Below are 51492 nucleotides of genomic sequence, written 5' to 3' on the forward strand. Positions count from 1 at the left end.
TGGTTGAAAAGCTTTCTGAAGAACTGGCTCAACTTGAGCAGGATCAGGCGTTGAAGGGGGAACTTGAATTTGAAAACAAGGTTCGTGACCTGATGAAAGAGTATAAAAAAGGGCCGAAGGATGTCTTGCAGATTCTGTCTGCGATTGATCCGACGATTGCTGGTGGCAAGGCAACTGCATCAGGCGGAAGCCGGGCCAAGCGTCCGATGAAGACTTACAAGAACCCCCACACCGGCGAAGTGGTACAGACCCGTGGTGGTAATCACAAGACGCTGAATGAATGGCGCAAGAAGCACGGCAAGGACGCGGTCCAGAGTTGGCAGCAGGACTGATCCGGTCATGGCGGATCTGGTTCCGGCTTCCTGATAGACTGCGCAGCAATCCCATTTGATTCTGCGCAGGAGTCCTGAACGGTGATCCGCTCTTTCTACTGGCACGATTACGAAACCTTCGGGGTCGATCCCGTCCACGACCGGCCCTGCCAGTTCGCTGGCGTCCGCACTGATGCGGACCTGAACATCATCGAAGACCCCCTCATTATTTATTGCCGCCCGGCCGATGATTACGTGCCGTCGCCGCAAGCCTGCCTGATTACCGGAATCACCCCCCAGAAAGCACTGCAGGAAGGCTATCCGGAAGCGGAGTTCATCGCGCAGATCAATGAAGCGTTCAGCCAGCCCGGTACCTGTGTGGTGGGCTACAACAGCCTGCGGTTTGATGACGAGGTAACCCGCCACACCCTTTATCGCAACCTTCGCGACCCCTATGCCCGTGAATGGCAGAACGGCAACTCCCGTTGGGACATTATTGATATGGTGCGGCTGACATACGCGTTGCGCCCGGAAGGGATCAACTGGCCTGTCAAGGATGACGGCCGCCCGAGTTTCCGCCTGGAGGAACTGACCGCCGCCAATGGCATCAGCCACCAGAGCGCCCACGATGCCATGTCGGATGTCGAGGCAACGATTGCCCTGGCGCGCCTGATCAGGGAAAAACAGCCAAAGCTGTTTGATTTCGTGCTGCAGAACAAGGACAAGCATTCCGCCCGGGCGATGCTGGATACCGCCTCCATGAAACCGGTATTTCATGTGTCGGCCAAATATCCGGCGACCCGGGGATGTTGCGCCATGGTTGCACCGGTGGCCGAGCACCCGACCAACCGGAACCTGGTGATTGTCTATGATCTCCGGGAAGACCCCACCGAACTGATTCAGGCCACGCCCGAACAGATTCGTGAGCGGGTGTTTACCTCCCAGGCAGATCTGGGAGAAAGCGTCAGCCGCTTTGCCCTGAAGGGCGTGCAACTGAACAAGTGCCCGGTGCTCGCGCCTTCGGCAATGTTGAAGTCGATACCCGAAGAGCGGCTGGCTTCGCTTGATCTGGATGGCGAACGCCTGCGCCGCAATCTTGCGCTGCTGCGTGAAGCCGCAGATCTGCCTGCGCGCATCGCCCAGGCCTTTGACCAGCCCCACGACAGTGACCTGACGGACCCGGACGAACAGCTCTATGCCGGTGGATTTATCAGCAAGTCCGATCGGGAGACCCTGAACCGGCTGCTGAAACAGCCGGTGGAAGCACTGGCGGAAGAACAGTTCCGGTTCGAGGATGACCGGCTGGCTGAGCTGGTGTTTCGCTATCGGGCGCGGAACTATCCGGAGACCCTGGTTGGCGAAGAGCAGGAGCAGTGGGAAGAGTTTCGCAGCCAGCGACTGATGAACCCCAAGAAGGGTTGGCGATCACTGGAAGCCTATGCCCATGAACTGCAGCGCCTGGCTGCCGACCCCGAGCTGACGCCGGAGCAACGCCATATCCTCGAAGAGCTCCACCTCTACGGCGAATCCCTCATCCCCTACGTTTGAATCGGGGTCAGAATTGGGGTCAGACCCCGCATTCTGGGGTCTGACCCCAATTCTGACGCCCAGTCACCGCCGGCGCTGAAAATACACGGACAATCCCTGTCCCATCACGCTCTGCACCTCACTCCCCAGTGCCTCGGCCCGAATCTGTTTCTGCACCGGGCCGGTGGCCAGGCTGTGGCCGTCGGTGTCGCGGGCTTTTACCAGTTTCCAGTCGACTTCGTTGCTGACCAGTGCCATCAGTTCGTTCAGCTGTTGTGGATCCTGTTCCGCAAACCAGCGATCGCGGCATCCGCCGAGGGCATAAAAGTCCGGGTCTGCAACCAGTTCCGTCCAGACCGGGTCCTGCCGATTGTTCAGCACCATTTTACGGAGCTGGCGCAGGGCAGGGCGGGTTGGTTGCAGGTTGTGCCGGGCAATCAGTTCACGGATATGGCGGTCGCCCCCGGTCTGTTCGCCGACGCCGGTGTGCATGTGGACAATGGCGCCGCTGGCGGTACCCGAGCACGCGATCTCCGCCAGTGAGACCTTCGTCATGTTGGCTGATGGCAGCCTGCCGATTTCGATCCAGTGTACCTTGTGATCGTCTGCCAGAAATCGCCGGGCAACAGACCAGGGCCAGAACACAATATTGTTGATGCCCATGTCTTCAGCCATGCGGGTAGCCTTGGCGATATTTGCCAGGGATTCATCCACCGCAATCACTTCCACGTCACTCAGATAATACGCCAGTTCCATCGCCCGCTGGCCGGAGCGGGCGCCGCAGACCATCATCCGCAGTGTGTCGGGGCAGGCATCTGTTGCCAGGCCAAGCTCGTTCGCCAGCGTTGCTTTCAGGCTGCTCGGGGTGTGGTAGGAAAGCGTTGACCAGGAAGGCCAGGCCTGGGGCAGGTCAGTTTTTTCGAATAGCAGTTCATCCGATTTCTCGTCAAAGCCCTGTTTGATGGCTTCTTCCGCGCCCCGGTCGTAGAAGCTTGCAGCCATGGCAGCCTGCATGGCCAAAGGCCAGTCCACCAAATTCCAGGCACCCAGCTGGACGGCAAAATTCTGGTGAAACAGTGCCCCGTACATGGCACTGAGTATCAGCGAGCCGATCAGGCTGTCCTGGCTATCGCCCAGGGCCAGCTGTGCGCTGATGCCGCTGTTGATCGCGTCGACCAGGCGCTCTTCATCTGCATCAGCGGTCAGGGCATAGCCGGTGCGATCATTGTAGACCGCCAGGGCCAGTGCCAGTGCCTGCAGTTCATCCCTCAGCTCTGCGGTTTGCGCGACTTCCGCCAGCACCGAGCGGCGCAGCAGGCTGACCAGTTCTTCCACGGCCGGGTCCGGCATCAGGGTTTTATTCAGCGCCAGGAGCAGCAGCGAATCCTGACTGGCGTGTTCCAGCGAAATTTGTGCGTCCGGGTCTGCCAGGCCGTACTGCTGGCGGATGATTGCGGCGACGAAGCGGCCCAGTTCCTGATGGGGCAGGCCATCGTGGCGAAGCAGGGCAATGGCATCCTGGGCCAGCTCCGGGTCTGCGCTGTTGACATCAAGGTTCGCTGCACACTGCAACATGCCGCTGTAGACCGACGGCCATTCAAGGCCGGTCTGCAGGAGCTTGCGGTAATGCAGGTAAGCAACATCGAAGGCACCCTGAATCCGCTTGGCATGGGCAATGCCGCAGAAAGCGGCGGCAGATTGCCGGTCCAGTTCCAGGGCCTGTGCAAAATGCTGCTCCGCCAGGGTGGGGCGCTCGGAGCGGATCGCCCAGTAACCCAGGTTGGTGTACTGCTGGGGCTGATTCGAATCCACACTGAGGCTGCGGGTGAACAGGCGCTGTGCCTGTTCCAGATCGCCGTCGTCCATCTCGACTCGACCCAGCAAACCCAGCGCCGCAGCATTGCCCGGGTCCTGATCCAGAATTTCGCCAAGATAGGTTCGGCATTCACGCCGCGCCTTCAGGCTCTGAACCACCGAGACCGGGCTGTTGGCCTCGCCATAGGCCAGATTGGCCTGTAGCAGAAGCCGCGCGAGCTGGACCCGCTGTTCATCTGTGGCGTGGATACTGTGCTGTGCTTGCATGGGACACCTCATTTAACCCGCCGCAGCAACCAGAGCGGCAATGGTCTGCAGTTTTTTGATGTTTTGTAGTGCGTTTGAGGTGTAACTGCGAAACCTGTGCCAGTTTTGGGGTCAGACCCCAGTGCATTTGGTGAGGTGAAATGTCTTGGGGTCTGACCCCAAAGCTAAACCAGGCGAACAGGCCCGGGATATTGTGCCACCAGTTCGTCTGAGGTGAGCAGCAGGAACCCTTCTGTTTCGGCCTGGGCAACGAGGATTCGGTCGAACGGGTCTTTGTGAATATCCGGGAGGTGGCTTAAAGCAAGGGTGTGTTGAGTTGATATCGGCAGCTCCAGATAACCGTTATCGACCAGACCGCGCCGCAGTATATGGGGATCAACAAAAAAATCGGGTCTGTGAAGACCATTCTTGATGACTACTTCCCAGATACTGGCAGCGCTGAAATACAGGCGGTTATCTTTATTACTGATCAGGTTTGTCGTTTCTGATGACAGCTTGGCTGGATCGGCTGCGGCCCATAAAAGTATGTGAGTGTCCAGAAGCAGGTTCATTTTAGCCCCCGAACATATCGGCTATTTCGTCCTGGCCCATGCGGTCGAAATCGCCCGGCACAGTGAATTCGCCAGCCATGAAACCAAGCCTTCTTTGTTGGCTTTCTTCGGGGGAATCATAGGCTGTTACTCTGGCAACTGGCTTTCCTGCTTTGGCGATGATGAATGCCTCGCCTTTGGCAGCGCGGGCAACCAGTTGTGAAAGGCGGGTTTTGGCTTCGTGCATGTTGACAGATTCCATTTTGCCTCCATTGACTTAGTTTTATAGACTTAGTTTATCATTGTCAGTTTATTTCGGCTAGAAAATTGGGGTCTGACCCCAAAACTGAGGGAGAGTTATGGCCAAGCCAAGCAGTAACGTCTATCAAGTCAAAGTGTCGCTGAATGGCGCCCAACCGCCTATCTGGCGGCGACTTTTGATCGAACCGGATACCAGTTTGCAGGATCTGCACCGGATTATTCAGGTTGCCATGGGTTGGCAGGCCTCGCATCTGCATCTTTTTCAGGCAAAAGACGGCACTCTGATCGGCGACCCGGCTGAGGACTTTGACGGCATGATGAATTTCCGGGACGAAGCCGTCGTGCCCATTTCTGCCGTGCTGCCGAGGGAAGGGCAGGCGTTGCGTTACGAGTACGATTTTGGTGACAGCTGGGAGCACGAGATTGTCCTCGAGAAGATCATTCCCGCAGAGGCGAGCAACGAAGCATTGCCACGCTGTATAAAGGCCGTGCGCCAATGCCCGCCGGAAGATGTCGGTGGTCTGCCCGGGTTTTACGATTTTCTGGAAGCCATGGAGGATATGGCGCACCCGGAACACATCGCCGTCCGTGAATGGATAGGCGGTGAGTGGTTTGAGCCGGAATTCGTCGACCTTGAACAGATCAATGCGGATCTTGCCGAGCGTGCGGCCTGGTTTCCAGAGGATCCAGATGGTGGTGCGCCGGCCGTCAGCGATTTTTGCGGGCTCAGCCCTGTCCAGGTTCACGAACTCCTGCAGAGCCCGCTCAACTGCCCCTCGGTGTTCAACCCTCTTTTCAACGCGGAAGCGGTGAATCAGGCGCTCGACACCGCACCGATCATTCGCATGGCAAAAGTGCTGGTGGAAGCGTTGAAAGGCAAAGGCATTCGCCTGACCGGTAAGGGCAACCTGCCTCTTAAGCACGTAAAGGCAATGATCGACGTCGGCGGAGAATTCGTGGTAGCGCCGATGGCGAGATATTCCCCGGTTCGCTCTGAAGAACATGTGCTGGCGGTGATTCTCACGCGCGTGTTGCTGGAAATTGCCGGCTACACCAGGAAGCAGAAAGGTGTGCTTTCACTCAAGAAGACCGCTGAAACCAAATTGGAGAAAAAAGGCTGGCTGACTGCCTATCGGGATCTTCTTGACACAGTGCTGGCCAGGCTCAACTGGGCCTCCATGGACCATTACGATGGCCTGGAAGATATCCAGTACACCGGACCGTTCTGTTTCTGGCTGCTGTCTGAGAAAGGCGACCAGTGGCGGACGGTGGACGAATACGTGAATGATATGCTCAAAGCCTTCCCCCGGCTTCCGCTTGCCGCCTACCCGGTCAGTTACATGACTGAAGAAGACCAGGCAAAGTCGGCACTGCGTTCGCGGATGGTGACGCTTTACCATCTACTTGGCCTGATCGAGCTGGATCCGGAGAATGCCGGGTTTCGCGAGGAGGGTGATCAGAAAATGAGGCGAACGGCGTTGTTTGAGGGAATGTTTGTGCGCCGGTGAGTTGGGGTCAGACCCCAGTGCATTTGCTTGCGCGAAATGTCCTGGGGTCAGACCCCAAAGTAAAACGGCCGGGTTGATCGCCCGGCCGTTCTGGTTCGCTTGCTGAGGTTAGCCCTGCAATAACTGCAGCACCTGCTGGGGCCGGGCGTTGGCCTGGGCAAGTACGGACAGGCCGGCCTGCTGCAGGACCTGGGTGCGGGCCAGTTCTGCGGATTCTGATGCGAAATCTGCATCCTGGATCCGCGAGCGCGCTGCCGACAGGTTTTCCGAGGTCGTGCTCAGATTCGCGATGGTTGATTCAAGGCGGTTCTGGGCGGCACCGAGATCGGCCCGAATACTGCTGATGCGTTCCAGGGCGGCATCGACCACTGCCAGAGCATCGGTGGCGCCATCAATGGTACTGATATCAACACCCGCAACGTTTTCCGGGGTGGAGCCGTCAGCCGTGTTCGCAGCCACGTTCAGAATGCTGCCTTCGTTGGGCCCGGTCGGAGCGGTCTGGGCCGCGGTTGATTGCAAGGCAAAGCTCACGGAGGAGTCAAAAGTCAGCTCACCAGCGACTCTGACGCTATTATCCGTCGGTGCGCCCGTGGGGCCGCTGGTAAGTGTTGCGGGGCTTGGGCCTGGGTCTGCGCTGCCCTGGACGGTGATGGTTTGAGTATCCCCGGCTGTAAAGTCTTCAATGACGATGTCTTTCCCGGAAGGGTGGACCAGTTTAATGGTGCCGTCGGTGTTGATTTCAGCGCCAATTCCAGTTCTCCCTGATGCTGCGTTGATTTCTTTGGCCAGGGGTGACAGGTCAGACGTATCGCTGATCTGCGCCGCGACTGTGGCGCTCGTTTCACCGTTGGACACGGTCAGGGTAATGGTCTGCGGAGCAGCTCCGGTCAGGCCGCTGAGCGTTACTTCGGTCTGGGCTGTTGCCTCAACACCTGTAGTCGCTGCTGCGTTGTTGATTGACGCGGCTATTTCCTCTGCGGTATCACCGGCCCCGATCGGGACGGTCTGGGTATCGAGCGAGCTTGCGATAGTCAGCGTTTGCTGGCCAATGGTATTCTGAGCAGGGGCAGTAGCAGCGGCTACAGTGGTCGAGCCCGTGCCCGAATTATCGGTCGCGTTTCCGGCTGCCAGGGTGTTATTGGCCAGATCATTGATACGAGCGCTATCCACGGAGACGGCGATGGTCTGGTTCTCATTCGCTCCGGCCTGGAACTTTTGCGCCTGGAAGGAGCCATCCAGAAGTTTCAGGCCGTTGAACTCGGAAGTTGTGGCAATCCGCTCCAGTTCTTCCTTTAACTGGTTGACTTCGGCCTGGAGGGCCTGCCGGTCGGAAGCCGAGTTGGTGGCGTTGGCAGACTGCACGGCCAGTTCACGGATGCGCTGGAGAATGTTGCTGGATTCACCCAGGGCGCCCTCGGCGGTCTGTGCCAGGGAAATGCCGTCGTTGGAGTTACGGATGGCCTGGTTAAGGCCTTTGATCTGGGACGTGAAGCGTTCGGAAATCGCCAGGCCCGCGGCATCGTCTTTGGCAGAATTGATCCTCAGACCGGAAGACAGACGTTCCAACGCAATGTTGGCATCGCCCTGTGACGTATTCAGATTACGCTGAGCATTCAGCGACGCAATGTTGGTATTGATGATCTGAGGCATATCAATTCTCCCTGCTCAGAGGTGCCGGCAGCCTGGTGACCTTTTATGAAAGGGGACCTTGCCGGCGCTGACTCGTTAAATTGCCGTTTTGCAGGGTGTCAAGCGAAGGCCGTGCCAGTTTTCAGGATTTGAATTGAGAAGCCTGTTTCTAAAAGACTTTTCACTTCCGGCATCGCTGCAGGGAGGCTGAGCGCGCCAAACTGCTGCCGTAAGAAAGGAACTGAATTGCCGGTTTTACATTTGTTGACAAAAACCAGGGATTTTTTTTCTAAAGCAACCCGACAGGGCGCCGTTAAGGAGAGTAACAGGGAGGCGCTATCAAACTGAAAACGGGCGCCAGACCTTTTCCATGAAAAAACGACTTCCGTCGAAGGAGAAGTATTATGGCTCTCGGTATCAACACTAACGTTGCGTCACTGTCTGCTCAGAATCAGTTGAGCAAGTCTCAAAGCATAAATGATCAGGCGCTTGAACGCCTTTCTTCCGGTCTGCGCATCAATTCAGCAAAAGACGACGCGGCCGGTCTGGCGATTTCTACCCGCTTCCAGTCGCAGATATCCGGGATCAACATTGCTGAACGCAATGCCAACGACGGTATCTCTCTGGCGCAAACCGCCGAAGGTGCACTCGAGGAAACCACCAACATTCTCCAGCGTATTCGCGACCTGAGCGTTCAGTCCGCGAACTCAACCAACTCTGCGTCTGACCGGTCTGCCTTGCAGGGCGAGGTCAACCAGCTGAAACAGGAAGTTGACCGGATTGCCTCGAGCACTGCGTTCAACGGAATTAACCTGCTTGACGGCAGCTTCACCGCCCAGAATTTTCAGGTGGGTGCGAACGCAGGCCAGACCATTTCCGTGTCTGTAGCCGGCGCGCGTGGTGCGGATCTTGGTAACAACACCGTAAACGATGTAAACGCAACGGTTAACCAAGGCACAGGCTCAACCACGACAGCAACCAGCGGGCTGGCAACGAATGCCTCCAATACGATTGCTGGTCAAACTCTGACAATCTCCGGCCCTGAAGGCCCGGCGGCAGTAACGGTTGCTGGTGGTGATAGTGCGGAAACAGTTGCGCAGAAAATCAACGACGAATCCGGTGTGACCGGCGTTACAGCAGAAGCAACAACGACAGCAACATTGTCCGGTCTTGCTGCGGACGGCACGGTTTCTTTTACACTCGGAAGTGGTGGCGACACAGCGACGATTTCAGCGGCGGTCACAACAGGGGATTTGAGTGCACTGGCAAGTGTTATCAACGAGACAGCTGGTACCACCGGGGTCACTGCAGAGGCAACCGGTGGGTCGCTCGCTCTGACTCAAGCGGATGGCAAAGATATCCGGCTTGCAGACTTCGTCAATTCAGGGGCCGGTACAGTAGACCTGGCAGGGACTGATGGGGCAACCGCGACTGAGCTTACATCCGGAGGCACTAATAGCTCGATTGTGGCCGGTGAACTGACTTTGAACTCTTCTGGTGCCTTTACGGCAACGTCAGATCAAACGGCTGCCGCTGGTAGTGTTTTTAACAACACCGCTGCGGGCGATGTTGTTCAATCCAGTCTTGACTCGGTTTCCTCAATCGACATCGGTGACGTTGCCGGAGCAAGCAGTGCGATCGCAATCGCAGATGCAGCGCTGGAGCAGATCAGCGGTATCCGCGCCGATCTGGGTGCCGTTCAGAACCGTTTTGACTCCACTATCTCTAACCTGGCAACGACCTCTGAGAACCTGTCAGCGGCCAACAGCCGTATCCTGGACGCTGACTTCGCGGCGGAAACCGCCAACCTGGCCAAGTCGCAGGTGTTGCAGCAGGCAGGCATCTCGGTATTGGCCCAGGCCAACGCACGGCCTCAGCAGGTTCTGTCCCTCCTGCAGTAATCGGGGCAACGCGGTAACAACCGGGGCTTTCGGGCCCCGGTTCAGCGCCGCATAAGGATAGTGAGGTAAAGCTATGAATGACGTTAACCTGAACAGCCCGGGTCTGAAGTTGGTTCGCTCCAGCGAACAGGCTCCGGCTCGGGCGATTTCGTCATCTCAGGCCGACGGCAGTAATGCCTCAGCCCAGGTTGCACCCTCATCCGCTGGTCGTGCGGACCGCGTTCAGTCTCCTACCGAGGCTCAGGAGCCTTCGAAAGCCGAACGGCTTGAGAATCGCAACGAAGCCCAGCGGGAGCAACTGGATGATGCGGTATCGCAGCTGAACGATTTCGTTCAGAACGTCCAGCGGGATCTGCAGTTCGAAGTGGATAATGATCTGGGGCAGACGGTCGTAAAAGTGGTTGACCAATCTACCAAAGAGGTTATCCGGCAGATTCCGAATGAGCTTGCATTGAGGTTGGCAGAAAACTTGCAGCAGGATGAACCGCTGACGTTGTTTAACATCAAGGTGTAAGGGCTTGCCGCTCTTGCGCTGGTGAGAATGACGGACTTTCAGCACCGCCGCACCCGAAAGGGGCCGGCGGTGTTCTGCTTTATGGCAGCAAAACAGGTTACACGCTGTAACAAATCGGCAGGCGGATTTACTGAAAAAGGGCAAAGATTTGCCGCTTTCTGCCGATAAACGGAACAATAGAGAATGAAGCCCCCCTGAGGAGGCAGAGTCATGGCAGGTATTTCATCATTAGGCATCGGGTCGGGGGTTCTTACCTCGGATCTGGTGGATCAGCTGGTCGCCGCCGAGCGCAGTCCGACGGACACCCGCCTGAACCGAAAGACTGAGCAGACTGATGCGCTCCTGTCTGCCTATGGCAAGCTCCGTAGTGCGGTCACCGAGCTGCGCCTGCCCATGCGTCAACTGAGCGCGCCGGATAACCTCAAGGCGTTTTCGGCGTCTTCGTCCAACGAGGATATCGGGGTCGCGGTCGATAGCACCAAGGCTAATCGTGGCACCTATAACGTTGATGTGACCAGCCTTGCCAGTGCCCAGGCGCTCGCTTCAAATGCTGTATTCGATGATCGCGACTCGACCAGCGTGGGCCAGGGCACTCTGACTCTCAATGTCGGCGACAACACAGCCAATATAACCATCGACAACAGCAACGACAGCCTGCAGGGTCTGGCGAATGCCATCAATGATTCCGATGCGGGTGTGTCCGCCGGCGTTATCGATACCGGTAACGGTTTTCAACTGGTGCTGTCTGCCGACGAAACCGGCACGGCCAATGCGGTGAGTATTTCGGTATCCGGTGATAACAGCGGTACCGATACGGATAACCTGGGCCTTTCCCGCTTCGCTTTCAACGCGGGCATGGATGTTGGCGCAGGGTTGCAGCAGACAATTGCCGCGACCGACGCAGTGATGCAAATCAATGGGGTGGAGATAACCCGCTCTACCAACAGTTTCGAGAACGTGATCGACGGCCTGACCTTCGATATCTCCGGCACCGGCATATCCACCGTCAGGGTAGAGCAGGATCTGGGGGCTGTTTCTGGCCGGGTTCAGGGCTTCGTGGACAAGTTCAATTCATTGCAGTCAACCATAGACAGCCTTGCCGGCTTTAACGCAGAGGCCGGCAGAGGCAGTTTGCTGACCGGTGACAGCACGGTCCGGGATATCCAGAACCAGTTGCGTCAGATACTGACCCGTGTGGTTCCGGGTCTTGAGAACTCCAGCGTTCGCAGCCTCGCGGACGTCGGGATCACAACCAATTTTGAAACCGGCGGGCTGGAGTTTGACCGGGCAGAGTTCGAAGAGCAGCTCAAGAACAACCCGGATGATGTGACCGCGCTGTTTGCGGAGCAGGGCCGTGCTACAGACAGCCAGGTAGAGTTTATTCGCAGTAGCAGCGAGACCCAGCCGGGTAGCTATGACATTAACGTGACACAGGTGGCTTCCCAGGGGAATCTTCTCGCCGGTAGTGCCCTGGCCGCCGGTATCGCAATTGATGGCAGTAATGACGAACTGACGCTTCAGGTTAACGGTGAAACATCGGTAAGCCTGCAACTGACGCAACAGACCTACACATCCGCCCAGGACCTGGTGGATGAGATCCAGTCTCAGCTCAATAGTAATAATGCGCTCGGTGCGGCGGGGACGTCCGTGAGGGCAGAGCTTGATGCAAGCGGTAATCTGAGTTTCACTTCGTCCAAGTACGGTAGTGAATCCGCCGTTACCCTGGCCTCTGCGGAAAATGCCGCCATCTTTGGTCTGGACTCGGTCACCAGCACGGCCGGCGTTGACGTCGCCGGCACGATTGATGGCCGGGCAGCGGAAGGAGACGGGCAGGTTCTGTTCCTGGGTGCCGATAATGGCGGACCTTCCGGATTACAGGCCCGGATTCTTGGTGACGCCACAGGCAGTCGGGGGTCCATCACCTTTATTGAGGGTGTTGCCGAGCGCACGGTCAATCTGGTCACCAGTTTTGTAGGCGCCGATGGGGCGCTCGACGCCAGGACCGAAAGCCTGAATCGCGATCTGGAACAGATCCAGGAAAATCGCATCCGGCTCGAGGAAAGAATTGTGTCTTACCGGGAGCGACTGGTCAGCCAGTTTTCAGCTGCGGACTCGCTGATTTCGCAACTGAACAGCACTCAGGATTTTGTAAGTCAGCAACTGGCGGCCCTTGCCCCCCGGAATAATCGAGAAAATTAAACAGGCTATACTGATTGATAGCTTACCCGAACACAGCGGAACCGGCTCACTGGCTGGTGAATCAAGAGGTTACTTATGAACGGTTTACAGGCATACCAGCGGGTGAACGCCCAGACCAGCATCACTGATGCAGATCCGCACAGGCTGATTCACCTGCTTTACAGCGGAGCGCTTGAGCGGATTAACATGGCCAAGGCCCGGATGCAGTCGAAAGATTTCGAGGGCAAGGGCAAGCTTATTAACAAGGCCATTGAGATCATTGGCGGCCTGCGCGGTTTCCTTGATTTCGAGAAAGGCGGTGACCTTGCGGTTCGGCTTGAGGCGCTTTACGACTACATGGAGCACGCGCTGTTTGAAGCCAACCTGAATAACAACCCCAAGAAGCTGGATGAAGTTGCAGATCTGCTGCGTTCGATCAAGGATGGGTGGGATGGTATTCGGGAAGAGGTGATTTCGCAGCAGCAGGCCGTTTGATCGTCTCCTGGTGCTGAATCTGGATCAGCATGACAGTTTCATTATCTCTGGTTGTGGTCCTGATCTTTGCAGCCTCGGCAGGATCGGCCCTTGCGGACGACGCTGCAGCGCCCGGATGTTGCCGGGAAGTTCCGCGCAGCCATTGCGCAAATGTCGGCGACTGGCGAACTGAAAGCAATTTTCTTCGGCAAAGCTGGTCGCCCTGAATACGACAGCGGTGACCAGCGAATCGTCGAAAGCCCCACTGAATAGCCATTCCCCGAGCTCTCCCGTACAATACCGACCTTCTTTTTGTAACATCCATTCTGTTCAGTCTGGAGCACAGGCATGTCTGATATTAAAAAAGTGGTGCTGGCCTATTCCGGTGGCCTCGATACTTCGGTCATCGTTCGCTGGTTACAGGATACTTACGGCTGCGAAGTTGTCACCTTCACCGCCGACATCGGTCAGGGCGAAGAGGTTGAGCCGGCACGGCAGAAAGCCGGAACCCTGGGCGTAAAAGAGATCTATATCGAGGATCTGCGTGAGGAATTTGTGCGGGATTATGTATTCCCGATGTTCCGCGCCAATACGATTTACGAGGGTGAGTACCTGCTGGGCACCTCCATTGCCCGGCCGTTGATCTCCCGCCGGCTGATTGAGATTGCCAATGAAACCGGCGCTGATGCCATTTCCCATGGCGCAACCGGTAAGGGTAACGACCAGGTCCGCTTCGAGCTGGGTGCCTATGCACTCAAGCCGGGTGTAAAAGTTATTGCGCCCTGGCGCGAGTGGGATCTGAACTCCCGCGAAAAACTGTTGGCCTACTGTGACGAGCGTGACATTCCGGTGGAGAAGAAGAAGGGCAAGAGCCCTTACTCCATGGATGCCAACCTGCTGCACATTTCCTATGAAGGCATCAATCTGGAAGATCCCTGGGCCGAAGCGGAGGAGGACATGTGGCGCTGGAGCGTTTCTCCGGAAGCCGCCCCGGAAACCCCGACCTATGTTGAGCTGACTTACAGCAAGGGCGACATTGTGGCTATCGACGGCCAGGATATGAAGCCGCACGTGGTGCTGGAAACCCTGAACAAGCTGGGTGGCGACAATGGCATTGGCCGCCTGGATATTGTTGAGAACCGTTATGTCGGCATGAAGTCCCGTGGCTGTTATGAAACCCCGGGCGGAACCATCATGCTGCGGGCTCACCGTGCGATCGAGTCCATTACCCTGGACCGGGAAGTGGCGCACCTGAAAGACAGCATCATGCCGCGCTATGCCGAGGTGATCTACAACGGTTACTGGTGGTCGCCGGAACGGGAAGCCCTGCAGGCGCTGATCGACCAGACCCAGCATTATGTCAACGGCACCGTCCGCCTGAAGCTTTACAAAGGCAATGTGGACGTGGTCGGACGCAAGTCCGGGGACTCGCTTTTTGATGAAAAAATTGCGACGTTTGAGGAAGATCAGGGCGCGTATGACCAGAAAGACGCCGAAGGCTTTATCAAGCTGAACGCACTGCGGTTACGGATTGCCGCGAGCAAGGGCCGTAAGCTCTGAGACGGGGGCTTTAACGGCCAGGCATAAAAAAAGCCAGCTGACTGGCTGGCTTGAAGATGAGGAGAGAGCAAGGGAGCTGAAAAAAATTCCTGTGTCCTGAATGGCGGGCAGTCCGGATGGCGGCGGAGGTACTGCGCGGCCCCTCCACCATGTCGGTTACTGCCTGCATCCTTAATTGCAGAATAGGGCCTGGCCGACCTGGTGTCTGTTTGTTATCTGTGTTGACGTGTTACCAAGTGTGAACCTGAGGTTTGCTCTCCGATTTCCGGTTTGGTCCCGGTAAACCGCCTGGTTTCATAGGCATCCATCAGTCCCTGAACCGCTGCCCGTTCCATTTGCTGCACCGATGGCAATGGGTCCTTCCCATCCGCCCGACACAGAACCATGCCGGCCTCAACGGAGATATAGCCTGCGGAGGTCTTCAGTGCCTTGTGGTTAATGCCATCGAACACCCTGCGAAACGCCTTGGTGGTGCAATAGTCGCTGTTGGGGAAATAGGCAATGATGGCGAACTGGTTGTCCCCGATCCGGCAAACGGAGTCCATGGGCCGGACCAAATGGTTCAGCCTGCGGGAAATGCCAACCGCCAGTTCGCTGATAACCGCCGGGGAATGCTTGCGTTTCAGCTCCTGCCAGTTGCGGATGCCACACAGTACATAGGCCGTGGAGCCACCCCTGGACTCGGCCTGGCGCAGACACCTGGCAAGCCTTTCCCGGCTGTAGCGGTTATTGCAGAGCCCGGTTTCCAGATCAATGATATTGCTGGATTCCAGCTCCCGGTTGTTTGCGATCAACAGGGAATTGGCTTCAAGAAGGGTGTTCTGCCGGTCTGTCATGCGGTCTGCCGCATAAATGCGCGGAATCAGCTGCTTGCTCATGTCTGACTTGTAGATGAAGTCGTCCACGCCGCGGTCAAAGGCTTCAGACAGCGCCTCCACCCCTTCCCGTCCGGTCAGAAGAATCACGTAGGTGTAATGGTTGTCCTGCTCATCCTGTTGGCGGACCTGGTCAGTCAGTTCCAGCCCGTCCATTTCCGGCATCAGCCAGTCGGCAATCAGAACGCTGACCGGACGCTGTTCAATGAAGTCCAGCGCAGCCGTTGCATTGTTGGCGATGCGCACATCCCGGTACCCGGCTTTACGCAAGGTGCGGCCAACTACCATGCTGCTGAATTTGGCGTCGTCTACCACCAGGATCGGAAGGTCAAGGTTTGGCATGAGATCCACTGCTGGGCGGTCCATTGTCAGGTGCGGTGCCGGCCCTGTCTTGGTATGCTTTGGCACCCTGAATAACGTGAAGACCGCAGTATAACGTTTTATGGTTGCCCTGACGTGGATAAATGTAAAAAGTGAGAATCCGTTATGCCTTCTTTCGACATAGTTTCTGAAATCGATATGCACGAAGTGACCAACGCGGTGGACCAGGCCAGTCGCGAGCTTGGCAACCGGTGGGACTTCAAGAACGTGGAAGCGAACATTGAACTGGACGACAACGGCATTACCATCAGTGCCGAGCAGGAATTCCAGCTGGAACAGCTGATGGATATGCTGCGGATGGCCTTTGCCAAGCGCAATATTGATGCCCGGGCACTGTCCGAGGACGGTGAGAGTAAATCCGGCAAGCTGGTCAAACAGCATCTGTTGCTGAAACAGGGCATCGAAACCGACATGGCCAAAAAGATCGTGAAAATGATCAAGGACGGCAAGCTGAAGGTCCAGGCCAGCATCGAGGGTGACAAGGTGCGGGTAAAAGGCAAGAAACGGGACGACCTGCAGACTGCCATCGCGCTGCTGAAAGAGGCCGAGCTGGATATCCCGCTGCAATTCAACAATTTCCGCGACTAACACAATGGGGTCAGACCCCTGTGGATAAGTGCAAAAAAGACTTACCCACAGGGGTCTGACCCCATTGACCCCTTAGGTTTGTCCGGGTGCGCAAAACGGAACAGCAGCGCGGCCAGAATAATGGCCGGGGCGCCTGTGCCCGCAGTGATCAGAAAGAAGCTCACCCAGCCCACCTGTTCTGCAAGCATGCCGGTGAATCCGGCTGCGAATTGCCCTGGAAGGGTCATTAATGAGCTGAACAGGGCGTACTGGGTAGCCGTATAGGCCGTGTTGGTCAGGCTGGACAGATATGCAATAAACACTGATATCGCCATGCCGCCGGTTACGTTATCGGCAATGATGGCGGCGATCAGCCCGGGCTGCTGTGGGCCGATCATGGCAAGGGCCGCAAATGTCAGATTGGTTATCGGGGCCATAAACGCGGTAATCAGAAGCATTCGGGCAATGCCGAAGCGGGCAACCAGCGCGCCGCCCACTGCCGCCCCGGTCAGGGTCATGACTAGCCCGAATGCGGCCGCGATGTTGGCAATCTCGGATTTGGTAAAGCCCAGATCCAGATAGAAGGGGTTAGCCATTACCCCCATAAAGATGTCACTGATCCGGAAGGTGGCGATGAATAGCAGAACAAGTAACGCGGCCTTGCCATAACGCTGGAAAAAATCCGCAAACGGACAGACAAAGGCGCCAATGAGCCAGGCGGTGATGTTTTTGCGGGTGCCGCCATGGTGGGTTCGATCCAGGTACCCGATGACCCTGGCTTCCTGGGCAAAAACGGCGGCGGGCTGTCGATTCTTTGGTTCTGCACTGACCAGTGTGGTGATGATGCCCACACCCATAAGCAATGCCATGGTGCCATAAGCCATAGACCAGCTTCCGATAGCCGCAATGTGCAGTGCACCAGCGCTGGCCATCAACATGGCCACCCGGTAGCCGGTCACGTAACTGGCAGCCATTCCACCCTGTTCATGGGGCTCAGCGGCCTCTACGCGGTAGGCGTCGACCGAAATGTCCTGGGTGGCCGAACCAAAAGCGGCGACGACGGCCCAGAGGGCAACCAGCCACTGTTGCCGGGCCGGATCCGTCAGCGCCATGCCCAGCAATGAACCGGCAATCGTTAACTGCGAAACCAGCATCCAGCTTCGGCGCCACCCCAGCCATTGAGTGAGTAACGGGATGCGGGCCCGGTCTACAATCGGTGCCCAAAGGAATTTGATGGAATGGGCCATACCAACCCAGCTGAGGAAACCGATGGCGGCAAGCTCAACCCCCAGATCGCGCAGCCAGGCCGTGAAGGTGCCGCCCACCAGCAGCAATGGGAGGCCGGCCGAGAACCCAAGGAACAGCATGCCGATAACCCGGGGATTTCGATAGACCCGAAAGCCTTGGAGAAATTTATGGGCGGAATTCAATGCCATGAAAGGCCTTCCGAGGCGGATTGGAAACTGAAGAAAACGGAGTATGCTGAATTCAGGCCCAATGGCCAAGTGATGGAGTATTAATGAGCGCCAAAGATCAGAAAATCTGGCAGGTCGTCGCCGCCATTCCCATCGGTCGGGTAGCCAGTTATGGGCAGATCGCTGATATGGCGGGTCTGGGCCGACAGGCGAGGTACATCGGCAAAGCCCTGGGAAAGCTTCCTGATGGGCATGCGATCCCCTGGTACCGCGTAATCCGGAGCAATGGCCAGATCGCCTTTCCTCCCGGAAGCAAGGCCTTTGAAGTGCAGGCTCAGAGCTTACGAGAGGAAGACGTCATGGTTATTGATGGCAGGGTTTCAATGCGACAGTTCCAGTGGCAGCCCTGAGTCACATTGTCCGCCGATGCTAGAGCCGAAGCGCCCCGTCCACCTCAATGATCCGTCCGGACATGTAATCATTCTCGAGGATAAACGCCGCAGTGGCAGCGATTTCTTCCGGCTCGCCCAGACGTTTCAGTGGAATAGACGCCTTCATTTTTTCCAGGGCCTCAGGCTTCATGGACGCGGTCATTTCCGTCCGGAGAAAGCCCGGCGCAATACCCATGCAACGGATGCCGTAGCGTGCCAGTTCTTTTGCCCACACCGGCACCAGTGCCGAAACTCCGGCCTTGGCAGCGGAATAGTTGCTCTGGCCCATGTTGCCGGCGCGGGAAATGGAGGCGATATTGATGATCACGCCCTGAGATCCGGTTTCGATCATCTGTGTGGCCGCTTCACGGCCGCAAAGAAAAACGCCGGTGAGGTTGACGTCGAGCACCGACTGCCAGTGGTCGAGTTCCATGCGCTTTTCCACCCGGCCCTCTTTTGCTTTCACCATCAGTCCGTCACGAACAATGCCCGCGTTGTTGATCAGGCCGTTGAGCTGGCCAAAATCCTTGACGATGGCTGCAAACGTCGTTTCAACCTCGCCCTCTTCTACCACGTTGCAGACATAGGTTTTGGCGTCACTACCCGCTTTTTTGCAGGCTTCGGCTGCCTCTTCCAGGGTTTCGGGAACCCGGTCGATCAGTGCCAGGCGCGCGCCCCTGGAAGCCAACAATTCGGCCATAGCCCGCCCCAGTCCCTGGCCGCCGCCGGTAATTGCAATTACGGAATCTTGAAGTTTCATGTTTTGCCCTAAGATAAGTTGAAAGATTGGACGGCAATTATACCAGATCTTTTCGAACAGGTTTCTGGCCGAAGTCAAGATCGTTGCACCTTTTTTTTACCCGGAGGCTCAATTGGGCGTTTTTCTGTTTCTTTTCATCGTCATGCCGATTGTGGAAATGACGATTCTTATCAAAGTTGGCGTCGCAATAGGGGCTCTCAATACTGTCGGGCTGGTGCTTTTGACGGCGGTGATCGGTGCAGCGCTTTTGCGGCAGCAGGGGCTGTCGACCCTGCTGAAGGCGAACCAGCGTCTCAACAGCGGTGAACTTCCGGCCCGGGAAGTGGCAGAAGGTCTGATTCTGGCGGTCGGGGGCGCATTGCTGCTCACCCCCGGTTTCGTCACCGATGGTATCGGGTTTCTCTGCCTGCTGCCCGGTTCCCGCCACTGGCTGGCAGGGCAGGCCCTCAAACGAATGGTGGTTGCCGGGCAGTCCGGCAACTTTACCTTCCGCGCAGGTTCGTTTGGTCCGGGCCAGGGTCCTTTCGGCCCCGGGGCAGATCCCTTTGGCCCCAGGCCCGGAGCACCCGGGCGGGATGACATCATCGAGGGTGAATATCGTGACGAAACCGAGCGTGACCGTGACCGGCTGGATCGCGACGATAAAAGCGATCCCAAACCGTAAAATTTTTTGTGGTGGCTATTGAAAACCCACCGCTCAGCCCCACATAGATCCCACGAGTTCGCTGCGGGCCAATAACTGCCGAAAAACAGGAGGTTAAAGGCCGCGGCTTTCACGCAACCATCATTGCCACACTTAACCTGATAATGGAGATACAGAGCAATGAAGATTCGTCCGCTTCACGACCGAGTTGTCGTGCGTCGTAATGAAGAAGAAGAAAAAACGGCTGGTGGCATCGTGCTGCCGGGTAATGCCAAAGAAAAGCCGTCGCAGGGTGAAGTCATCGCTGTCGGCAACGGCCGGATCCTGGACAATGGCGAAACCCGGGCGCTCGCGGTCAAGGCAGGTGACAAGGTGGTGTTTGGTCAGTATGCCGGTAATACCGTGAAGATCGACGGTGAAGACCTGCTCATCATGAGCGAGAGCGACATTTTCGGCGTTCTCGAGTAAGTCTCGTTGACGCAACAATCCGATTATTTTTTGACATTGGGTTAAACGAACAGGAATAGAAGACATGGCAGCAAAAGACGTTAGATTCGGTGATGACGCCCGTAAACGTATGGTTCGGGGCGTTAACATTCTGGCAGACGCAGTAAAAGTAACCCTCGGCCCGAAAGGCCGCAACGTGGTTCTGGACAAATCCTTTGGCGCGCCGACCGTCACCAAGGACGGGGTTTCCGTGGCCAAGGAAATCGAGCTGCAAGACAAGTTCGAGAACATGGGCGCCCAGATGGTCAAGGAAGTTGCTTCCCAGACCAACGATACCGCCGGTGACGGTACCACCACTGCAACGGTTCTGGCTCAGTCGATTGTTCGTGAGGGCATCAAGGCTGTGTCAGCCGGCATGAACCCGATGGATCTCAAGCGTGGCATCGACAAGGCCACCATCGCGGCAGTACAGGCGATCCGTGACCTGTCCAAGCCCTGTGACGACAACCGTAACATCTCCCAGGTTGGCACCATCTCTGCCAACGGCGACGAAACCATCGGCAAGCTGATTGCTGACGCGATGGAAAAGGTCGGAAAAGAAGGCGTGATTACCGTTGAAGAAGGCCGTGGCCTGGACGACGAGCTGGACGTGGTTGAAGGCATGCAGTTCGACCGTGGTTTCCTGTCGCCTTACTTCATCAATAACCAGGAAAGCATGTCGGTTGAACTGGATGATCCCTACATCCTGCTGGTCGACAAAAAGATTTCCAATATTCGCGAACTTCTGCCGGTACTGGAAAGCGTCGCCAAAGCTGGCAAGCCGCTGCAGATCATTGCCGAAGATATCGAAGGCGAAGCGCTGGCGACTCTGGTTGTCAACAACATGCGCGGCATCGTGAAAGTGAACGCGGTGAAAGCGCCTGGCTTCGGTGACCGTCGCAAGGAAATGCTGCAGGACATCGCGATTCTGTCTGGCGGCACCGTGATTTCCGAGGAAGTGGGTCTTTCCCTTGAAAACACCACCATTGACGATCTTGGCACCGCCAAGCGTGTCAACGTGACCAAGGAAAACACCACGATCATCGGCGGCGCCGGTGCCAACAGGGACATCGAGTCACGCGTTGAGCAGATCCGCAAGCAGATCGAGGACAGCACCTCGGATTACGATAAAGAGAAGCTTCAGGAGCGCGTAGCCAAACTGGCCGGCGGCGTGGCCGTCATCAAGGTTGGCGCTGGCTCCGAAGTGGAAATGAAAGAGAAGAAGGCACGTGTTGAAGATGCGCTGCACTCGACTCGTGCAGCCGTTGAAGAAGGTGTTGTCCCCGGTGGCGGTGTTACCCTGATCCGTGCCATTGCAGCACTGGACAAGGTTGACGCTATCAACGAAGAGCAGCGCGCCGGTGTAGCCATTCTGCGCCGTGCCATGGAAGCGCCGCTGCGCCAGATCGTAACCAACGCCGGTGGTGAAGCCTCCGTTGTGGTTAACAAGATTCTGGAAGGCACAGGTGCCTACGGCTACAACGCTTCGACTGAAGAGTTCGGCGATATGCTGGAAATGGGTATTCTTGACCCGGCTAAAGTGACCCGTTCTGCACTGCAGGCCGCGGCTTCTGTCGCTTCCCTGATCATCACCACTGAAGCGATGATTGCGGATGAGCCGGAAGAAGAAGGCTCAGGCGGCGGCATGCCGGACATGGGTGGTATGGGCGGAATGGGAGGCATGGGCGGCATGATGTAATGCCCCCGGGCTCCCGGGCCCTTCCGCAACCCCTGAAGACCCCGCGCCGGTTTACCCTGGCGCGGGGTTCTTGCGTTTTTGTCATGAACTTGGCAATCGGCTTTGTTAAACTCGGCGGGCCTTTAATTTCCCGTAGCACAACAGTATGAGCCAGCACACGTGACCGAGAATGAATGAGTCTCCCGGCAAAGCGTTCCTCAGGCCCGGCAAAGTCGTTTTGCTGGTACTGATCGGTGTGTTCGTCTATGCCGGTGCTGTGGTCGCCCTGGTGCCGGCAGGCTGGCTCTGGCAACAGGCGCAGGGGCGGATTTCACTGCCACCGGAGGTCCAGGTGCAGCAGCTTGCCGGGCAACTGTGGGGTGGTGTTGCAAACCTTTCGGTTATGGATTTTCCGGTCAGGCTGGAATGGGATCTGGGTATGCCTTCACTGTCGGCACTGGCGCTACCGGTCGATTTTTCACTGGCCACGGCCGGTTCCACGGTGCAGGGCGATGCGCTGGTGTCCTGGCAGGGCAATGGCGAAGTGCATGCAGACGGCACTATCGGAGTGGCTGAATTCGAGCCGCTGATCAGACGCAGTGGTGGGGCCGTTATTGAAGGTGAGGTTACGATTGAGCGGCTGAACGTTGTCTGGGCGGATCAGGCCATAACCCAGGCCAGTGGCTCCGGCCGGTGGGGTGGGGGCGAAGTGACCTGGCCCATGGGAAACCGCCGGGGCCGCGCCGACTTTCCGCCAATGCGGGCAACCCTGGACAGTAATCCTGACGGCATCACCCTGGTGGTTTCCGAGGAAGGTGGCGATGGCCCGGCGGCGGTTGCCGATATCCGCTGGACCGGCATGATGGATCTGCGGGTGTTCAAGAGGATGGTCGATCTGGCCCAGCAGCCCTGGCCGGATTCGGCGAGACCGGGAGACGTGGTGTTCAGGGTCCGGCAACCGTTGATTCCCGCGGCAGCATTGAGATGAAGGCAGCGCTCAGATGAAGGCATCCGCAAGATGAGCCCGATATCATTGGCAAACCAGAGCCGTCTGGCGCAGTTGCTGGCGAACATCCTGCTGGTGGCTCTGGTGGTGTATTCGGCACTGGCTCTGGCCCGGCTCACCTGGATGACGGCATGGACCGAACACTCGTTTGCCACCGCGCCGGGTGAAAGCAACAGCGCCGCTGGGGGGGCGTCCGGCCGGCTCCAGCCGATGGCTGCCCATGACCTGTTCGGCAGGCCCGCCAGTGGGACCCCGGTGGCGGAAACGGTCAGACGCTCGGCACCGGAAACCCGTCTCAATCTTTCTCTGGAAGGTGTTATGGTTGCGCAGCGTCCGGAGGATTCCGGTGCTATAGTGGCGGGCAGTAACGGGGTGACAGAACATTACCGGGTGGGCGATACCCTGCCCGGGAACGCTCAGCTGGCAGAGGTGGAGTCCAATCGGGTGCTGATTCGCCGCAATGGCCAGTACGAGAGCCTGAGTTTTGAGGACAAACTGCCCACAGACCTTATCGAGGATGTTCCGTCCGAGATAGGCTCTGCCGACGAATTTGTTGCAGCGGCCAGGGATCAGCTGCAAAGTCAGGGTCTGGGAGCACTGGCAGCCTATGGGCTCAGGCCCGCTGGTGAAGACGGCGGTTCCGGTTATCTCTATGATGGCTCCAGCGCCATGCTGAACGCTGTGGGACTGCAATCCGGGGATGTCATCACCGCTATCAATGGCCAGCGGCTGGGGGATTTTGAGCAGGATCAGGCGCTGCTGGAAAACTGGCGCTCGGAGTCACAGATTGATATCGAAATCGAGCGTGACGGCGCCATCCTCAATGTAAACTATGCCATACCCGAACAGTGGCGCTAACCGATACAGGATACCAACGCCCGATGTTTGACCCAAGAACACGACGATTGCATGCCCTGACGATGGCACTGTTGCTGCCACTGATGCCGCTGGGCTATGTCAATTCAGTTTATGCTCAGTCAGCCCAGGCTCAGGAACAAACCTGGCGGCTGAATCTGAAAGATGCGGATATCCGGGCGTTTGTGACTCAGGTGGCTGATATAACCGGTTACAGCTTTGTGGTGGATCCCCGCGTCAAGGGCAAGGTGACGGTGCTTTCCAGCACACCCATGAACCGTCACGAGATCTACGACCTTTTCCTCGCCGTGCTTCAGGTGCATGGTTTTACCGCTATCCCCGGGGAGGAAGTGATCAAGGTGGTCCAGCAGGTGGATGCCAAGCAGTCGGCCGAATCCCTGGACCGCTTTCCCGAAGTGCCGTCGGAACAGCTGATTACCCGGGTTATCCAGATAGACAACGCCAACGCGCTGGAAATGGTCCCTATCCTGCGGCCACTGGTTGCAAAATATGGTCATCTGGCGGGTGTTGCAGCGGCCAACGCGCTGATTATCAGCGACCATGCCTCCAATATCCAGCGAATAGAACAGATTGTCCGTGAGCTTGACAGCCCATCCAAATACGAAGTGGAAGTTATCCAGCTCAATGAAGCCTGGGTTGGCGATATGGTGGAATTGCTTCAGGAGCTGGCACCCGGCGAACTTGGCCGCGGTAGTGGCGAGAATGCCTCCCGCAAGTACAGCGTTACCGCCGACGAGCGCAGTAACCGGCTGATTCTGCGGGGTGATGAGAGCTTTCGCGAAAAAATGCGGGGCCTGATCCTGCAGCTTGACCAGCCTTCGGCCACCGGTGGCACCACCAAAGTCATCCGCTTGAAGCATGCCGACGCCGCGAATCTGACCGAGATTCTGAAAGGGGTCATGGGCGAAGTCGTCGCCGAGGCCGGAGGCGGTGGCGGGGGCTCTGGCGCTGGTTCAGCCGGAGGCCGGACCGGCTTCTCGGTGTTTGCCGATGAAGGCCTGAACGCGCTGGTGGTTCGTGGCCAGCCTTCGATCATGCAGGAAGCGGAACAGATCATCAGGGCGCTGGATATTCGCCGGGCCCAGGTACTGATTGAGGCGGCCATTGTCGAGATCAGTGACGAGCTGGGCCAGGACCTTGGCGTGCAGGTGGCGGTAGGGGATGAGTCCGGCGGCTCCACACCCGTTGCCGGTACCAATTTCGGTAATGTGGGTCGCAGCCTGGGTGAGGTACTGGGGGCCATTCTTTCCGAATCGATCCTGACTCCGGTCACTGGCGGGGTTACCGTTGGCGCGGGCGAACGCAACGAAAACGGGATTTCCTGGGGTATTCTGCTGCAGGCGCTTTCGACCTCGGCGGCGGCCAACCTGCTGTCAACGCCCAGCATCATTACCCTGGACAACCAGGAATCGGAAATCATCGTGGGTCAGAACGTGCCTTTCCGGACCGGGGAGTCCACCGTTACCGGTGACGGCACCACCAACCCTTTCACCACCATCGAACGCCGCGATATCGGCCTGACCCTGAAAGTCACACCGACCATCAGCGCCGACGGTCTGGTACGGCTGGTGGTTGAGCAGAGTACGGAAAATATCGGCGACAGCATTGAATCCGCTTCGGACATCATCACCAACAAACGTGAAATCAAGACCACGGTGCTGGCAGACGACGGCGAGACCATTGTGCTGGGCGGCCTGACCACGGACAACCTTCAGATCAACAAGAGCAAGGTGCCACTGCTGGGGGATATTCCGTTTATTGGGCGTCTGTTCTCGTCTGAGTCAGAGCGTCGGGTCAAGCGTAACCTGCTGGTTTTCCTGCGGCCGCAGATCCTGCTGGGCAAGGAGGAGTCCATTGCCGCAACGGACGAGAAGTTCAATCAACTGTGGGAAGTGAACCTGGGTGTTCGCAGGAAACTGGGTCTGCCGGATCCGGAAAATCCGCCGGATAAAGACTCCCTGTTCCGGCCTGACAGCGCTGCTGACTGATTCGGGCTGGCGGCGGGCAGGTATCAGGCCGCCAACGGCGGCATCGGGCAATCGAGCTGGTCAGCAATCAGGCGGATCAGCTGATACTCCCGCGGCCTGATTTCTCCGTCTGCCAGAACACAGTGGCAGCAGGCGTCAATGATGCCGGGCTTGAGCAGGGGCGACAGCTGGTTGAGATGCCAGAGCGCCTCCCGAAGCTGGCGCAACGAGACCTGGGTCATCAGCCGGGTGGCCTGACTGCCATTGTGGAAACCGGCCATGGTTTGCTCCAGAAGCGCCTGCTGCTGCGATGAATCGGCTCCCAGCCTGGCCAGCAGGCTGAAAAGAACCCGCAGTTGAGTCTGTACCGCCCGGTAATTGCGATAACGCACCGGTACCACTCTCCCGGCATCTGCGGCCAGGTGCTTGCGCAGAAAACTGATCATGGTCAGCTCAAACAGGTTCAGCCGCTGGTCTGCTTTTATCAGTAATTCGCAGGCGCTCAGCAGTTTTTCGCGCTCATCCGGGTCCAGCCTGCGCAGGGCCGGCATGGCCAGTTCCAGTGCTGGCAGGCGCACCTCCGATCCCAGCGTCGACAGCGGTGAGAGCAGTTTCGCAAGCAGTCCGGGATTCGGGGTAAAAACCGATTCTTCAGGAATCTGGCTGAGATGCTGGCGCTGGTCGTCCGGCGAATGTTCGCAGATCAGCAACGCATAGCAGAGCTGAATGGCGCCTTCGCGGGTATAAAGCAGGCTGCGAAAGGTGGCGGGCAGGGTATTCAGCAGCACCTGGGCGTAGTCTTCGCTGGCCCTGTTGCTGGTGCCGACGCTGGCGGATAACGGAATCGGGTTTTCAGCGCCGCCGGTTGCGGATGTTGATCCGCCGGCAAACCCTGACGCGCCGGCAGGCGGCGCTGCCTGTTCGCGCACATCGACCGCCCGCAGCGACTCCGCCGAATGGGTGTCCCGGTAACGGCTGCGGAGCCGGGCCGTCATCCCGGGTGCGATGGCTTCAATGCGTCTGGGAATGGGCGGGTGAGACGCCAGCAAAGACGACAGCTTCATTCTCGCGCTTTCCCCGAAACACATGTGGTTCATGTCGCTGGCGTGGCTGGTGGTGTCAAGGTAACCGCTTTTGATACCAATCTTGAACAGGGCGCCGGCAATGCCTTCCGGGTTCCGGGTAAACTGCACAGATGAGGCATCGGCCAGCATTTCGCGCTGGCGAGACACCGCAGACTGAATCAGCCGGCCAAAAAATACGCCGATATAACCGATAACCAGCAACGCCACGCCGACAATGCCAAAAAATGCCTGACCGCGCTGATCCCGGGATGCATAGCGGCCTGACCTGACAAACCCTACCTGGGTCAGAAAGGATCCGATCTGGCCCACCATCAGAATGCCCGCCAGAATCGCGATCAGGCGGACATTAAGCCGCATGTCGCCATTCAGAATGTGGCTGAACTCGTGGCCGACAATGCCCTGGAGCTCATCCCGGGTAAGGTGGGTAAGGCTGCCGTGGGTTACTACCATTACCGCCTCGCCGGGGGTGTAACCGGCAACAAACGCGTTGATGCCGGTTTCATTGTCCATGACATAAAGGTCCGGCACCGCAATGCCGCTGGCAATCGCCATTTCTTCGACCACGTTCCGCAGCCGGCGCTCTTCGGTATCCTGTGTGGCCGGGTCGATGGCTCTGGCGCCGACCATGCGGGCTACCCTGTGCCCGCCACCGGCCAGGTCCGCCCAGCGCGCCAGTGAGCCGGCGCCGATCACCAGGATCACCGCAAGGGCGGTATACAGGCCGTGCGAGCTTGCTAACCAGTTATCAAAGCCCAGACGGCTGCTTTCGCCCCGGGTGACGAAGTAACCCACCAGGCACACGGCCAGGGTAATCAGGCTGACTGCCACCAGGAACAGCAACACCAGCAGTCCGGTCTTGCGCCGGGCACTGGCCTGGCGCTGGAAAAATCCTTGATGGGCCATGGCGGTCTGTCCCTAAAACGATACTTTTGGCGCCTGCCGGGCCTCAGGAGACTCCAGCTCCAGCTGCGCTGTGGACTTGAAGGCGAACAGGCCGGAAATGATGTTGTTGGGGAACTGCTCGCGGAAGGTGTTGTAGGCCATCACCGCGTCGTTGAATGCCTGGCGGGCAAAAGAAACCCGGTTTTCCGTGCTGGACAGTTCTTCCATCAGTTGCTGAACGGTTTCATTGGCCTTCAGCTCCGGATAGTTTTCGGAGACAGCGTAAAAGTTTGCCAGGGCTTTGGTCAGCATGTTTTCGGCGCCCCCCAGTTTCCGGATCTTGCCGCCGTCTGCCGGGTCCCTGGCGGCATCCTGCTGGGCGTCTACGGCGTTGTTTCTTGCCCGCATGACTTCCGTCAGGGTGTTGCGCTCGTGGCTCAGATAGGCTTTGGCCGATTCCACCAGGTTCGGAATCAGGTCGTGCCGGCGTTGCAGTTGCACGTCAATCTGGGCAAACCCGTTTTTGAACTGGTTGCGAAGCGAGACCAGCTGGTTGTAGATATACACCAGATAAAGCACAACAACCGCGATAACAATCAGACCAGTGACAGTGGTTCCCATGGAAGCTCCTTGCAGATCGGTAATTGGTCAGATGACACAGTCAGTGACCCTGGGTTTTCTCGGTGATCGAGCGGTGAAAATTTTCAACGAACTGCTCAAGCTCGGCCGGTTTCAGAGGCTTGCTGAAAAAATACCCCTGGGCCAGCTGGCAGCCACGTTGGGCCAGATAAAACTCCTGTTCAGCGGTTTCCACACCCTCGGCCAACACCGTCAGATTAAGGCTCTTGCCCAGATCGATAATGATGTTGGCAATGCGGGTGTCGTCTTCGTTGGTCAACAGGTCCCGGATGAACTGCTTATCAATTTTCAGATGCTGGACCGGCATTCGCTTGAGGTAGGTCAGTGACGAATAACCGGTACCGAAATCGTCCACAGCAATGTTGATGCCTGCGGCATGGAGGCGTTTCAGCTTTTCGATCGCCTCCTCGATGTTGGTCATGAAACTGGTCTCGGTGACTTCCAGCTCCAGCCTGCCGGCCGGAATCCGGTGTCGGTGCAGGGTGCTCAGAATATCATCGACAATGCTTTCCTGCCTGATCTGCACGGCAGACAGGTTGACCGCGATCCGCAGCGGCATACCTTCACTGGCCCAGAGTGCCGCCTGGGCACAGGCCTGATTCAGCACCCACTGGCCGATCTCGACGATGCGGCCGTTGGTTTCTGCCATGGGGATAAATTCATCCGGCGGCACCAGCCCGCGCTGTGGATGGTTCCAGCGGATCAGCGCCTCAGCGCCGACGATACGGTGGGTCGAGAGATTTACCTGGGGTTGGTAGACCAGATAGAACTGGTTCCCGGCAAGGGCCTGCGCCAGGTCTTTTTCCAGGTGTTTGCGTTCCCGGATCTGCCGGTCCACGCTGGCGACAAAGAACTGGAAATAGTTGCTGCCGGCGCCTTTTGCCAATGCCATGGTCTGTTCGGCGCTCTGCAGCAGACGGTCCGCTTTCTTTGCGTCTCCGGGGTAAAGTGCGATGCCGAGGGTGACGGTCAGCACAATAGTCTGGTGCGCAAATACCATGGGCTCGCTCATGCAGCCGAGAATGCGGTCGCCGGTGTCAGCGGCCTGGTAACCGTCCCGCAGGTCCTTCTCGACTATCACAAACTGATCACTGCCCAGGCGTGCAAAAGTAAAGCGATTGCCGCTGAGGTTCGTGGTCAGGCGGTCAGCCACGGTTTGCAGGATAAGGTCGCCGGTCCGGAAGCCACATTGCTCGTTGATTGACTTGAAATCGTCGATACCGCAGCAGATCAGTGACAGCATGGAGCCTGCTTTCTGCGCTTCCTCAATGTCGGTCTGGAGCAGTTCCATAAAGGTATCGCGGCTGGGCAGCCCGGTCAGTTGGTCATAGCGCGACAGGCGGTTAACACGGTCTTCAGCCTCGCGATGGCGGGCCTGACTGTCAGCGATCGCCACCAGAAGATTGTTGGTGGCATTGACCCACAGACCCAGCTCGTCGTGGCTGTGGCCGGCGGGAAGTTCGATCAGATTGTCGTCAGGCCGTTCGGGATCGACCTGTTTCACCGATTGCACAATGCGCAGAAGCGGGCGGGTCAGTAACAGGTAGAACACAACAAACAGCACCATGCCCAGAATGAGGGCCGAGGCAACGCCGGAGGCAAAGGAGATCGCTGCACGTTCCAGCCAGGTGGCTGCAATCGGACCGGTGTCATAACGAACCCAGAGAAAACCGTAGACACTGTCCGGGTCGGATGTGCGGGTCAGCTCGGTACTGTAATAGCGCTCGGCACCGAAAATGGCATCGGTAATGGGGCGGAAAAAAATGCTTTGCAGAGGCCGGGCCCGTTCACCCAGCGGTTCGCCATCAGGATGGGTTATGCGAGCCTCATGAATGCCTTCCTGGGCAAACAACCCGTCAACAACCTGCTGGGCAAGAGCATTGTCGATACTGAATACCGCCTGAGTGGCAGCATCCTTCACCAGGGCCAGGGTCTGGTGAGCCTGAGTGTCAAGCAGATCCGATACCCGCCGTGCATCCAGAACCACCTGCACCGAACTCATCAGCACACCACTTATCAGGGCAACAGCCAGCACCCAGCGAAGAACGCGATAGCCCAGACGGTGCTCTAGCTCTAGAGAGTTCTGCATGGATGCCCGTTTCGATCCTTGTCCGGAGCCAGAGGGTTTGAATCCCTGTTGCCAAGTATGGATGAGTTTTTCATATCTGTGTCAGGGAATCGCCCGGCGATTCCGACAATTCAGCTTTCCGGTGTGTTATCCGGTAGATTTGTTATACCGCAAATACAAAAACGCCCGCAAACATGCGGGCGTTTTCTGTGAAAGAAATTGCGGAAATGGAGCTTTCCCGGCCATCAGCCGAGATTTTCGTTCACGAAATCCCAGTTGACCAGTTTCCAGAAGGCCTCAAGGTAGTTCGGACGGCTGTTCCGGTAATCGATATAGTAGGCATGCTCCCACACATCGACGGTCAGGACCGGCTTGTCGGCACCTGTCAGAGGCGTTTCGGCGTTGCTGGTGTTGACGATAGCCACGCTGCCGTCAGCTTTCTTGACCAGCCAGGTCCAGCCAGAGCCAAAGTTGCCGGCGGCTTTTTCATTGAACTCCTTCTTGAAGTCATCAAAAGAACCGAAGGCCTCTTCGATGGCCTCTTTTGCCGCACCGGTTGGCTCGCCGCCGCCCTCAGGGCTGAGGCAATGCCAGTAAAAGGTGTGGTTCCAGACCTGCGCCGCATTGTTGAACAGCGGCCCGCTGGCGCTCTTGATGATGTCTTCGAGCTCCTTGTTGGCGTTATCTGTGCCCTCGATCAGTCCATTCAGCTTGGTGACATAGGTGTTGTGATGCTTGCCGTAATGATACTCAAGGGTTTCTTCGGAAATGTGCGGTTCCAGTGCATTCTTCTCGTAGGGTAATGCGGGAAGTTCAAATGCCATGAGGTTGGTCTCCCTGTCTCGTGGTTTTATATGAATGACGCTGTTTCACTATAGGGCTGACATTCTTTATATCAACCCTTGGAGGTCAAAGAAGCGGTGAATTCGGGACTGCCGGGAAGAAACTGCGTGCAGTTCCGGACCCGCCAGACCAGCTCTTTATAGCTGTCGGCAAGAATATTGACATGCCCCAGCTTTCGCCCCGGGCGCTCGCCTTTGTTGTAAAGATGCAGGCGCGCGTAAGGCAGCTCCAGGATACGCCGTATATCGCCATGTTCGCCGATAATGTTGACCATACAGCTTACCTCGCGCGGCTCGACACTGCCCAGAGGGTGCCCGCTGACCGCACGGATGTGGTTTTCGAACTGGCTGGTCATCGCCCCTTCGATCGTCCAGTGGCCGGAGTTGTGCACACGGGGTGCCATTTCATTGGCCACCAGGCCGTCAGCGGTTTCAAACAGCTCAAGAGTCAATACGCCGATATAGTCGAGTTCGTTCATCAGCGCCTTGATATAGCGTCTGGCGTCGTCTTCGACATGCCTTTCCAGACCGGGTGCTGGTGCCACCGAATACCGGAGAATACCCTGATGATGGATGTTTTCCGCCATGGGATAAAACGCCAGTTCGCCGGATTCGGAGCGCACCGCGATAATTGAAATCTCGCGACGGAATTCAACGAACTTTTCCACAATCAGGCGGGGGTGGTTGATGCTGTTCCAGGCCTCGGCGGCCTCTTCGGGTGACTGCAAGACTGCCTGGCCCTTACCGTCGTACCCCTCGGTATTGGTTTTTGCCACCACCGGGCAGCCCAGGGCTTCGGCCGCGGCCTGAAGTGATTCTGCGCTGTCGGCAATTTTCCATTCCGGGGTCGGAATGCCAAGCTCACCAAACAGTGATTTTTCGGCTTCGCGATTCTGGCAGATCTGCAGTGCGCGGGGTGAGGGGTGAACGGGTTTGCTGGCGGCTATTTTTTCAGCAATGTCCAGCGGGAGATGTTCAAACTCATAGGTGACGCGGTCGACCCGGGAAATGAAATCGTCCAGATACTGGCCGTCCCGGTCGATCATTACTTCGCCAAGACCTGCACTGGGGCTGCCGGACATGTCATAGAAGACAAAGGTTTTGGCCAGTGGGTAACCCGCCAGAGCCAGCATTCGACCAAGTTGGCCGGCACCGAGTACACCAATTCTCATGATTCATCTCCTGCCATTCTTCAGGCAACTGTCAAACTTCGGTGTTAGTCGCAGGTAGGGGCGGGCTTTCCAAAACACGCTCCTTACGGCACCCCTGTGGGGTCCGGCCCGCAATCACAGCTTGCGGTCGCTCGGCTATCGCATGAAGCTCTGCTTCATAAGCGCTCTGCCAAGCCCATGTGACGCTTGGACTCCGCCATCCATGGCTCCGTACAGTTTTGGAAAGCCCGCCCCTACCTGCTCCGCAGACGTTGGCGTTGGCTTCATTGATCACTGGGATCAGGATTATCCAGAATCGTCTGTGTCTGTGTTGCCCGGAAGTCGTCAACGGCTTTGCGGACATCGTCCCTGAAAGTTCCGATGATTTGCGCGGCCAGCAGGCCTGCGTTGGTCGCGCCGGCTTTGCCGATGGCCAGAGTGCCTACGGCAATGCCGCCGGGCATCTGGGCAATAGAAAGCAGTGAGTCAAGACCGTTCAGTGCTTTTGACTGCACCGGAACACCAAGCACCGGCAGCGATGTCTGGGAGGCAACCATGCCGGGCAGGTGCGCTGCACCACCAGCACCCGCGATAATCACCTTCAGGCCGCGGTCAGATGCCGTCTTGGCGTAGTCGAAGAGTAAATCCGGAGTCCGGTGGGCAGAAACCACTTTCTTCTCATACGGTACTCCCAGCTTTTCCAGCATGACAGCAGCATTTTCCATGGTGGGCCAGTCCGACTTTGAGCCCATGATGAGTCCTACAAGCGGCTGCATATGCAACAGTCCTGATCTGTTGAAAAGCCCACCATTGTATGTGGCGGTATCGAGCCATGCAAACGGCCTGTGACGCCGGTCAATGGTCCTTATTGATTTGAAGCAACTGATCAACCGGGTATTATCACTCCCTGGGACTACTTACCACCACAGACCGGAGCTGTAATGGAGCCTATTCGACCCGACGACGACGAACTGCGCGCGACCCGAGGCGGTAACACCGGGAAACCGAGGGAGAAAACGCCCGACAAAGCCGCCGAAGCTCCTGCACGGGGAGGTTCCGGAAATGGCGGCAAAGGTGGAGCTGGCGGCAATGGTGGTAACGGTGGGAGAAAATCTTCAGGTCCGTGGTTACTGTTTGCGCTGCTGCTTGTCGCAGGCGCGGGGGCCCTGGGCTGGTATCAGCAGAACGACCGTATCGAGCAAATGGAAAGTCTGCTGGAGGAAGCGGATTACTGGGCACGCCAGAGTAAACTCACACTGGCCCGTGTTGAAGGTGAGCTGACAGATACCGGTGAGGACCTGCAGGAAGCCGGGCAGTCGATCGAACAGCGGCTCGATGCCCAGAACAAGCGCCTGGATAATGCCGACAGCGAGATCCGCAAACTCTGGGGTGTGGCGAATGACCGTAACAAGGCCCGCCTGAATGATCATGAGGAACGCCTCAACACGCTTGTCCAGCGTATCGAGGACGCCGATTCCCGCAGGCAGGCGCTTGCTGCAAGCCTGGATGAACTGCAGCAAACATTTGAGTCCGGGCTGAGCGATCTTGAATCGTCCCTTGAGCAGAAACTGGCAGCCCAGGAAGAACGCCTGGCGGGCCAGCAGTCAACACTGGCCAAACACCAGTCAACACTGGAGACCCAGCAGTCAACACTGGAAAAAATGCAGGCATCGCTGGCCTCGGTCGACGACCGGGTCGAAAACCGGCTGAAGCGTTTTGAGCGCGAGCAGAACCTGACGATGGATGGTCTGGAGGGACGCATTTCGGCGCTGGAAAAAACCACCGAGGCGCTCTCCGGGGGAGAACTCAGGGCAATTCGCGCGGAGCTGGCGACGCTGAAACAGACAGTTTCATCAATTGACGCCTCCCGCGCCCAGCTTACCTCGAGACTGGTGCGGCTATCCGAGGAAGTGGGTCAGCTGAGATCGCAGTCGGGGGCGCAGTAAGCAATGGCTAACAGGGATCTGATAGAGTCGGTGAAACAGCAAAGCCGGCGCCGTTTAAAGGCCTTGATAAAGCGAATGGACGAGCTCAACCGTTCGCTGGCAGAGCGTGCGCTACCGGACAGCCGCAAACGCAGGGTCAGTGAACTGTCGCTTGAGGACAAGGCTCTGAAGGCAGGCCAGAAAACTGTCAGGGAAAGGACACCTGAATCCTGAAAAGCATTTGACACTGGCGGGTAAACGCTTAAAATGCGGCCCTCATGAGCTTGAGATGGCGCTGCCGTTTCTGGCTTGTGTGCTGCGAAAGTGGGCGGTTAGCTCAGCTGGGAGAGCATCGCCCTTACAAGGCGAGGGTCACTGGTTCGATCCCAGTACCGCCCACCACTTTTCAGCATTGCCGGATAACCCCATCCGGTGCAGATTGCGGCAATCCCAATGCCCTGATCGATGTGGAGCGGTAGTTCAGCTGGTTAGAATACCGGCCTGTCACGCCGGGGGTCGCGGGTTCGAGTCCCGTCCGCTCCGCCATTTTATCTGGTTTCCGCTATTTCCAGCGTTCGTCATCCTGCTGACACACTTGTCGTGAATACTGTTCAGGAATTCATGAACAGGAGACAGTCATGTCTGATTATCAGGAAGATCTGATCGCCAGTCAGCTTGAAGATTTTGATGACGACATCGGCCAGGACGATGCAACGGAGTTATAGGTCAGACAATTCCCTTGTCGCGCTGCTCCGTCAGGTAGCGTTTCCGGTGTTCTGCCGGACTTGTGCCGAACCAGCGCTTCCAGGCTTTGTGAAAGGCCGCCGGGTTGGCAAAACCCAGAAGCCAGGCAACCTCTGAAATCGACGTTCTGGTCTCGCGGATATATTGACTGGCCAGTTCCTGGCGGGTCTCATCAAGCAGTTCCCGGAATCCTGTCCCTTCGGCTCTGAGCTGACGCTGCAGTGTCCAGGTTGCCATGCCCAGTTGCCCGGCAATGGTTCCCAGATCGGGCGCATCGCCCTGCAGCAATGGCGCCAACCGGTCCTTGACGCGGTCGCCCATGGTCCAGCTGGAGCGGAGTCTGAGCAGCTGTCGCTCGCACTGTCGGGCCAGCATATCGAACATTCCCGGCTGCGCCTGCAACGACGGGCAATCCCTGACTGCTGGCAAGAGCTGAACTGAATTGCCATTTGCACCGAAGCGGACCGGGCAGCCGAACCAGGCCTCGAATTCCGCGTCCAGTCCCCGCGAGGGGTACTCGATATTCACCTGTTCCAGAACCTCCCCTCGCCCGGACACAGTGCGCAGAAACTGGGTCCAGGCGGCCAGTACCGAATCCACCACGAAATAGTTGAAGACGTTGTAGGGCCTGATCGAATAGAAGTTTGCGCTCAGGCCGTGGTCAGATATCCACGGGATGCCCCGGCTGTTATGGCTGGTAAGCCCGCCAAATTTTATCAGGGTATTGAGTGCCTCACCGGCAGAGGGCGCGGACTGGGCGGCAAGCCCGGCCATCCCCGCGTCCACTGGCCGGGAAAGCTGCCCCATGGTCAGACCCAGGGCCGGGTTTCCGGATAGCCGGATGGCTGCCTCGCCAAGGCGCATGAACCGGGGGATGCTGATTCTGGCATCCGGCGTCGCCAGTGACTGTCGGTTAAGGCCAAAACGTTCCAGCAGTGGTTCTGGATTCCGGCCTTCTTCGGCCATGGCCCGGGCCAGCACCGAAGCGTAAAGAACGCTCAGCTCGCCCAGGGAATTGGTGAGTCTGGGAGTCGGTTTCATCGGTCAATATTGTCAGACAAGTTAGCTCAAGACAATTATCTGTCGTTTCGGGATATTGGCGGGTGTCTGTCGGGCAGATAACTTGAGCAGCAACCCAAAGCCTTACCGCAGTCACTGATACTCAGGAGCAACCATGACCGCATCGGCACCTGGCGCAAGCCGCTATCCCCATCTGCTCGAACCCCTGGACCTGGGCTTTGTGCAGTTGCGCAACCGGGCCCTGATGGGGTCCATGCACACCGGTCTGGAAGAGGCAGGAAACGGATTTGAACGGCTGGCCAGATTCTATGCCGATCGTGCCAGGGGCGGCGTTGGCCTGATCGTTACCGGCGGTATAGCTCCCAACGAAGAAGGTGCCGTGTTCCAGCATGCGGCCAAAATGACGACCCCTGAGGAAGCGGAAAAACACAGGGTGATTACCCGGGCGGTGCACGAGGCAGGCGGCAGAATCTGTATGCAGATTCTGCATGCGGGTCGATACGCTTACCATTCCGCACTGGTCGCACCTTCGGCAATCCAGGCACCCATTAACCCGCTCAAGCCGGCAGCGCTGGATGAAGCCGGCATTGAAAAACAGATCAGTGATTATGTGAACTGCGCGGAGCTGGCCCGGCAGGCGGGTTATGATGGCGTTGAAATCATGGGTTCTGAAGGCTATTTCATTAACCAGTTTATTGTGAAGCACACCAACGACCGCACGGACCGTTGGGGCGGAAGCTATGAAAACCGGATTCGCCTGGCAACGGAAATTGTCCGCCGGGTCCGGGCACGGGTCGGTGCCCATTTTATTCTGATCTACCGCCTGTCAATGCTTGACCTGATTGAGGACGGCAGCACCTGGGACGAAGTGGTGCAGCTGGCCAAAGCAATCGAGCGAGCGGGCGCGACCATTATCAACACCGGAATCGGCTGGCACGAGGCCCGTGTACCGACCATTGCAACCTCGGTACCCCGGGGTGCCTTTACCAGGGTTACCGGGCGGCTGAAGGATGAGGTCAGCATCCCCCTGGTCACCACCAACCGGATCAACATGCCGGACGTTGCCGAAAGGATTCTGGCTGAGGGCGATGCGGATATGGTGTCCATGGCGCGGCCGTTTCTGGCGGATGCCGAGCTGGTCAGAAAAGCGATGGAAGACAGGGCCCGGGAAATCAATACCTGTATCGGCTGCAACCAGGCCTGCCTTGACCACACCTTTGCCGGCAAGCTCACCTCCTGCCTGGTGAATCCGCGGGCCTGTCATGAAACCGAGCTCAATTATGTCCGGACCGCGGCGCCGGAAAACATTGCCGTTGTTGGCGCGGGCCCGGCCGGTCTGGCGTTTGCAACCGTTGCGGCGGAGCGTGGCCATCACGTCACCCTGTTTGATGATGGCAGGGAAATCGGCGGGCAGTTCAACCTGGCCAAACTGATTCCGGGTAAGGAAGAGTTTTACGAAACCCTGCGTTATTACCGGGTAATGTTGGCCAGGTACGGTGTCGATGTACGTCTGAACAACCGGGTGACAGCGCAGGACCTGAAGGCCGGCAGCTATGACCGCGTCGTGCTGGCAACCGGCGTAAAGCCAAGAACACCGGACATTGAGGGCATTGATCATCCAAAAGTGATTAGTTATCTGGACGCCCTGCTTGAACGTAAACCGGTGGGGCAGAAAGTGGCTGTTATCGGTGCCGGCGGGATCGGTTTTGATGTCTCCGAGTACATTGTTCACAAGGGCACCTCGGCCGCGCTCGACCCGGAGCATTTCATGCGGGAGTGGGGCGTGGACCTTACGGTGCAGCATCGCGGCGGTATCAAGGGCATGACACCGGAACTGCCTGAGCCGGCACGCGAGGTGTATCTGCTCCAGCGCAGAACCTCGAAAGTGGGCAAGAATCTTGGCAAGACCACGGGCTGGATTCACCGGACCTCTCTCAAGCACCGCCAGGTGCAGATGGTGCCCGGCGTCAGCTACCGCAGGATTGATGACCAGGGCCTGCACGTGACCATCACCCCCAAAGACGCCGCTCAGGGCGAAGACCGGATATTGGCGGTAGACACAGTGATTATCTGTGCCGGTCAGGATCCGCTTCGCGAACTGCAGCAGGAGCTTGAAAGCGCAGGGGTCAGGGTTCACCTGATCGGCGGCGCCGATGTTGCCGCGGAACTGGACGCCAAACGCGCAATTGACCAGGGCAGCCGACTGGCGGCAGAAATATGACGCGCCGGCTGATAAAAATACCGGGGCCGATCACAAATTGGCGCCAATTCACTGTGTTAGCCGGTTGTTGACCGGCTAGACTGTTATCCGCGTATTATGTAGTCGTTTTCTGGTTAGCGGGAGTGTGCAATGGCGTCTGCCGAAATGGTAGGTGACAATTATTCGGCCGTCTTTTTTATGGACGGCAGCGACGTGTCCCGACAGATGCGGTTTTCAGAATTCGAGACGTTTCTGGATGGCTACGTAGGCCTGTCTGACCTGGCAGATACTGATGTAAAAGCCGTTTTTGCGGTGGTAAGTCCTGAACTCGAGATCCGCTCGCTGGTGTTTTTCCGCATTTATTTTGATGATGAAGGCCAGGCAGACGTCTACTGGAACATGCCCATTGAGCAACTCGCAATGAAGGGCGCCAAGGGCCCGGACCTTGGCGGTGGGCCGATCAGGCTGGTCTGCCGCAGCCAATGCCCTGAGTCCGCGAATGCGGATGCACTCTGGGACCCGAACATGGCCCCGGGCCACAATCATTTCCAGTCCATCCGTCGTGCGGTGGAGGCCAACGGTCTCAAGTTCCGTAAGGCTGATCCGCCCTCGGAAGAAAACATCCCGGTTCTTGCTGCCGACCCGGCGGATGTCGCCACCGATCGCGCCCGCCTCGCCCAGTTGATCCGTGAACAGCGGCTACGCATCAAAACCCTTCAGAGCGTTCATCGGGATGCGCTATCAGAGCTGCAGCGGGAAAACCGCCATGAGCTCCAGGCCCTGCGTAATGAAATGGCGGAACTGCAGCAGCGTTATGAGCGCCAGAAGCTCAGTAACGAGCAACTCATGATCCGCCTGGCCGAGCGTAACGAACAGTACCTGGAAATGCAGGAACAGATCAACGCGGAAGCGACCAGCAACAGCAGGGAAGGTGCGGCATCAGACGCCGAGGCTGTGCTGCTGAAGGAACAGCTGGAGCGGCGTCAGCGCGAGCTGGAACTGCGCGACGAGAAAATCGTGGCGCTGGAGCAGGAAAATTACGATTTGCGCCACCAGACGCCGCCGGAGAATTCGGTGATGGAGCATCTGCAGCATCAATCAGTGTTTCTGGTGGCCTATCATCCGGGTATCGGGCACGTTACCCTTCCCTACAGTGATATTGAATCCTATTTCCGGAATCCGGTGGCCTATGCCGCCGGTCGGTGCGGAATGAACGAGCCAGCCTATCGGGAGTGGCTGGAACACCATGAGCACCCGGTGTGCCAGCATGAAAGTGATAGCGGTGCGAAGTGCGAGGAGCCGGTGATGCGGGTCAGCCAGCCGTCAGAATTCCGCCCCGGCGTGGACGACCGCTGTGAACACCATCAACTGGTCGAGTCCCATAGCTGACAACCGTCCCCAGGCAGAGACCCACAGGAAGTTTCATGGAACAGTTCAGGAACATCGGCATTATTGGCCGCATGGGCAGTGCGCAAGTAATCGAGACCCTGTGGCAGCTTAAACAGTACCTGCTCAACAATAATTATCAGGTGATCATCGAGGATGACACTTCTACCATGCTGCCCGGCCACGGTCTTCAGGTTGCCAGCAAGAAACTGCTGGGTGAGATCTGTGATCTGGTTATTGTGGTGGGCGGTGACGGCAGCCTGCTGGGCGCTTCCCGTGAGCTGGCCAAGTCCAAGATTCCCCTGTTGGGCGTGAACCGGGGCAGACTCGGGTTTCTGACGGATATTTCGCCGTCGGATCTTGAGGAACGCCTTGCCAGGGTACTTCAGGGCGAATACATCGAGGAATCCCGCTTTCTGCTGGACGGCCATGTTGAACGTAACGGCCAGCCACTGGGGTTCGGAACGGCCCTCAACGACGTGGTGCTGCACCCCGGTAAATCCACCCGGATGATCGGCTTTGATCTCTATATTGATGGTCACTTTGTCTACAGCCAGCGTTCTGACGGCCTGATCGTGTCAACTCCGACCGGCTCCACAGCCTACTCCCTCTCTGCTGGCGGACCTATCATGCATCCCAAACTGGATGCGGTGGTACTGGTTCCGATGTGTCCCCACACTTTAAGCAGCCGGCCAATCGTGGTTGACGGTAAAAGCGAGATCAAGCTGGTCGTCGGGGAAACCAACAAGACCTACCCCCAGATCAGTTTTGATGGCCAGATGAACTTTGCCTGCGCCCCCGGAGATATTATCAGGATAACCAAGAAACCATTTAAAATCAGACTTATACATCCGGCCGATCATAATTTTTACGCCACTTGTCGGGATAAGCTGGGTTGGGCCAGCGAAATCGCAGAGAGTTGAACATGGCACGACATCAGACCGGCGCGAGCCGCGGCTACGACATAATTGGCGACATCCACGGCTGTGCCAACACCCTGGTACGGTTACTCGACCAGATGGGTTACCGTAAACGCAACGGGATTTACCAGCACGATACCCGCCAGGCCATCTTTATCGGTGATATTATTGACCGTGGCCCGCGTATCCGGGAGTCCCTGCATCTGGTACGGGACATGGTAGAGCACGGTGCGGCGCGAATAGTCATGGGCAATCACGAGTACAACGCGCTTGGCTACTGCACCCGTGCCCGGCCCGGCAGTGGGAAGAAATGGTTGCGGGAACACAACCCCCGCCACGACCGGCTGATCCGCGAGACCATGGCGGAGTTTGAACATTACCCCCATGAATGGAACGATTTCCTCGAGTGGTTCTACACCATTCCCCTGTTTATCGACGAGCCGGATTTCCGCGCGGTCCATGCCTGCTGGGACAACAGTCTGATCGAAAAATTCAAGGCCCGGCAGGGTGGGGCGTGCATTGATGATGATTTCCTGCACGCCTCGGCTGCCATTGAATCGTTTGCCGGCCAGGTGATGGACACGCTTCTGCGCGGCACCGACCTGCGCCTGCCCCAGGGTGTCAAAATTACCGGCCGGGACGGCTATGTGCGTGAATTCTTTCGTACCAAGTTCTGGTGCGATCATCCGGAAACCTACGCCGACGTCGTGTTCCAGCCTGACCCACTGCCGGAGCATGTGGCCGATCGCGAGCTGACGGAACATGAGCTCGGGCAGCTTTGCAGCTATCCGGCGGCTGCACCGCCGGTTTTCGTCGGGCATTACTGGATGGAAGGTGAGCCTGCGCCGCTGAAGCATAATGTCGCCTGTATCGACTACAGCGCAGTCAAGTACGGCAAGCTGGTGGCCTATCGCCTGGATGGCGAGCAACACCTGTCCCGGGACAAGTTTGTCTGGGTGGATGTGGAGCGGCTGGAACAATCCGACTACCCGGTCAGTGAAGACAGCATAGCGAGGTGAGATTTGTACCGTGTTAAGCAGGTTGAAGCCGGCACCGACCTCGCCGGGTTCAGTCGGTGGCTGAAAGAGCAGAATGTGCGGCACCGCATCACTGAAGAGGATGGCGGTCAGGTACTCTGGCTGGAAAATCCCGATCATGCCGAGCCCGTATTGCAGGCCCTGGATCGCTTTCTGAGTGAGCCAGAGCTGCGGGCGCAGGTCAACGAGCTTGTCGACTCACCGGTATTCGTCAGCGGCCGCTGGCAGCCGCAGCCCCGTCATGCGCCTTTGGTGTTGACGCTGATCATTATTGCCGCCTTTGTGGCATGGTTTACGGGGTTTGGCCAGAATACCCTGTCCACCTATCTGACCATGACCGATCCCCGGGTTCATGACTTCGGCACCTTCGCCGCGCGGGTTCAGGCACTGCTTGCCACCCTTGGCAATGGCGAAATCTGGCGTTTGTTGTCGCCGGATTTCCTGCATTTCAGCTGGATGCATATCATCTTCAATTCGGTCATGCTCTGGTTTCTGGGCAGCCAGATTGAATGGTTTGATGGTCGTCAGCGGCTGCTGGTCCTGTTTATCGTGGTCAGCGTACTGTCTAACGGATTCCAGTACCTGATGTCCGGGCCGCTGTTCGGCGGCTTGTCCGGAGTGGTTTACGGTATTCTCGGCTATTGCTGGCTAAGTCAGCGATGGCGGCCCAGGTTCCAGTTTCCGCCTGCGCTGATCACTTTTGCGGTGGCGTGGATGGCGCTGGGTTATACGCCGTTATCGGAGATCCTGGGTCTGGGTCGTATGGCCAACGAGGCGCACCTGGGTGGATTCCTGGCAGGGCTGGCACTTGCCCTGATTCTGCCGGTACCAAAAAAAGCCCCACCAAAAGGTGGGGCATGAAGGAGCGTGTAAGCTCTGATGAGAGAGACCAAATGGGCTTTCCTCATTCGGTAATGGAATGATAATAATTTGCATTTGTGTTCGTCAACAGTTTTCTGGATTTTTTTAATCCCTTTGTGAACGGGAGAGCGGAATGACCTACGAAGAGCTGATTCAACGGCTGGATCCTTCGGTCTATCAGAACCTGAAGCAGTCTCTGGCGCTTGGCAAATGGCCGGATGGCCGCAAGCTGACCCCGGAACAGCGCAGCATCTGCATGGAGGCCATTATCTATTACGAGGAGCACCACCAGGTGCCGGAGCACCAGCGGGTGGGTTACCTGGACCGGGGGAAAAAAGCCGGAACCAGCTGTGACCCGCGCGGATCCGGGGCATCGAACGGAAGCGCAGGCGACCCCTCTCAGTACGTCGAGGTAAAATCTTGACCGCAGTGGTTGATGTCAGCGGCCGGCTCAGGAAAATGCCGGCTGAGGCAGATAGCCCGGTGAGCTATAGTCTGCTACTGGGCGAAACCCGGTTGCCGCTGAATGAGTTTCTGGGTTATCCGTTACGGCTGGATTTTGACGGCGTGATCCGCTGCATAAACTGTGATCGCAAAACCGGAAAAAGCTTCAGTCAGGGGTTCTGTTTTCCGTGCTTTAAAAAGCTGGCGGCCTGCGATACCTGTATCATGAGCCCGGAAAAGTGCCACTATTATCAGGGCACCTGCCGCGAGCCGGAGTGGGGCGAAACTCACTGCATGATCGAACACCTGGTCTACCTGGCCAACTCCTCCGGCCTGAAAGTCGGAATTACCCGGGGCACCCAGGTCCCGACCCGCTGGATTGATCAGGGCGCGGTGGGGGCAATCCCGATGATTCGTGTAGCGACCCGCCAGCTTGCCGGGTTTGTTGAGGTGGCGTGCAAAAAGCATGTGGCGGACCGCACCAACTGGCGCACCATGCTGAAGGGGGAAGTGCCGCAAGTGGATCTGGCGGAAGAGCGTGAGCGCCTGCTGGAACTGATCCGGGATGAGCTCGCAGCGCTGCGGTCAGAACACGGCGACGAGGCCATTCGACCGGTCCGCGAAGACGTGCTGGCGCTGGACTATCCGGTGGAGGTCTGGCCGGACAAGGTGAAAACACACAATCTGGACAAGGCGTTGATGGCCGAGGGTGTGCTTCAGGGCATCAAGGGGCAGTATCTGATCCTCGATACCGGCGTCATCAACATCCGGAAATACACCGGTTATGAAGTCCGCTTCCGGGTGTTTCCGCACTAACGAATTTCAGGCAAGGGCAAATCAAGCTATGCGTACCAGTCAGCCGCAAACCATCTATCTGAAAGACTACAAGGTTCCCGCTTTCGTTGTGGATCATGTGGATCTGCGATTTGAACTGTTCGAAGACGGCGCGCGGGTGCACAGCCTGCTGTCGGTGCGCCGCAACCCGGAAAGCGAGACTGCCGACCGCAACCTGGAACTGGATGGCGACAGCCTGACCCTGGAATCGATACAGCTTGACGGCAAAACCCTGGCGCCGGGCGACTACGACATCCGCGGCGAAAAACTGGTGGTGTCAGCCGTCCCCGATAGCTTCGAACTGGCGGTGGTCACCTGGCTTGAACCCCATAAAAACACCCGGCTGGAAGGGCTTTATAAATCCTCCGGGATGTTCTGCACCCAGTGTGAAGCCCAGGGCTTCCGCTGCATTACCTATTTCCCGGACCGTCCCGATGTTATGGCGCGCTTCCGCACCCGCGTTGAAGCCGACAAAACCGCCTGTCCGGTGCTGCTTTCCAACGGCAACGACGTGGAAAAGGGCGATCTGGAGAACGGTCGCCATTTTGTGACCTGGGAAGACCCCTTTCCCAAGCCCTGCTACCTGTTCGCGCTGGTGGCCGGTGACCTGGCTGAAAAACGGGATTCCTTCCGCACCATGTCCGGCCGCGACATTGACCTGCGAATGTATATCGAGCCGCGCAACGCCGAAAAATGTGACCACGCCCTGGACTCACTCAAGCGCGCCATGCGCTGGGACGAAGAGGTTTATGGCCGTGAGTACGATCTGGATATCTTCATGATTGTGGCGGTAGACGACTTCAACATGGGTGCCATGGAAAACAAGGGCCTGAATATCTTCAATTCGTCCTGTGTGCTGGCCAGCCAGGAAACCGCCACCGATATGGCGTTCCTGCGGATTGAATCCATCGTTGCCCATGAATATTTTCACAACTGGTCGGGTAACCGGGTGACCTGCCGTGACTGGTTCCAGTTAAGCCTTAAAGAGGGCTTCACTGTATTCCGGGATTCCCAGTTCTCTTCCGATATGGGCTCGCCGACGGTCAAACGTATTGAAGATGCGTCCATGCTGCGCACTGCGCAGTTTGCCGAGGATGCGGGCCCCATGGCACATCCGGTGCGGCCGGAATCCTATATGGAGATCACCAACTTCTACACCCTGACCGTCTATGAAAAAGGCTGTGAGGTCGTGGGAATGATCCGGACCCTGCTGGGCGAAGCAATGTTCCGCAAGGGCAGCGATCTGTACTTCGAGCGCCATGACGGCCAGGCGGTTACCACTGACGACTTCGTCCGGGCGATGGAAGATGTCAGTGGCCGTGATCTTGCACAGTTCCGGCTCTGGTACGAACAGGCGGGTACGCCGGAGCTGACCATAGCGGACCATTTTGATCAGGACAGCGGCGTCTACCGGTTGTCGGTCGCCCAATCCATTCCGGACACCCCCGGCCAGACCAACAAAAAGCCCCAGCACATCCCCTTCGCCCTGGGGCTGCTGGGATCCGATGGCGAGCCTCTGCCACTGCGCATGTCCGCGGACGAGCAGGATGCGCCGACGGAACGGGTTCTTGAACTGACCAGGTCAGAGCATTCCTTTGAATTCCACGGCCTCGCGGAGCGCCCGGTACCTTCACTGCTGCGGCACTTCTCCGCGCCGGTCCGGGTGTACTATCCCTGGACCCGGGAACAGCTGACCTTCCTGATGAGTCACGACGTTGACGGTTTTAACCGCTGGGATGCAGGCCAGCGGCTGGCGGTCGATGTTATCAGCGCGCTGGTCACCAAGGGCGAGCGGGAGCCGGTAGACCCCGGACTCATTAAAGCCTACCGCGGCCTTCTGGCCGATGACTCGATTGACCAGGCCCTGGTCGCCAAGATGTTGCAGTTGCCATCAGAGGCCTATCTGATCGAGTTGTCCGACAAGCCCGAGGTTCAGGTCATCCACCGTGCCCGCGAGCGGGTGCTGGGTTGTCTGGTCAGAGAGCTCAGGGATGATCTGCTGGCCTGCTATCATCGCAATACCCTTGCCGGCGACTATCAGGTGACGCCGGAAGCCGTCGCCCGCCGCAGTTTGCGCAATACTGCGCTGGCCTGGCTGCTGCATGTGGATGATGACGAGGCCCGCTCGCTTGCGCTGGCCCAGTACGCAGATGCGGACAATATGACGGATCGGCTCGGGGCGCTGCGATCCCTGGTGGGTTCCGGCTTCGGCGACGATCGTGAAGCCATGCTGGCTGACTTTTACCAGCGTTTCAGACAGGATCCACAGGTTGTTGAGCAATGGTTCTCGGTTCAGGCGGCAGGTAGCCGTACAGGCAGCCTGTCCCAGATCAGGGAGTTGATGCAGCACCCGGCCTTCGACTGGAAGAACCCAAACAAGATACGCTCGGTGATCGGGGCGTTTGCCGGCCAGAACCTGCCAGCGTTTCACGCCGAGGATGGCTCTGGCTACCGGTTTCTGGCCGACCAGGTGTGCCGTCTGGATGACCTCAATCCACAGATTGCGGCCCGGCTGGTGTCCCCGCTTACCCGCTGGCGGAAATTTGCGCCAGTGCATGGCGAGCAGATGCAAGCGGCGCTGGAAACGGTACGGGACAAGCAGGGGTTATCCAGGGATGTCTACGAGGTGGTGCACAAGAGCCTGGCGGGTAAGTGATGGCCAGGGGGCCACAGGATGGCGCACAATCGCAGGTCTGGGCAATGGACAACACCGGCAATTGGTCTAACCTGTTGCCATTGGGTCGTGCAGTTCCGTAAATCAGGATTTCATAACAAGAAAAGCTTTCCTGAAGGCTTTCAGAGATCGTTAAGGTTCCCTGATGAATAATAAAAAAAATGTGCTTCTGGGTAGCCTGCTCGCCTTTTCGGTGTCTGTGTCTGGCTCACCTGCCATGGCGGCTGTCTCCTCCAGCGAGGCAGCAAGGCTGGGCCAGGATCTGACGCCTTTCGGCTCAGTCAGGGCCGGTAATGCGGCGGGAACCATTCCTCCCTGGACTGGCGGTCTGACACCGGAAGACGCCCCTGCCGGTTACCGGGGCAGTGGTCAGCATCACCTCAATCCGTTCCCGGAGGACCAGGTGCTTGTTACCATCACTGCCAGCAATGCCGGGCAGTACGATGAATTTCTGACCGACGGCCTGCGGGCGATGCTGGCTGCCTACCCGGCAACCTTTCGTATTCCCGTCTACCAGAGCCGCCGGACCCATGCGGTGCCGGAACGGGTTGAGGACAATACCCGAGCCAACGCGACAAGCGCGGTCATCGTGGGTGAGGGCGCAGGTATTGATGGCGCCTTCGGGGGCTATCCTTTCCCGATTCTCCACGGCAATAACGAAGAAAAAGCCTGGCAGGTTATCTGGAATCACCTGGTTCGCTGGCGCGGTGTGTCTGTCGCCCGTCGATCCAGTGATGTTGCGGTGCAGACGGATGGCGACTATTCGCTGACAACCTCCCGGCAGGAAGCCTTTTTCAATTTCTATAATCCCGCCGGCAGTGAAGCGACACTGGATAACGTGATTTTCTACTACCTGTCGTTTACCGAGTCCCCACCGCGACTTGCCGGTGGTGCGATTCTGGTCCATGAAACCCTGAACCAGATCATCAATCCCCGTAACGGCTGGGCTTACAACGCCGGCCAGCGTCGTGTGCGGCGGGCGCCCGACCTGGGTTACGACGCCCCGGTTGCAGCGGCAGACAATCTGCGTACCGCTGACGACACCGACATTTTCAACGGTGCTCTTGATCGTTACAACTGGGAATATCAGGGCATGCGCGAAATTTATGTACCTTACAACAATTACCTGCTGAGCCAGGCGGGTACGCCCCATTCCGAAATCCTCGGTGTTGCTCACCTCAATCCGGACCTTACCCGCTGGGAACTTCACCGTGTGCACGTTGTTGAAGCTACCCTGAAAGAGGGTGAACGCCATATCTACGCCAGGCGTCGGTTCTATGTGGACGCAGATAGCTGGAATACCCTGCTGCTGGACCAGTATGATGGTCGCGGTGAGCTCTGGCGTGTCACCTTCGGCATGGCCAAGAACTATTATGAACTTCCCGGCGTCTGGACTGCACTGGATGTTTATCATGACCTTCAGGCGCGTCGTTACCATGTTGTTGGTCTGGATACCGAAGAGCCGACGACCCGGGAGTTCACTGACGAAGTACCGAACCTGCGTTACTATTCTCCGTCGTCCCTTCGTCGCATGAGCGTTCGCTAGGGGCCGGGTAACACTGTTCAACACAACACAATAGGCAAGCTGAATGGCTAAAAGGTTGATGTGCAACACCCTGGGAGCGGCCTGCATTGGCCTGTCAATGGCAATCGCTGCCCCCGCCGTGTTTGCAATGGCAGATATTCTCGAAATTCCGGCCAGGCCCACCGACCTTGCGCCGGTAAATCTCCTTAACGACGCTGATCGCGCAGGGGACAGGATTGTCGCAGCGGGAGAGCGGGGTCACATCATTTTTTCCGACAATGGCGGAGATTCCTGGACCCAGGCCGAGGTGCCGGTATCTGTGACCCTGACCGGTGTCGATTTCGGGACCGGGACCCACGGCTGGGCCGTCGGTCACAGCGGCGTGGTCCTGCACTCGGAAGACGCAGGTGCAACCTGGAAGCTGCAACTGACCGGTATCCGTGCTGCCGAACTGGCGATTGAAACCCGCAAGGAGCAGATTGAAGCCATGGAGGCCCGCATTGAGGAGGCTCCCGAGGAAGAAATCGAAGACCTGGAATGGGAACTTGAAGACCTGATTTTTTCCCTCGAGAACATGCAGGCCGATCTTGAGATTGGTCCGGTGAACCCGTTTCTGGATGTATGGTTTGAAAATGAAAGCCACGGTTTTGTGGTGGGCGCCTATGGCATGATCCTGCGCACGACCGATGGCGGTCAAAGCTGGGAGGACAAGGGTCCACAAATTGATAACCCGCGGAGCTTCCATCTGAACAGTATCACCCGGATCGCCGGTGAAGCACTGATCATTGTCGGTGAAGCGGGGCAGATTTTTGTGTCTGAAGACAACGGAGATACCTGGGAGAGGCGGGAAAGCCCCTATGAAGGCTCCCTGTTTGGTGCCCTGGGTACCGGCAATGAGGACGAAGTTCTGGTTTTCGGGCTTCGTGGCAATACCCTGAAGTCGACCGATCTGGGCGAAACCTGGGAGATTGTGCCTAACGAGGGTGGAGCCACCCTGAATGATGGCGCAGTTGGCGATGACGGGCGCATTATCCTGGTTGGCAACAGTGGTGCGGTGCTGAGCAGCACCGATGGTGGCGAAACCTTCCGGCCCTACTTCCGGGACGACCGGGAAGGGGTTATGGACGTGGTGCCACTATCAGGCACTGAACTCATGATTATTGGCGAAGGCGGCGTGAAGTTCACTGACGCCCTTGGCAAGAATTTACAATAACGCCCTGATGCGGCACCAACAGAACGAATTTTAGAGGGGCTTTTTAATGTCGGACCCGAATCATGACAAGGGCGAACATTACATCACCACGCCAAAAGCAGAGCCGCTCCTGGAACGGCTGATCTTCAACAATCGGGCCATCATCCTGCTTGTTTTCTTTTTCCTGACGCTGTTTCTGGGCTATAACGCCATCAAGATCGAGCCGGATGCGAGTTTTGAGCGGATGATTCCGCTTGAACACCCGTATATCGTGAACATGCTCGAGCACCGGGACGACCTTGAAAACCTCGGCAACTTTGTGCGGATCGCGGTAGAAGTCGAGGAAGGCGATATCTTCACCCGGGAATACATGGAGACGCTCAAGCAGATCACCGACGAGGTTTTCTACCTCGACGGTGTTGATCGTTCGGGCCTCAAGTCCCTCTGGACATCCAACGTCCGCTGGGTAGAGGTGACAGAGCAGGGTTTCCAGGGTGGAACGGTCATTCCGGACAACTACGACGGCTCGCCCGAGAGCCTGGAAGCACTCCGTCAGAACGTGTTGCGTTCCAATGAAGTAGGGCGGCTGGTCTCTGATAATTTCAAGTCCACGATCGTTTACGCCCCGCTCTACGAGAAAAATCCGGAAACGGGTGAGCCACTGGATTACGCCGATTTTTCCCGTCAGCTTGAAAAGAAGATCCGTCAGAAGTACGAGGCGCAGAATCCGGAAATCGACATTCACATTGTCGGCTTTGCCAAGAAGGTTGGCGACCTGATTGAGGGTATCGGATCGATTGCCTACTTTGCCGGCATTACGATCCTGCTCACCACTTTGCTGTTGTTCTGGTACTCCCGTTGTATCGCCGGAACTCTGGTGCCCGTGTTCACCTCCATTGTTGCTGTTTTCTGGCAGCTCGGTGTCCTGAAGCTGCTGGGCTATGGTCTTGATCCGTATTCGGTCCTTGTGCCCTTCCTGGTGTTTGCCATTGGTATCAGTCATGGCGTCCAGCTGGTCAATGCCATGGCCGTTGAGGCGGCCAAAGGGTTTGATCCGAATACAGCGGCCCGCCTGGCGTTCCGCGCGCTTTACATTCCGGGCATGCTGGCGCTGATTTCTGACGCCTTCGGCTTCCTGACACTGTTGTTTATTGAAATCGATGTCATCCGGGATCTGGCGGTCGCCGCCGGTCTTGGTGTCGCCATCGTGATCGTTACCAACCTGGTCCTTCATCCACTGATCATGTCCTACATCGGCATTACCAGGGGCGGGATACGTAATGTCCAGAAGCGTGGTGAACAGCAGGATCGGAAATGGAAGCTTATGTCCAACTTTGCGAATCCGCGGGTTGCCCCGATTTCTCTGCTGATCGCCGCTATCGGTCTCGGTGTGGGCCTGTATTACAAGCAGGGGCTCAAGGTTGGCGACCTGGACGAGGGTGCACCGGAGCTGCGGGCCGACTCCCGCTATAATCTGGACAACAAGTTCATCATTGATAACTACTCCACCAGTGCGGACGTGTTGGTGGTGATGGTCAAAACCGAAGAGGAGCAGTGTACCCAGTACAACGTTCTTCGCGCCATGGATACCCTGCAGTGGGAATTGCAGAATACTCCGGGTGTTCAGTCATCGGCATCGCTGGCGGATGTGTCCAAGATGGTGACCAAGGCACTGAACGAGGGTAACTGGAAGTGGTACGAGATTTCCCGCAACCAGACCATCATCAATGCCTCTATCCGTGAAGCTCCGGCTGGCCTGATCAACACTAACTGCGACCTGACGCCGGTCCTCGTGTTCCTTGAGGACCACAAAGCGGAAACCCTGGAAACAGTGACCGAGCGTGTTGAGGAATTTGCCAGCAACAACAACACGGATGAGTATACTTTTCTGCTGGCAGCAGGTAACGCCGGTGTTGAGGCCGCGACCAATGACGTGATTTCCGGCGCCAAGAACATGATGCTGCTTTTCGTTTACGGTGTGGTTGCGACCCTGTGCCTGCTTACCTTCCGGTCAGTCCGGGCGGTGCTGTGTATTCTCATCCCACTGGGGCTGACGTCGGTTCTGGCGGAAGCAATCATGGCCGTGTCGGGCATTGGCATCAAGGTTGCCACCCTCCCGGTTATTGCCCTGGGTGTGGGTATAGGTGTCGACTACGGCATCTACATCTATACCAAGCTCGAGAAATTCCTGCTGGAGGGCGAAACGCTTCAGGACGCCTATTTCGAGACTCTGCGTTCGACCGGTAAAGCCGTGATCTTTACCGGTGTCACCCTGGGTCTGGGTGTTGTTACCTGGATTTTCTCGCCTATCAAGTTCCAGGCCGACATGGGCTTCCTGCTGTTCTTCATGTTTATCTGGAACATGGTCGGTTCAATCTGGCTGTTGCCGGCGCTTGCGCGCTTCCTGCTGCGGCCTGACCACATGGTCGCCAGGGCCGGTGGCAGGAAATAGCTGGCCAGAGCCTGATCCGGAAAAGCCCGCATTGCGGGCTTTTTTTGTTTG

At 57.5% G+C, this 51492-nt stretch carries 44 protein-coding genes and 2 tRNA genes; 32 read left to right on the plus strand and 14 right to left on the minus strand.

The window, feature by feature from the left end; all coding sequences use genetic code 11:
• Together VJ956_RS08980 and sbcB are read left to right on the plus strand one after the other, a co-directional pair.
• Positions 1 to 332, plus strand: a 332-nt coding sequence (locus VJ956_RS08980) for a histone-like nucleoid-structuring protein, MvaT/MvaU family (protein WP_324083969.1), incomplete at its 5' end; no start/stop codon positions are given.
• A gap of 81 nt (positions 333 to 413) precedes the next feature.
• Positions 414 to 1859, plus strand: a complete 1446-nt coding sequence (sbcB, locus tag VJ956_RS08985) for an exodeoxyribonuclease I (protein WP_324083970.1) — start codon at positions 414 to 416, stop codon at positions 1857 to 1859.
• A gap of 63 nt (positions 1860 to 1922) precedes the next feature.
• Here sbcB and VJ956_RS08990 read toward each other — a convergent pair whose 3' ends face one another.
• The 3 genes from VJ956_RS08990 to VJ956_RS09000 all read right to left on the minus strand — a co-directional run bounded on the left by VJ956_RS08990 (position 1923) and on the right by VJ956_RS09000 (position 4712).
• The gene (locus tag VJ956_RS08990) at positions 1923 to 3920 is read right to left on the minus strand and encodes a tetratricopeptide repeat protein (RefSeq protein WP_324083973.1); all 1998 of its coding nucleotides are present in this window, start codon (positions 3918 to 3920) and stop codon (positions 1923 to 1925) included.
• Between the two features lie 164 nt (positions 3921 to 4084).
• On the minus strand, positions 4085 to 4471 hold the full coding sequence (locus VJ956_RS08995) for a type II toxin-antitoxin system VapC family toxin (protein WP_324083975.1): 387 nt from the start codon (positions 4469 to 4471) through the stop codon (positions 4085 to 4087).
• A 1-nt stretch (position 4472) separates the two neighbouring features.
• Positions 4473 to 4712 carry a type II toxin-antitoxin system prevent-host-death family antitoxin gene (locus VJ956_RS09000; protein WP_324083977.1) on the minus strand — a complete coding sequence of 80 codons (240 nt, stop codon included), beginning with the start codon at positions 4710 to 4712 and terminating at the stop codon, positions 4473 to 4475.
• 97 nt (positions 4713 to 4809) lie between these two features.
• On the opposite strand from VJ956_RS09000, the gene VJ956_RS09005 reads away from it, so the two are divergent.
• On the plus strand, positions 4810 to 6219 hold the full coding sequence (locus VJ956_RS09005; protein WP_324083978.1) for a plasmid pRiA4b ORF-3 family protein: 1410 nt from the start codon (positions 4810 to 4812) through the stop codon (positions 6217 to 6219).
• A gap of 108 nt (positions 6220 to 6327) precedes the next feature.
• Here the strand turns inward: VJ956_RS09005 and VJ956_RS09010 are convergent, their stop codons facing one another.
• A complete protein-coding gene (locus VJ956_RS09010; RefSeq protein ID WP_324083980.1) occupies positions 6328 to 7869 on the minus strand; it encodes a flagellin in 1542 nt (513 codons plus the stop codon).
• Positions 7870 to 8252: 383 nt separating this feature from the next.
• On the opposite strand from VJ956_RS09010, the gene VJ956_RS16350 reads away from it, so the two are divergent.
• The 6 genes from VJ956_RS16350 (at position 8253) to VJ956_RS09045 (ending at position 14475) form a co-directional block, all read left to right on the plus strand.
• On the plus strand, positions 8253 to 9749 hold the full coding sequence (locus VJ956_RS16350) for a flagellin (RefSeq protein WP_414674414.1): 1497 nt from the start codon (positions 8253 to 8255) through the stop codon (positions 9747 to 9749).
• Positions 9750 to 9822: 73 nt separating this feature from the next.
• A complete protein-coding gene (locus VJ956_RS09025; protein ID WP_324083982.1) occupies positions 9823 to 10263 on the plus strand; it encodes a flagellar protein FlaG in 441 nt (146 codons plus the stop codon).
• A 210-nt stretch (positions 10264 to 10473) separates the two neighbouring features.
• Positions 10474 to 12462, plus strand: a complete 1989-nt coding sequence (fliD, locus tag VJ956_RS09030; RefSeq protein WP_324083984.1) for a flagellar filament capping protein FliD — start codon at positions 10474 to 10476, stop codon at positions 12460 to 12462.
• A gap of 75 nt (positions 12463 to 12537) precedes the next feature.
• Positions 12538 to 12936 carry a flagellar export chaperone FliS gene (gene fliS / locus VJ956_RS09035; protein ID WP_324083986.1) on the plus strand — a complete coding sequence of 133 codons (399 nt, stop codon included), beginning with the start codon at positions 12538 to 12540 and terminating at the stop codon, positions 12934 to 12936.
• Between the two features lie 90 nt (positions 12937 to 13026).
• Positions 13027 to 13188, plus strand: a complete 162-nt coding sequence (locus tag VJ956_RS09040; RefSeq protein ID WP_324083988.1) for a hypothetical protein — start codon at positions 13027 to 13029, stop codon at positions 13186 to 13188.
• A 75-nt stretch (positions 13189 to 13263) separates the two neighbouring features.
• Positions 13264 to 14475, plus strand: coding sequence for an argininosuccinate synthase (locus VJ956_RS09045; protein ID WP_324083989.1), 1212 nt, complete (start codon positions 13264 to 13266; stop codon positions 14473 to 14475).
• Positions 14476 to 14687: 212 nt separating this feature from the next.
• Here the strand turns inward: VJ956_RS09045 and VJ956_RS09050 are convergent, their stop codons facing one another.
• The gene (locus tag VJ956_RS09050; RefSeq protein ID WP_324083991.1) at positions 14688 to 15692 is read right to left on the minus strand and encodes a GGDEF domain-containing response regulator; all 1005 of its coding nucleotides are present in this window, start codon (positions 15690 to 15692) and stop codon (positions 14688 to 14690) included.
• A 144-nt stretch (positions 15693 to 15836) separates the two neighbouring features.
• Between VJ956_RS09050 and VJ956_RS09055 the strand changes: the two genes are divergently transcribed.
• Positions 15837 to 16319, plus strand: coding sequence for a YajQ family cyclic di-GMP-binding protein (locus VJ956_RS09055; RefSeq protein WP_324083992.1), 483 nt, complete (start codon positions 15837 to 15839; stop codon positions 16317 to 16319).
• Positions 16320 to 16360: 41 nt separating this feature from the next.
• On the opposite strand, the gene VJ956_RS09060 is transcribed toward VJ956_RS09055, so the two are convergent.
• Positions 16361 to 17734, minus strand: coding sequence for an AmpG family muropeptide MFS transporter (locus VJ956_RS09060; protein WP_324083994.1), 1374 nt, complete (start codon positions 17732 to 17734; stop codon positions 16361 to 16363).
• Between the two features lie 83 nt (positions 17735 to 17817).
• Between VJ956_RS09060 and VJ956_RS09065 the strand changes: the two genes are divergently transcribed.
• Positions 17818 to 18123 carry an MGMT family protein gene (locus VJ956_RS09065; protein ID WP_324083996.1) on the plus strand — a complete coding sequence of 102 codons (306 nt, stop codon included), beginning with the start codon at positions 17818 to 17820 and terminating at the stop codon, positions 18121 to 18123.
• A 19-nt stretch (positions 18124 to 18142) separates the two neighbouring features.
• Here VJ956_RS09065 and VJ956_RS09070 read toward each other — a convergent pair whose 3' ends face one another.
• On the minus strand, positions 18143 to 18904 hold the full coding sequence (locus VJ956_RS09070) for an SDR family oxidoreductase (protein WP_324083998.1): 762 nt from the start codon (positions 18902 to 18904) through the stop codon (positions 18143 to 18145).
• Between the two features lie 112 nt (positions 18905 to 19016).
• Between VJ956_RS09070 and VJ956_RS09075 the strand changes: the two genes are divergently transcribed.
• The 6 genes from VJ956_RS09075 (at position 19017) to gspD (ending at position 25581) form a co-directional block, all read left to right on the plus strand.
• Complete coding sequence (locus tag VJ956_RS09075; RefSeq protein WP_324084000.1) at positions 19017 to 19568, plus strand: FxsA family protein; 552 nt, start codon at positions 19017 to 19019, stop codon at positions 19566 to 19568.
• A gap of 159 nt (positions 19569 to 19727) precedes the next feature.
• Entirely contained in the window at positions 19728 to 20015 is a 288-nt protein-coding gene (gene groES / locus VJ956_RS09080; protein ID WP_324084001.1) for a co-chaperone GroES, read from the plus strand.
• 64 nt (positions 20016 to 20079) lie between these two features.
• Positions 20080 to 21732, plus strand: coding sequence for a chaperonin GroEL (gene groL / locus VJ956_RS09085; RefSeq protein WP_324084003.1), 1653 nt, complete (start codon positions 20080 to 20082; stop codon positions 21730 to 21732).
• 169 nt (positions 21733 to 21901) lie between these two features.
• Positions 21902 to 22699: a type II secretion system protein N gene (locus tag VJ956_RS09090; protein ID WP_324084006.1), complete on the plus strand. Its 798-nt coding sequence runs from the start codon at positions 21902 to 21904 to the stop codon at positions 22697 to 22699.
• Positions 22700 to 22729: 30 nt separating this feature from the next.
• Entirely contained in the window at positions 22730 to 23575 is an 846-nt protein-coding gene (locus VJ956_RS09095; RefSeq protein ID WP_324084008.1) for a type II secretion system protein N, read from the plus strand.
• A 23-nt stretch (positions 23576 to 23598) separates the two neighbouring features.
• A complete protein-coding gene (gspD, locus tag VJ956_RS09100) occupies positions 23599 to 25581 on the plus strand; it encodes a type II secretion system secretin GspD (protein WP_324084010.1) in 1983 nt (660 codons plus the stop codon).
• Between the two features lie 23 nt (positions 25582 to 25604).
• Here gspD and VJ956_RS09105 read toward each other — a convergent pair whose 3' ends face one another.
• From VJ956_RS09105 to purE, 6 genes are all read right to left on the minus strand, one after another.
• Positions 25605 to 27548, minus strand: coding sequence for a M48 family metallopeptidase (locus VJ956_RS09105; protein ID WP_324084012.1), 1944 nt, complete (start codon positions 27546 to 27548; stop codon positions 25605 to 25607).
• A 12-nt stretch (positions 27549 to 27560) separates the two neighbouring features.
• A complete protein-coding gene (locus tag VJ956_RS09110) occupies positions 27561 to 28148 on the minus strand; it encodes a LemA family protein (RefSeq protein ID WP_324084014.1) in 588 nt (195 codons plus the stop codon).
• 40 nt (positions 28149 to 28188) lie between these two features.
• Complete coding sequence (locus tag VJ956_RS09115) at positions 28189 to 30255, minus strand: putative bifunctional diguanylate cyclase/phosphodiesterase (protein WP_324084016.1); 2067 nt, start codon at positions 30253 to 30255, stop codon at positions 28189 to 28191.
• Between the two features lie 224 nt (positions 30256 to 30479).
• Entirely contained in the window at positions 30480 to 31058 is a 579-nt protein-coding gene (locus tag VJ956_RS09120; protein WP_324084018.1) for a superoxide dismutase, read from the minus strand.
• Positions 31059 to 31129: 71 nt separating this feature from the next.
• Entirely contained in the window at positions 31130 to 32248 is a 1119-nt protein-coding gene (locus VJ956_RS09125) for a 5-(carboxyamino)imidazole ribonucleotide synthase (RefSeq protein WP_324084020.1), read from the minus strand.
• 263 nt (positions 32249 to 32511) lie between these two features.
• Entirely contained in the window at positions 32512 to 33003 is a 492-nt protein-coding gene (gene purE / locus VJ956_RS09130) for a 5-(carboxyamino)imidazole ribonucleotide mutase (RefSeq protein ID WP_324084023.1), read from the minus strand.
• Positions 33004 to 33168: 165 nt separating this feature from the next.
• On the opposite strand from purE, the gene VJ956_RS09135 reads away from it, so the two are divergent.
• The 4 genes from VJ956_RS09135 to VJ956_RS09150 all read left to right on the plus strand — a co-directional run bounded on the left by VJ956_RS09135 (position 33169) and on the right by VJ956_RS09150 (position 34698).
• Positions 33169 to 34173 carry a hypothetical protein gene (locus VJ956_RS09135; RefSeq protein WP_324084025.1) on the plus strand — a complete coding sequence of 335 codons (1005 nt, stop codon included), beginning with the start codon at positions 33169 to 33171 and terminating at the stop codon, positions 34171 to 34173.
• Positions 34174 to 34248: 75 nt separating this feature from the next.
• On the plus strand, positions 34249 to 34386 hold the full coding sequence (locus VJ956_RS09140; RefSeq protein WP_324084027.1) for a hypothetical protein: 138 nt from the start codon (positions 34249 to 34251) through the stop codon (positions 34384 to 34386).
• A 92-nt stretch (positions 34387 to 34478) separates the two neighbouring features.
• Positions 34479 to 34554: transfer RNA gene (locus VJ956_RS09145), tRNA-Val, on the plus strand.
• A 67-nt stretch (positions 34555 to 34621) separates the two neighbouring features.
• Positions 34622 to 34698: transfer RNA gene (locus tag VJ956_RS09150), tRNA-Asp, on the plus strand.
• A gap of 180 nt (positions 34699 to 34878) precedes the next feature.
• On the opposite strand, the gene VJ956_RS09155 is transcribed toward VJ956_RS09150, so the two are convergent.
• Entirely contained in the window at positions 34879 to 35937 is a 1059-nt protein-coding gene (locus tag VJ956_RS09155; protein ID WP_324084029.1) for an AraC family transcriptional regulator, read from the minus strand.
• Between the two features lie 133 nt (positions 35938 to 36070).
• Between VJ956_RS09155 and VJ956_RS09160 the strand changes: the two genes are divergently transcribed.
• The 11 genes from VJ956_RS09160 to VJ956_RS09210 all read left to right on the plus strand — a co-directional run bounded on the left by VJ956_RS09160 (position 36071) and on the right by VJ956_RS09210 (position 51441).
• Positions 36071 to 38137, plus strand: coding sequence for an NADPH-dependent 2,4-dienoyl-CoA reductase (locus tag VJ956_RS09160; protein ID WP_324084031.1), 2067 nt, complete (start codon positions 36071 to 36073; stop codon positions 38135 to 38137).
• Between the two features lie 129 nt (positions 38138 to 38266).
• The gene (locus VJ956_RS09165; RefSeq protein ID WP_324084033.1) at positions 38267 to 39505 is read left to right on the plus strand and encodes a DNA repair protein; all 1239 of its coding nucleotides are present in this window, start codon (positions 38267 to 38269) and stop codon (positions 39503 to 39505) included.
• Positions 39506 to 39540: 35 nt separating this feature from the next.
• The gene (locus VJ956_RS09170) at positions 39541 to 40425 is read left to right on the plus strand and encodes an NAD(+) kinase (protein WP_324084035.1); all 885 of its coding nucleotides are present in this window, start codon (positions 39541 to 39543) and stop codon (positions 40423 to 40425) included.
• A 2-nt stretch (positions 40426 to 40427) separates the two neighbouring features.
• Positions 40428 to 41441: a metallophosphoesterase gene (locus tag VJ956_RS09175; protein ID WP_324084037.1), complete on the plus strand. Its 1014-nt coding sequence runs from the start codon at positions 40428 to 40430 to the stop codon at positions 41439 to 41441.
• Positions 41442 to 41444: 3 nt separating this feature from the next.
• A complete protein-coding gene (locus VJ956_RS09180) occupies positions 41445 to 42320 on the plus strand; it encodes a rhomboid family intramembrane serine protease (RefSeq protein ID WP_324084039.1) in 876 nt (291 codons plus the stop codon).
• Positions 42321 to 42453: 133 nt separating this feature from the next.
• On the plus strand, positions 42454 to 42744 hold the full coding sequence (locus VJ956_RS09185) for a YeaC family protein (protein ID WP_324084041.1): 291 nt from the start codon (positions 42454 to 42456) through the stop codon (positions 42742 to 42744).
• Between the two features lie 35 nt (positions 42745 to 42779).
• The gene (locus tag VJ956_RS09190) at positions 42780 to 43580 is read left to right on the plus strand and encodes a DUF2797 domain-containing protein (protein WP_414674415.1); all 801 of its coding nucleotides are present in this window, start codon (positions 42780 to 42782) and stop codon (positions 43578 to 43580) included.
• A gap of 28 nt (positions 43581 to 43608) precedes the next feature.
• The gene (gene pepN / locus VJ956_RS09195) at positions 43609 to 46254 is read left to right on the plus strand and encodes an aminopeptidase N (protein WP_324084044.1); all 2646 of its coding nucleotides are present in this window, start codon (positions 43609 to 43611) and stop codon (positions 46252 to 46254) included.
• Positions 46255 to 46417: 163 nt separating this feature from the next.
• Positions 46418 to 47818, plus strand: coding sequence for a DUF1329 domain-containing protein (locus VJ956_RS09200; RefSeq protein ID WP_324084045.1), 1401 nt, complete (start codon positions 46418 to 46420; stop codon positions 47816 to 47818).
• Positions 47819 to 47861: 43 nt separating this feature from the next.
• Positions 47862 to 49010: a WD40/YVTN/BNR-like repeat-containing protein gene (locus VJ956_RS09205; protein ID WP_324084047.1), complete on the plus strand. Its 1149-nt coding sequence runs from the start codon at positions 47862 to 47864 to the stop codon at positions 49008 to 49010.
• 46 nt (positions 49011 to 49056) lie between these two features.
• Positions 49057 to 51441, plus strand: a complete 2385-nt coding sequence (locus tag VJ956_RS09210) for an efflux RND transporter permease subunit (protein ID WP_324084049.1) — start codon at positions 49057 to 49059, stop codon at positions 51439 to 51441.
• Positions 51442 to 51492: the final 51 nt, after the last annotated feature.

It is taken from the genome of Marinobacter sp. (assembly GCF_035268745.1).
In the GTDB taxonomy this organism is placed as follows: domain Bacteria; phylum Pseudomonadota; class Gammaproteobacteria; order Pseudomonadales; family Oleiphilaceae; genus Marinobacter.

Coding starts and splice junctions, on each gene's coding strand:
- VJ956_RS09010 (WP_324083980.1), bottom strand. CDS start 7,869: ATGCCTCAGATCATCAATACCAACATTGCGTCGCTGAATGCTCAGCGT.
- VJ956_RS09055 (WP_324083992.1), top strand. CDS start 15,837: ATGCCTTCTTTCGACATAGTTTCTGAAATCGATATGCACGAAGTGACC.
- fliD (WP_324083984.1), top strand. CDS start 10,474: ATGGCAGGTATTTCATCATTAGGCATCGGGTCGGGGGTTCTTACCTCG.
- VJ956_RS08990 (WP_324083973.1), bottom strand. CDS start 3,920: ATGCAAGCACAGCACAGTATCCACGCCACAGATGAACAGCGGGTCCAG.
- VJ956_RS09065 (WP_324083996.1), top strand. CDS start 17,818: ATGAGCGCCAAAGATCAGAAAATCTGGCAGGTCGTCGCCGCCATTCCC.
- VJ956_RS09070 (WP_324083998.1), bottom strand. CDS start 18,904: ATGAAACTTCAAGATTCCGTAATTGCAATTACCGGCGGCGGCCAGGGA.
- VJ956_RS09185 (WP_324084041.1), top strand. CDS start 42,454: ATGACCTACGAAGAGCTGATTCAACGGCTGGATCCTTCGGTCTATCAG.
- VJ956_RS09005 (WP_324083978.1), top strand. CDS start 4,810: ATGGCCAAGCCAAGCAGTAACGTCTATCAAGTCAAAGTGTCGCTGAAT.
- VJ956_RS09050 (WP_324083991.1), bottom strand. CDS start 15,692: ATGCCAAACCTTGACCTTCCGATCCTGGTGGTAGACGACGCCAAATTC.
- VJ956_RS09105 (WP_324084012.1), bottom strand. CDS start 27,548: ATGGCCCATCAAGGATTTTTCCAGCGCCAGGCCAGTGCCCGGCGCAAG.
- VJ956_RS09115 (WP_324084016.1), bottom strand. CDS start 30,255: ATGCAGAACTCTCTAGAGCTAGAGCACCGTCTGGGCTATCGCGTTCTT.
- VJ956_RS09120 (WP_324084018.1), bottom strand. CDS start 31,058: ATGGCATTTGAACTTCCCGCATTACCCTACGAGAAGAATGCACTGGAA.
- VJ956_RS09165 (WP_324084033.1), top strand. CDS start 38,267: ATGGCGTCTGCCGAAATGGTAGGTGACAATTATTCGGCCGTCTTTTTT.
- VJ956_RS09000 (WP_324083977.1), bottom strand. CDS start 4,712: ATGGAATCTGTCAACATGCACGAAGCCAAAACCCGCCTTTCACAACTG.
- VJ956_RS16350 (WP_414674414.1), top strand. CDS start 8,253: ATGGCTCTCGGTATCAACACTAACGTTGCGTCACTGTCTGCTCAGAAT.
- VJ956_RS09090 (WP_324084006.1), top strand. CDS start 21,902: ATGAATGAGTCTCCCGGCAAAGCGTTCCTCAGGCCCGGCAAAGTCGTT.
- VJ956_RS08995 (WP_324083975.1), bottom strand. CDS start 4,471: ATGAACCTGCTTCTGGACACTCACATACTTTTATGGGCCGCAGCCGAT.
- fliS (WP_324083986.1), top strand. CDS start 12,538: ATGAACGGTTTACAGGCATACCAGCGGGTGAACGCCCAGACCAGCATC.
- VJ956_RS09155 (WP_324084029.1), bottom strand. CDS start 35,937: ATGAAACCGACTCCCAGACTCACCAATTCCCTGGGCGAGCTGAGCGTT.
- pepN (WP_324084044.1), top strand. CDS start 43,609: ATGCGTACCAGTCAGCCGCAAACCATCTATCTGAAAGACTACAAGGTT.
- VJ956_RS09125 (WP_324084020.1), bottom strand. CDS start 32,248: ATGAGAATTGGTGTACTCGGTGCCGGCCAACTTGGTCGAATGCTGGCT.
- VJ956_RS09135 (WP_324084025.1), top strand. CDS start 33,169: ATGGAGCCTATTCGACCCGACGACGACGAACTGCGCGCGACCCGAGGC.
- VJ956_RS09060 (WP_324083994.1), bottom strand. CDS start 17,734: ATGGCATTGAATTCCGCCCATAAATTTCTCCAAGGCTTTCGGGTCTAT.
- VJ956_RS09140 (WP_324084027.1), top strand. CDS start 34,249: ATGGACGAGCTCAACCGTTCGCTGGCAGAGCGTGCGCTACCGGACAGC.
- VJ956_RS09110 (WP_324084014.1), bottom strand. CDS start 28,148: ATGGGAACCACTGTCACTGGTCTGATTGTTATCGCGGTTGTTGTGCTT.
- VJ956_RS09160 (WP_324084031.1), top strand. CDS start 36,071: ATGACCGCATCGGCACCTGGCGCAAGCCGCTATCCCCATCTGCTCGAA.
- VJ956_RS09175 (WP_324084037.1), top strand. CDS start 40,428: ATGGCACGACATCAGACCGGCGCGAGCCGCGGCTACGACATAATTGGC.
- VJ956_RS09170 (WP_324084035.1), top strand. CDS start 39,541: ATGGAACAGTTCAGGAACATCGGCATTATTGGCCGCATGGGCAGTGCG.
- VJ956_RS09200 (WP_324084045.1), top strand. CDS start 46,418: ATGAATAATAAAAAAAATGTGCTTCTGGGTAGCCTGCTCGCCTTTTCG.
- VJ956_RS09190 (WP_414674415.1), top strand. CDS start 42,780: ATGCCGGCTGAGGCAGATAGCCCGGTGAGCTATAGTCTGCTACTGGGC.
- VJ956_RS09025 (WP_324083982.1), top strand. CDS start 9,823: ATGAATGACGTTAACCTGAACAGCCCGGGTCTGAAGTTGGTTCGCTCC.
- groES (WP_324084001.1), top strand. CDS start 19,728: ATGAAGATTCGTCCGCTTCACGACCGAGTTGTCGTGCGTCGTAATGAA.
- VJ956_RS09210 (WP_324084049.1), top strand. CDS start 49,057: ATGTCGGACCCGAATCATGACAAGGGCGAACATTACATCACCACGCCA.
- VJ956_RS09095 (WP_324084008.1), top strand. CDS start 22,730: ATGAGCCCGATATCATTGGCAAACCAGAGCCGTCTGGCGCAGTTGCTG.
- purE (WP_324084023.1), bottom strand. CDS start 33,003: ATGCAGCCGCTTGTAGGACTCATCATGGGCTCAAAGTCGGACTGGCCC.
- VJ956_RS09205 (WP_324084047.1), top strand. CDS start 47,862: ATGGCTAAAAGGTTGATGTGCAACACCCTGGGAGCGGCCTGCATTGGC.
- VJ956_RS09045 (WP_324083989.1), top strand. CDS start 13,264: ATGTCTGATATTAAAAAAGTGGTGCTGGCCTATTCCGGTGGCCTCGAT.
- groL (WP_324084003.1), top strand. CDS start 20,080: ATGGCAGCAAAAGACGTTAGATTCGGTGATGACGCCCGTAAACGTATG.
- gspD (WP_324084010.1), top strand. CDS start 23,599: ATGTTTGACCCAAGAACACGACGATTGCATGCCCTGACGATGGCACTG.